The following is a 57,671-nucleotide window of genomic DNA, read 5'->3' on the forward strand; positions in this document are numbered from 1 at the left end:
ATGACAATGGAACAGGATCGCTGGTCACGCGTGAAGGGTCGGCTGCGCTCGAGCGTTGGCGAAGACGTCTACACGAGCTGGTTTGCGCGCATGGATCTGGAAGGCGTGCAGGAGGAGAGTGTGCGGCTCTCGGTGCCGACACGCTTCCTGAAGAGCTGGATCCAGGCCCATTATGCCGAGCGCGTGCTGTCGTGCTGGCAGGCCGAGATGCCGGAAGTGCATCGCATCGACCTCACGGTGCGTACGGCCGTGCGTCCGGTGGCGCAGAAGGAAGCCCCGGTGCCGGTCGAGACGCGGCGCACGCCGACCCCGGAGCTGCGCTCGACCGCGATTGCGCCGGTCTCGGCCAATCACGACGCGCTCGGCGGCTCGCCGCTCGATCCGCGCCTGACCTTCGCGAGCTTCGTCGTCGGCCGCTCCAACACGCTGGCGCATGCGGCCGCGCGTCAGGTCGCGGAAGGTCGCCGCGGCGACCCCGTGATGTTCAACCCGCTCTACATCCATGCCGGTGTCGGCCTCGGCAAGACGCATCTCTTGCAGGCGGTGACCTGGGCCGGCAATTCCGGCAACGAGCGCAAGGTGCTGTATCTCACGGCTGAAAAGTTCATGTACGGCTTCGTCGCCGCGCTGAAGACGCAAACGGCGCTGGCCTTCAAGGAAGCGCTGCGCGGCATCGACGTGCTGGTGATCGACGACCTCCAGTTCCTGCAGGGCAAGTCGACCCAGGCCGAGTTCTGCCACACGCTGAACGCGCTGATCGACGCCGGCCGCCAGGTCGTGATCGCGGCCGACCGTCCGCCGTCCGATCTCGAAAGCCTCGACGACCGCGTGCGTTCGCGGCTCGCCGGCGGCCTCGTGGTCGAGATGGGCTCGCTCGGCGAGGAGCTGCGCCACGGCATCCTCAAGTCGCGCGTCGCCGCCGCCCGCACCCATCATGCGACGTTCGAGGTGCCGGAAGAGGTGCTGCATTATCTGGCGCGCACCATCACCCATAATGGCCGCGACCTCGAAGGCGCCATCAATCGCCTGCTGGCGCACTCCAAGCTCAACAACCGGCCGGTGACGCTGGAGATGGCCGAGCACGAGGTGCGCGACCTGGTCCGGCCGCAGGAGCCGAAGCGGATCAAGATCGAGGACATCCAGCGTGTGGTGGCGCGGCAGTATAATGTCAGCCGGTCCGACCTCTTGTCCTCGCGCCGCACCGCCAACGTGGTGCGCCCGCGCCAGGTGGCGATGTATCTCGCCAAGACGCTGACCCTGCGCTCGCTCCCCGAGATCGGCCGCCGCTTCGGCGGACGCGACCACACCACGGTGCTGCACGCCGTGCGCAAGATCGAGGCCCTGGTCTCCAAGGACACCGCGCTGTCGGAGGAAGTGGAGTCGCTGAAGCGCCAGCTTCAGGAATAAACGCCTAGGCGCGCTCCTGCCATTCTGCCGCCGCCCCGGCCTCGCCTGGGCGGCGGTTTTCGTTTTGGGCGGTAAATCGTGGGGAACTGCCTCCGATCTCTTGAATCCGGGGGCCATCCGAGCCACCTTGCGCGACCCTGACAGCTTTGGTCATATCGGCTGGATGATCCGGCTTTCCGGGGTCTTCGGTGCCGTGGCGCGCGTCCCGCCGCCCGGCGTTCTCAAATTTGTGTTTCCTTGGGGATCGGGCGAGTAGTGCAATGAAGGTTACGGTCGAACGCGCGCAACTCCTGAAGTCGCTGGGCCATGTCCACCGCGTGGTCGAGCGCCGCAACACGATTCCGATCCTGGGCAACGTGCTGGTCCGGGCCGAGAACGCCAAGCTGTCGCTGAAGGCGACCGACCTCGACCTCGAGGTCACCGAGACGTTGCCAGCGGAAACCGCGACCGCGGGCTCCACCACGGTGCCGGCGCACATGTTCTACGACATCGTGCGCAAGCTGCCCGATGGTTCGCAGATCGTGCTGGAGGCCGACGGCGACCGCGCGGTGCTGGCGATCCGCGCCGGCCGCTCGCGCTTCACCCTGCAGACGCTGCCCGAGAACGACTTCCCGGATCTGGCCGCCGGCGACATGTCGCACTCCTTCTCGCTCGCCGCCAAGGACGTCAAGCGGCTGATCGACCGCACCCAGTTCGCGATCTCGACCGAAGAGACGCGCTATTACCTCAACGGCATCTATCTGCACGCGGCGGGCACGGCCAAGGCCGCAACGCTGCGCGGCGTCGCCACCGACGGCCACCGCCTCGCCCAGCTCGATCTGGTGCAGCCCAAGGGCGCCGAGGGCATGCCCGGCGTGATCGTGCCGCGCAAGACCGTCGGCGAGGTGCAGCGCCTGATCGAGGACACCGACGCCGAGATGACGATCGAGCTGTCGCAGGCCAAGATCCGCTTCACCATCGGCAACGTCGTGCTGACCTCGAAGCTGATCGACGGTACCTTCCCCGATTACGGCCGCGTCATTCCGCAAGGCAACGACAAGGAGCTCGTCGTCGACAAGAAGGACTTCGAGAACGCGGTCGACCGCGTCTCGACCATCTCCAGCGAACGCGGGCGCGCGGTCAAACTGTCGCTGTCGCCGGGCAAGCTGGTGCTGTCGGTCACCAATCCGGATTCCGGCAGCGCGACCGAAGAGCTCGAGGTGGAATACGCCTCCGACGCCCTCGATATCGGCTTCAACTCCCGCTATCTGCTCGACATCGCCGCCCAGATCGAAGGCGACGTCGCAACCCTCAAGCTCGCCGATCCCGGCTCGCCGACCCTCGTGCAAGACCGCGACGACAAGAGCGCGTTGTACGTGCTGATGCCGATGCGGGTGTGAGGGACGTGTTCCTCCTCTCGCGACACCTTCTACGTGGAGACAATCCCTCACCCGGCTTCGCTGCGCGAAGCCACCCTCTCCCACAAGGGGAGAGGGTAAAGCTACAGTTTTCCCCGTCGAAACAAGCGCGATGCACGTTGCTGTGCCCTCTCCCCTTGTGGGAGAGGGCATCTCCGCAGGCGGATACACACTCAGTCGGGTGAGGGGTTCGTGCCGCAGGAGCCATCCCATCGGCCCAGTCCCCAAACGTCTCCGCCAATTCGCGAAGAACATGCGGCACGAACCGACGGATGCGGAAGCCGCGATGTGGCGCCTGCTCAGGGATCGTCGGCTCTCCACGTTCAAATTTCGCCGACAGGTACCGTTCAAGAACTACATTCTCGACTTTGTCTGTTTCGAGCAGTCTCTTGTAATCGAGATCGACGGAAGCCAACACGCGGAGTCACAGCGAGACACGACTCGTGAGGCCGCGCTTGCAGCTGAAGGGTTTTGGACTTTGCGCTATTGGAACAATGACGTGCTTCAGCAGTCCACTTCCGTATTGGAGGATATCCTTGCAAAGCTTGCCGGGCGGTAAGATACCCCTCACCCGTCGCCTCACTGCGTGAGGCGCCACCCTCCCCCACAAGGGGGGAGGGAAGTAGAGTCCGGCAATGACGAGCTAGCATGACCGCCTCCCGCATTCATCGCCTGACGCTGACGCATTTTCGCAATTATCGGGCGGGGGGGCTCGAGACGGCGGCTGACCTGGTGGCGCTGGTCGGGCCGAATGGGGCGGGCAAGACCAATTGCATCGAGGCGATCTCGTTCCTGTCGCCGGGGCGCGGCCTGCGGCGCGCCACGCTGGAAGACGTCGCCGACAACCAGGGCGACGGCTCCTGGGCGGTGTCGGCGCAGGTCGAAGGCGCGCTGGGGCTGGCGACGCTCGGTACCGGCATCGATGCACCGCGCGCTGATGCCGCCGTCAGCCGGCGCTGCCGCATCGACCGCGAGCCGGTGGGGTCGGCGGCAGCCTTCGGCGACCACATCCGCATGGTCTGGCTGACGCCGGCGATGGACGGGCTGTTCATGGGCGCAGGCTCCGAGCGGCGGCGCTTCTTCGACCGCCTGGTGCTCGCCATCGACAGCGAGCATTCCAGCCGCATCAACGCGCTGGAACGCTCCTTGCGCTCGCGCAACCGCCTGCTCGAGACCCGCAATTACGACGACCATTGGTGTGACGCCATCGAGCGCGAGACCGCCGAGCTCGCGGTCGCGGTCGCGGCCACGCGCGGCCAGACGGCGGCAAGGCTGACCGGCATGTTGAATGCGCGCGCGCAGGCGTCCGCGTTTCCGTCGGCGCAGATCGCGCTCGACGGCTGGATGGAGAATGCGCTGCTTCAGGAGACCGCAACCTCGGTCGAGGACCGCTACCGGCAGATCCTGCGCGACAACCGTCCGCGCGATGCCATCGCCGGCCGCACCACCGACGGCCCGCATCTCACCGACCTCCAGGTGATCTATGCGCCGAAGAGCATGCCGGCGCGCGACGCCTCGACCGGCGAGCAGAAGGCGCTGCTGATCGGCCTCGTGCTGGCGCATGCGAGCCTGGTGGCCGAGATGACCGGCATCGTGCCGCTGCTGCTGCTCGACGAGGTCGTCGCGCATCTCGATCCCAGCAGGCGCGCCGCGCTGTTCGACGAGCTGAAGAAGCTCGGCGCGCAGGTCTGGCTCACCGGCGCCGACCCGGCGGCCTTCGCCGAGATCGGCGCGGGAGGCGAAGTGTTTGACGTCGAGAGCGGACGAGTCTCCGCCCGAAGCTGAGCCGCCGCGTTGAACCCGCTCGTTTCCGCCGGCGACTAGCTGCTTGAGGCCGCAACATGCGGCCATCGCGCAAATATCTCGGACACGCGCGATATCCTTTGGAGCACAGGCATGGCGACGGTGGGGCATGGGGCGCGAGCTCCGGCACGATGGCAACCTATTGCGTGCGGCCTCGTTCTCCTCGCAAGCTGCCTGCTCGCCGCAAGCGCCGGCGCGTTCGTGTCGAATCTGCCGCCGTTGTTCTCGCCCGCGCTGACGCTGGACCCCGCCGCCAAACTGCCCGCGCCGGCCCGCTACAGCTTTCGCGGCACCCACACCACGGTGATGCCCGGCATCGAAGCCCCGCTCCGCACCAGGCTCGAAACCACGGTGCCTGCGCAGCTCGGCGACGTCGTCCGCTTCTATCGCACCGAGCTCGGAAAGCTCGGCTGGCGGGAAAAGCCCGAAGGCGCGGTGATCGCAGCCGATCACGTCCAGCTCTCCTTCGCTTCCCCGCTCGGGCCCGCCGCACTGCAGCTCGCCCGCAAGGACGGCAGCACCTCGATCCATATCGTGCAGAAGAACGCCGATGCGGCGAGCCGGGCGAATATCATGCCCGAGCCCGGCCAGGCGATGCTGGTGTTCAGCAATATCAGCGGGACGGATGCCACGCTCACGATCGACGCGAAAACCGTCAAGCGCGCCGCCGGCACAAACGCGGTCTCGCTGGATCTGGCGCCCGGCCGATATTCCTACGAGCTGCGCGTGCCGGACCGTTCGGCCACCACGAAGACCCTCGACATTGTGGCCGGCGATACCTGGGAGCTCACGGTCGGGCCCGACGGAGACGTCTGGCCGCCGCTCCAGCTGTATTGAGCGCTTCCGGGGCATCGGCGATCTTTGAACCTCACGGGTTCCTGTCGCGACTTCTGGTCAGAGGCCGCGCCGACGGTGTCGCAGCCTGCAATTGCGCGCGAGCCGATGCGCCGCGCCACGCCCCTTGGAGAAGTGACGATGTCGAGGATGACGCGCGGGACGCAGGTCCCGGCACGCTGGCGGCTGCTTGCATGCGGCCTCTTCCTGTTGGCGAGCAGCTCGGTTGCCGCCGCGGCCGATGCCGGCATCGTCGACGTCCACGCGCTGCCGCAGCTCGAGGGCGCGGTGGAAGACACTTCGCGCCCCGATCCCTACCGCGTCGAATATCGCGTGCCGACGCCGCCAGCCGTGACGTTACAGGCGGTGCGAAAACTCCTGAGTGCCGAGGGCTGGGTGCCCTATGTGCTGCCGCTGGAGGAGAAGAGCACCACGCTGAAATTCAAGAAGGGACGGCAAGGCCTGTCCGTTCACTTCACGCAGGCCGGCGGCCGGCCCGATCAGTCCGCGGTCTATTACACGACCGATCGGATCTATTCGAACGTACCGTTCCCCGACGGCGCGAGCGATCTCGTGTTCGACGGCACCAGGCCCTATCTCGGCTGCATCGCGCCGGGCGCGCTCGATGCGACGTCGGAATTCTACATTCGCCAGATGGAGGCGATCGGCTGGCGCAAGCTCACGGCGGAAACGGCGGCACGCTGGACGACGACGGGCCTCGACGAGGCCGTTCCGAACGGCATGCGCGCATTCTACGACCATCCCGAGGGCGACACGACGCAGTTCTACAAGCAGAAGCCGGTGATGCTGACGCTGACGAAGCGCAACGACGGCCGCACCGATGTCGATGTCCGGATCGCACCTTTCGTGCTGCCCGCCGACCTCACCGCCGATAGCGATGTTGCCGGCCTGCCGCGGCCGAATCCGACCAAGTCGGCCAGGGGCCTCGGCAGCGCGAGCTCCAACAAGCGCGAGATGAGCGCCGCCGCGATGGCCGAGCTGCCTGCCGTGCTCGCCTTCTATCATCGCGAGCTCGCTGCGCGAGGCTGGCAGGAGGATGGCAGCGCCCCGCTCGCCCCCGGCGACGACGTTGCGCTCAAGATCTCCAACGCCGAGGAGACCGGCGTGCTGCGGCTTGGCCGCAAATATGACTTCACCATGGTCAGTCTGACCGCACAGGTGAGGGAATCCGCGCTTGCGGCCCGTGCCAAGGCGAAGAAAGAGGCCGACGAGAAATTCATGAAAGACGCCGAGGCGATGGCCAAGCAGGTCATCGCCGCCGACGAAGCGCGGCGCAAGGGGCAGGCGGCCGCGCTGTCCGATGCGCCGCTCGGTGCACTTGCCGACAGCAAGACGCCGGTGCCGCTGCCGGAGACCGCCGAAGACGTCAGATTCAAAGGCGACGACGGCAGCCTCGAATTCTCGTCCGGATCGAGCGTGAAGGCGCTGACCGCGTTCTACCGGGCCTCGCTGAAGCCGCTGGGCTGGAACGAGCGGCCTTCGGTCATCAACCAGCCCAACATGGCGATGCTGGAGTTTGCCAAGAGCGGCAAGTCGATCTCCTTCACCGTGATGCAGATGGGGCCGAAAGTGAGAGTCAGCGCCGAGGGATCGGGCCTCAAGGTGGCGACCGCCAAGCCCGTGGAAGCGCAGGCCAAATCGTCCGAGCCGCTCAAGCCCGACACCGAATCGCAGTTGCCCGTACCGACGCAGCGGTCGTCGACCTCGCTCGCCACCACCAAGATGCCGGGCAGCGAGACGCCGTTCCGCCGCGAGCTCGAAGCCAGCATCCCGGCCCCGCTCGGCGACGTCCTGGCGTTTTACCGCACGGAGCTGTCCAAGCTCGGCTGGCAGGAAAAGGCCGACGGCGCCATTGTGTCGGCGGAGCGCGCGCAGATCGACTTCACTTCGCCGCAAGGCCCGGCGGTGCTGAAGCTCGGCCGTGCCAAGAGCGAGACCACGGTCAGTCTGGCACAAAAGAATCCGGAAGCCGCCGTCAAGGCCGACATCATGCCGAAGGCGGGCCAGGCCAGGCTGATGCTCGGCAATATCGGACCGAAGGAAGCGTCGCTCACCATCAACAAGCAGACCGTCAAGATCGCGGCTGGCGCCGGCGGCCCGCAATCGCCGAAAGGTCCGATGGTCGATCTGCCGCCTGGCAAATACCAATACGCCCTGCGCGTGCCCGGACATCCCGCCCGCACCGAGAGCCTCACCGTTGCGGCCGGGGATGCCTGGGGCCTCATGGTGGGTCCTGATCGCGCTGTGCTGCCGCTGCAGATGTATTGATCCCCTGTGCCTGTCCCGGCCAGGTTGAACCCATCAGGTTCATGGGGCGACCAGTTGGTCGGAGGTGGCCGCGACAATGTCGCAGCCACCTCATCGCGCGAAGATCATGACGCGCGACCTTCCGGGAGAATGGACATGACGACGGCAAGACGCGGGACGAAGGTCCCGGCACGATGGCGGCTGCTGGTGTGCAGCCTCACTCTGCTTGCGAGCTGCTCGCAGCAGCCGCTGACCGCAGCAGATGCCCACTCCGACATGCCGGTGCCGACGCGAGCCAGCCACTCGAGCTTCAGCCGCACCAGCGCGGACGGGGTCGAAGTCCCGCTCCGGCTCGAGCTCAAGGCCGAGGTGCCCGCCGAGCTCGGCGACGTCCTCGCCTTCTACCGCACGGAGCTTGGAAAGCGCGGCTGGCAGGAAAAGCCCGATGGCGCGGTGGTCACTGCCGATCGCGCCCTGCTCGTCTTCGCCTCTCCGAAGGGGCCGGGCACGCTGACGCTCGGCCGTGCCAAGGGCGAGACCACGGTCGACCTGGTGCAGCGAAATACGGAGGCCGCGGCCAAGGCCAACTTCCTGCCAATGCCAGGACAAGCACGGCTGATCTTCGGCTATCTCGTGCCTGATGTGGCCTCGCTCGCGATCAACGATCAAATCATCAAGATCGCGGGCGGCTTAAATCATCCGCAAACGCTGGATCTGCCGCCCGGCACATATTCCTACGCCCTGCACGTGTCGGGTCATCTGGTGCGCAGCGACACCATCACGCTGGCCGCGGACCAAGCGTGGTTCCTCAAGCTGCGTGACGGCGACGGCGAGTCCAACCAGATCTACTGAGCCGACGGCCGCTCCGCGGCGCCGAGGCGCCTTGGGAAGAGGCTCCACGCCCCGCAAAATCCACGTCTTTGAGGACCCGGAACGGGGTCTCGAATCGGGCTTTTCACGGGCCCTGAAATCGGCCTCCAAAAACCTTGAAAACTCGCCAAAAAACCCCATCTCATCAAAGGGTTGCGGCAGCATACTTTGCGCTAGGCGCAATCTCGCTTTCATGGCACAAATAGCCTGCAAATCAGCGCCTTTTGCGCCGCTGATTCGGGCGACATTTCGAAGGCCTCTCATGACAGAACCTGCTCGGCAGCCCGCTGCCGAAAACGAGCCGTCCAATCCGAGCGACTACGGCGCGGAATCGATCCGCGTGCTCAAGGGTCTCGATGCCGTCCGCAAGCGCCCGGGCATGTATATCGGTGACACCGACGACGGCTCGGGCCTGCACCACATGGTCTACGAGGTCGTCGACAACGCGATCGACGAAGCGCTGGCCGGCCACGCCACGCGTGTCGATGTCGTGCTCAACGCCGACAATTCCGTCACCGTGCGCGACGACGGCCGCGGCATTCCCGTCGACATCCACAAGGGCGAAGGCATCTCGGCGGCCGAGGTCATCATGACCCAGCTCCACGCCGGCGGTAAGTTCGACCAGAACTCCTACAAGGTTTCCGGCGGCCTGCACGGCGTCGGCGTCTCCGTCGTCAACGCGCTGTCGAGCAAGCTCGGCCTGCGCATCTGGCGCGACAACAAGGAGCATTATATCGAGTTCGCCCATGGCGATGCCGTCGCACCGCTGGTGGTGGTCGGCGACGCGCCGGGCAAGCGCGGCACCGAGGTGACGTTCCTCGCCTCGTCCGAGACCTTCAAGAACATCGAATATGATTTCGCGACGCTCGAGCATCGGCTGCGCGAACTCGCCTTCCTCAATTCCGGGGTCAACATCGCGCTGTCCGACATGCGTCATGCGGTCGAGAAGCGCGAGGAGATGCACTATTCCGGCGGCGTCGAGGAATTCGTCAAATATCTCGACCGCAACAAGAAGGCGATCGTGCCGGCGCCGATCATGGTGCGCGCGGAAGCCAACGGCATCGGCGTCGAGGCGGCTTTGTGGTGGAACGACAGCTACCACGAGAACGTGCTGTGCTTCACCAACAACATCCCGCAGCGTGACGGCGGCACGCATCTGGCCGGTTTCCGCGGCGCGCTGACGCGCCAGGTCAACGGCTATGCCGAGGCCAACGCCAAGAAAGAGAAGATCGCGCTGACCGGCGACGACTGCCGCGAAGGTCTCACCGCCGTGCTGTCGGTGAAGGTGCCCGATCCGAAATTTTCGTCGCAGACCAAGGACAAGCTGGTGTCCTCGGAAGTGCGCCCCGTGGTCGAGAACGTGCTCAACGAGGCGCTGCAAGCCTGGTTCGAGGAGCACCCGTCCGAAGCCAAGATGATCGTCGGCAAGGTGATCCAGGCCGCCGCAGCGCGCGAGGCTGCGCGAAAGGCGCGCGAGTTGACGCGCAAGAGCCCGCTCTCGGTCTCCTCGCTGCCCGGCAAGCTCGCCGACTGCCAGGAGAAGGACCCGGCTAAGTCCGAGCTGTTCATCGTCGAGGGCGACTCCGCAGGCGGCAGCGCCAAGCAGGGCCGCAACCGCGAATTCCAGGCCGTCTTGCCGCTCCGCGGCAAGATCTTGAACGTCGAGCGCGTGCGCCCCGACAAGATGCTGGGAAGCGAGCAGATCGGCACGCTGATCACCGCGCTCGGCACCGGCATCAGCGACGAGTTCTCGATCGAGAAGCTGCGCTATCACAAGATCATCGTGATGACGGACGCCGACGTCGACGGCGCCCATATCCGCACGCTGCTGCTGACCTTCTTCTACCGGCAGATGCGCGACATCATCGACGGCGGCTATCTCTATATCGCCCAGCCGCCGCTCTATAAGGTCTCACGCGGCAAGTCCGAGCAATATCTCAAGGACGAGCGGGCGCTGGAGGATTACCTGATCGACGCCGGCCTCGACGACTGCGTGTATATGCCCGGCAACGGCGGCGACCGCACCGGCCGCGACCTGCGCGCGCTGGTCGACGACGCTCGAATCGTCCGCAGCATCCTGCGCAACCTGCACAGCCGCTATAACCGCAAGGTGGTCGAGCAGGCCGCCATCACCGGCGTGCTGAACAAGTCGGTGTACGGAAACCCCGAGAACGCCGCAGCCGCGGCGCAGTACATTGCGACCCGGCTGGACAGCCAGGCCGAGGAGGTCGAGCGCGGCTGGGTCGGCCAATTCGTCGAGGGTCAGGGTTTTGTGTTCGAGCGCACGGTGCGCGGCGTCAAGGAAGCGGCTGTCATCGACGATGCGCTGCTCGGCTCCGCCGAAGCCCGCAAGCTCGACGAGTACGCGCCCAAGCTCCAGGACGTCTATGCGCGCTCCGGCAAGCTGCGGCGCAAGGACAGCGAGCACGTGGTCCACGGTCCGTCCGACCTGTTCGAGGCGGTCACCGACGCCGGCCGCAAGGGCATCTCGCTGCAGCGCTACAAAGGCCTGGGCGAGATGAACCCGGAGCAGCTCTGGGAGACGACGCTCGACACCGAAGCGCGCTCACTGCTCCAGGTGAAGGTCAAGGAGGTCGACGAGGCCGACGACATCTTCACCAAGCTGATGGGCGACGTGGTCGAGCCGCGCCGCGACTTCATTCAGGAACACTCTCTCAGCGCGACGATCGACATCTGAGACTTGTTTCGCCTCTCCCGCTTGCGGGAGAGGGGGCGCACCGCCCTCACGGCGGCTCCGCCGCCTGAACCTCATCCCCGGCCACCGCGACAAAATGGCGTAGCTGGCACTGGAAGAGGTCCAAGCGAATGTTGCCGATGTTAGCCGACCAGCACCGCATGTACGTGCAGCAGGTGTTCGAAATGGCCGAGCTGTTCGGCCTCGAAACCCGCAACAAATATCGCATTCGCGACGAAAATGGCCGCGATCTGCTCTATGCTGCCGAACAGCAAAAGGGAGTTCTCGGCTTCCTGTTTCGTCAGCTCTTCGGGCATTGGCGCTCCTTTGAGGTGCATTTCTTCGATGCCGCCCGACAGCCGGTCATGCGCGGCATTCATCCCTTCCGCTTTTTCTTTCAATGTCTGGAGCTGCGCTCGCGTGACGACCGCCTCATAGGAACCATCGAGCGTCAGTTTTCAATCTTCACCAAGCGCTTCCATGTGCACGATGCGCAGGGACGAGTTGTGCTCGAAGTCACTTCGCCACTCTGGAAGGTATGGACCTTTCCGTTCATGCGTGGCGGGCGAGAGCAGGCGCGCGTTGCGAAGAAATGGTCCGGCCTCGGATCCGAGCTGTTCACCGACCGTGATAATTTTCTGGTGGAATATCTGGAACGCAGCCTGACGGAAGACGAGCGCGCGCTGGTTCTCGCGGCTGCGATCTACGTCGATCTCATGTATTTCGAAGTCAAAGGCGAGGGCGGCGTCATCAATTTGCTCCGCAACTGAAGCATCGCGCCGTGACCGCATCCGCAACGACCAGCCCAGCCCTCCCCTCGCGCCGCCTCGGCGTGATCGGCAGCATCGTCGGGGTGCTGGCGTTGATCGCGGCCGTGCTGCCGCACTGGGTCGTACCGGTGCTATATCCGCCGCCGCCGGCGGACAAGGTGATCGTCGACACCGGCCATCGCCTCAAGGATCGCCTGATCGCGCGGGTCAAGGGCGTCGAGTATCAGGCGCCGCCGCGGGAAAAATCGACCGGAAGCCAGCTGAGGGAGATGTCCTCGATCGGTGCGATCTCGCTCGGCCTGCTTGCCATCCTGTTCTCCGTGCTCGCGCTGGTGTTTCGCGAAGAGAGGCTTTTGGCGGGGGTCGCGGCCGCGCTTGGAGCGGGCGCCATTGCCGTCGAAATCTCCTTTCTCGTCATGGGCGTCTTGATGCTGATCGTGATCCTTTATGTGGTGGCCAATATCATCGGCTTGTTCTAAACGCCTGGCGCAGCGGGCCTGTTCAGGGCCAATAAGCGGCCTCCGCCGCGACAAGTGCAGAATTGCTACCCTGCTCAATTCTCGGTAGTTTCCGCTCCCGAAGCAGCCCGCCCCAACGCAACAGGACAGCGAGAAACGCAAGTGGCGCCCATCCAATACATCGTCGAGGGCGGTCACCGGCTCTCGGGCTCGATCGAGCCGTCCGGCAACAAGAATTCGGCACTGCCGATCATCGCCGCCGCCCTGCTCACCTCGCATCCGGTGACGCTGGAGAACGTGCCGCGGATCCGCGACACCGAGACGCTGGTCGAACTGATCCGCTCGGTCGGCGCGTCCGCGGAATGGACCGCCCGCAACACGCTTCACATCCACGCCAAGACCATCCGCGCCGCCGATCTCGACCCCGAGCTGTGCGTGCGGATCCGCGCCTCGATCCTGCTCGCCGGCCCCCTGCTCGCCCGCTGCGGCGAAGTGATGCTGCCGCCGCCGGGCGGCGACGTGATCGGCCGCCGCCGGCTCGACACCCATGTGCTGGCGCTGGAGCAGTTAGGGGCCAAGGTCACCGCGACGGACCGGCTCGAATTCCGCGCCCCAAGGCTGGCCGGCGCGGACGTGTTCCTGGACGAGCCCAGCGTCACCGCGACGGAGAACGCGCTGGTCGCGGCGGTCGCCGCCGACGGCGTCACCTATTTGCGCAACGCGGCCTCCGAACCGCACGTGCAGGACCTCGCCAACTTCCTGGTCGCGCTCGGCGCTCAAATCGAGGGCATCGGCACCAACACCATGATCGTCCATGGGCCGGCGACGCTGGGTGGGACGACCTACCGGATCCAGCCCGACCACATCGAGGTCGGCTCGCTGATCGGGCTTGCCGCGGTGACGCGCTCGCCCTTGCGCATCACGCGCGCCGGCGTCGAGCATCTGCGCTCGATCCGCATGGGGTTCGAGCGGCTCGGCATCGTCTGCCGCGTCGAGGGCGACGATCTGATCGTGCCGTCCAATCAAACATTGAAGATCCAGGACGATTTCGGCGGCCACGTGCCCAAGCTGGAGGACCAGCCCTGGCCGGCCTTCCCGGCCGATCTGATGTCGATCGCGATCGTTACCGCCACGCAATGCGAGGGCGTCATCCTGATGTTCGAGAAGATGTTCGAATCCAGGATGTTCTTCGTCGACAAGCTGATCGCGATGGGTGCGCGTATTGTGCTGTGCGACCCGCACCGCGCGATCATCGCCGGTCCCAGCCGCCTCCACGGCGCAACCATGACCTCGCCCGACATCCGCGCCGGCATGGCGATGCTGCTGGCGGCCGTGTGCGCCCAGGGCACCTCCACCATCAACAACGCCGACCAGATCGAGCGCGGCTACGAGCGCATCGAGGAACGGCTGAACGCACTGGGCGCGAAAATCAAGCGCGTGCCGGAGCGGAAGGGCTGAGGCGCTGCCTCTGCATCCCGCGAATGGTCTCCTGCCCCGGACGCAGCGCAGCACGCGAGTGATGCGCTGCTGAGCCGGGGCCCATGCCGCCGAGATCTACGCCCGTGACTCCTGGGTCCGGCTCGCGCTTCGCGCGTCCGGGACACGAGAGCCATGTTTCCGTCGCTCGGCCGTGTTATTGAGCCGCCATGCTCGACACTGTGCAACATCCCACGCAGCCGCAAGCCGGCGTGCCGCAAAACCATCTCGCGCAGGAATTCGTCGAGACGCTGCGGCTGGCCGTGCCGCTGATGCTGACGCAGCTCGGGCAGATCGCGATGATCACGACCGATCTCGCGCTGATCGGGCGGCTCGGCGAGGACGCGGTCGCCGCGGCGGCGCTGGCGCACACGGTCTATTTCGTCAGCTTCACCTTCGGCCTCGGCTTGATGTCCGCGGTATCGCCGCTGGCGGCGCAGGCCTTCGGTGCCGGCGACGTCAGGCTGATCCGGCGCTCCTTGCGCGTTGGACTGTGGGTCGCATTCCTGATCTCGCTGCCGATGATGGCCTCGCCGCTCTATGGCGAGCAGATCCTGCTCGCGCTCGGCCAGGCGCCGCAATCGGCCGCGCTGGCGCAACGCTATCTCGACGGATTGGCCTGGGGTATCGCACCGGCGCTCGGCTTCATCGCGCTGCGCAGCATGATGAGCGCGGTGAACCGGCCGCAGCCGCCGCTATGGATCACGCTGGCGGCGATCCCGATCAATGCCGTGCTGGTCTACGCCCTGATCCACGGCCTGTTCGGCCTGCCCGAGCTCGGCCTGTTCGGCGCGGGACTTGGGACCACGCTCGTCAATCTCGGCACGTTCATCGCCACCCTCGCCATCGCGGGGCTGCGCAAGCCGTTTTCGGACTACCGCCCGCTCGCCCGGCTGTGGCGGATCGACTGGCCCCTGATGCGCCAGCTGATCGCGATCGGCGCGCCGATCTCGTTTTCCCTTCTGCTGGAATATGGCCTGTTCTCCTCGGCGGCGCTGCTGATGGGGTTGATCTCGACCACCGCGATTGCCGCGCATCAGATCGCGCTGCAGGTCACCGCGGTGCTGTTCATGGTGCCGCTCGGCATCGGCATGGCGGCGACGGTGCGGGTGGGCCACGCCTTCGGCCGGGGCGATCCGGCGGCGGTGAAGCGCGCGGGACTCGCCGCAGCCGTGCTCGGTATCGCGCTCGTCTCGGCCCTGACGCTCGCGATCATCCTCGCTCGCTATGAGCTGGGACGATTGTTCTTCGGCAGCAATGAAGCCAGCGCGCCTACGGTCGGGCTGACCGCCACGCTGCTGCTGGTCGGCGCCACCTTCTTCATCGCCGACGGCCTTCAGACCATCATGGGCGGCGCGCTGCGCGGCATCAACGACACCAGGATGACGCTGCTGTTTGCCGCGATCGGCTATTGGGGCATCGCCTTTCCCGTCGCCTGGGTGCTGGCCTTCCACACGGGGCTGGGCGCGGTCGGCATCTGGGTCGGGTTCTCGGTCGGGACGTTCGTGTATGCAGGGCTGCTGATCTTGCGCTTCCGGATGCTGACGCGCAGACTGGCGGGATGACGCCGACAGTCCGCGAAGTCACCCCGGGGCGTCCGCGGCGTGATGGGACCGATCGTGGAGCGGGCCGATGACTCTGTCAGTTGATCTTTTCTTCTCATTCCGCAGCCCGTTCAGCTATCTGGCGCTGCCCAAGACTTTGAAGCTCGTGGAGGACTATGATCTCGCCGTGAACCTGCGGCCGGTCTATCCGCTCGCGGTGCGCGTGCCCGGCTTCTTCAAGAAGGCCAGCCCGAATTTCATTCGCTATGTCGTGCTCGACAGCACGCGCGTCGCCCAGCACGAGGGCATTCCGTTCCGCTTTCCCCGGCCCGATCCGATCGTGCAGGACAAGACGAATTTCGATGTCGCGGCCGAGCAGCCCTATATCCACCGCCTGACCCGGCTCGGCGCGATGGCGCAGCTCGAGGGACGCGCGCTCGCATTCACTCATGCGATCGCGCGCGTGCTGTGGGATGGTTCGGTCGCCGGATGGAACGAGGGCGACCATCTCGCGCGCGCGGCCGCGAACGCCGGCTTCGATCTCGCCGCGATGGACGCCGCGATCACCGCCGATCCCGATCGCTACGAGCAGGTGATCGCGGAGAACGAGAAAGACCACGCCGCGTCGGGCCATTGGGGCGTGCCGACCTTCGTGTTCGAGAACGAGCCGTTCTTCGGCCAGGACCGCATCGACCTCCTGGTCTGGCGCATGCAGGGCAAGGGCCTGGCGAAGCGCTAGGGCAGATTCCGCGCGATCTCGAAAAGCCGTCGTTTGACACGTCGGAGATACAAGCCGGCCACGCGTACCGACATAGGTCAACATGCCGCGGCCATCAGTGCGTCCCCGTTGACACCGGTCAAACGACTCATCCCAACGGCTGCATAGCGTCTGACATCCTGAAGGAGCCGCGATCATGCTGCCGTTCACGATCGAGCAATTCCTCGGCGTTTTTGCGAGTTACAACCGGGCCATCTGGCCGGCGCAGGTTTTCGCATATCTGATGGGCGGGTTGGCCTTCTCGCTGGTGTTTCGCAAGGGCCGATGGTCCGATCAGATCATCGCCGGAATTCTCGCGTCGATGTGGGCGTGGACCGGGATCGTCTATCACCTGATCTTCTTCGCATCGATCAACAAGCTGGCCTATGTTTTCGGCGCGCTGTTTGCAATGCAGGCTGCGGCCTTCATTTATTTTGCCGTGTCTCGGAGCCACTTGAATTTCGGCTATACGGGGAGACCGGCGGGATTCATCGGGGTCGCGTTGGTGGTCTACGCAGCGGCGATCTACCCGCTGTTCGGCCTCGAGATGGGTCAACTCCCCAACCAACTACCGATGTTTGGGGTCACGCCGTGTCCCGTCACCATCTTCAGTTTCGGGATGCTGTTGCTGACGAGAGCGCCGGTCTCGCGCTGGCTGCTTGTGATCCCATTCTTGTGGTCGCTTGTCGGAGGCAGCGCCGCGATATTTCTTCGCGTGCCACAAGACTGGGCGTTGCTGATGGCTGGAATTGTCTCTCTGGCACTGCTGATCGTGCGTGACCGGCGAATGGCACCGGCCGGATAGTTCCAGCACCAGCTCACTCCGCGAGCTTCGCCTGCCCACCTGCCGCCGCCTCCGACCATTCGCCGACGACACGGTCGAGGTCGCAGAGATTCTGGTGCATCTGCTCCAGCGAGAAGCCGAGCGCGAAGAAGCGCTCGGCGGTGTCGCCGGGATGACCGCGAATCAGACCATCCTGGCGGACGGCGGCGACCGCCTCGGCATAATGCTGGAGCGCGACATGGACGGGGTGGATTGGCGGCGCGCCGGCGCCTTCGCGCAAGGCACTGGCTGCCGAACGCAGGAAGCGCGCGATCGCGGTCGACACTTCCGTCAGCGGAGCGGCAAGGCGCATCTGCACCTCGACCGGCAGCGGCACCACGGTGGCGCGGCCGATCATGACGACGTCGTGGCGCAGCCGCAGGACCGTTCGCAGCAACGGGCCGGTGTCGGGCCCACTCGACAGGCGCGCGGCGCGCTCGCGTTCGGCCTCCGCGCCGATGGCATTCATGCCCACCATCGCGGTGCCGATGCCGTCCTGGATCCGGTGCAGCGCGTCGTTGTCGCGGCCGCGCGTGAGGCCGGCGAGCAATTCCGTGAAGGCATCCGCGATCAGCTCGAGCAGGATCGCCGCGCTGGCACGTATCTGGCGCACCGCGCGCGAGGGCAGCACCAGGAACGAGACCAAGAGTCCCGTGACCGCGCCGACACCGACCTCGCTGACGCGGTCGATTGCCGACGTCATGGGATCGGAATGATGCATGGTCGGAACCAGCAGCACGATCACGGCCGTCACCGTGGCCGCGCTGAGGCTCGGATTGATCGCAGCGATGAAGGCGAGCGGGGCGACCGAGAGCACCAGGAGCCCGAGCAGGCCCACCTCGCTCGAATAGGGGATCAGGATCGCGATGGCGCCGCCATAGATCGCGCCGCCGATGGTGCCGAGCATGTAGTCGCGCGTTGCCTTCAGCGAGCGCCCGACGCTCATCTGGGTCACGATCAGCGAGGTCAGGACCGCCCAGAGCGGCAATAGCAGATGCAGCGCGGTGGCGAGTGCATAGGCCGCGGTCGCCGCGACGGTGACCCGGATCGCCAATCCCAGTTGGGTCCGCCGCGACCTGATCCGGTCGAACAGCTCTTTTGCGAGTGCCATCGTCTGAAGTCCCGATCTTCTCGAGGCCAGGCAAAAGCATGGCTGCTGCCCGCGGCCGCAAGGCTGCTTGAAAGGCCAAATCAGCCCGCCTAACTTGCGCGCCAAAACGAGGAAACACGATGGCTCACGAAACCGCAACGCTCGCCGCCTATGTCTTCAATCTGAAATACGGGGATATTCCGGCAGAGGTGCTGGAGCGCGCCAAGGTGCTGACGCTGGACTTCCTCGGCAGCGCGATCCGGGCCCGCAGCGAAGCAGAATCGACCCCGTCGATCCTGAAGATGCTGGAGGCGCTGGCACTCGACACCAAGGGCGAATCCACCGTGTTCGGCGACAGCAAGACCTGGACACCGGCGGTCGCGGCCCTGCTCAACGGCGCGCTCGGCCATTCCCTCGATTTCGACGACACCCACGCTGATTCCTCGCTGCATCCGAGCGCGCCTGTGGTCCCGGCCGCCTTCGCCGTCGGCGAGATGGTCGGCGCCTCGGGACGCGACGTGCTGACCGCGATCGTCGCGGGCTATGAGGTCTGCTGCCGGCTCGGCAATGCGCTCGACCCGACCTCGCATTACGCGCGCGGCTTCCACCCGACCGCGACCGCCGGCACCTATGGCGCCGCCGCGGCGGCCGGAAAACTGTTCGGCCTCAGCGAGAAACAGCTGATCGCCGCCTTCGGCGTCTCCGGCAGCCAGGCCGCGGGCTCGCTGCAATTCCTGGTCAACGGCGCCTGGAACAAGCGCTATCAGGTCGGCGCGGCCGCGATGAACGGCGTGATCGCCGCGACGCTGGCGCGCAACGATTTTGTCGGCGCGACGGAATCGGTCGAGGGCAAGCACGGCCTGCTCGCCGGCTACACCGACGACGCGCATCCGGGCAAGGCGGTCGCCGAGCTCGGCAAGACCTATGAGACCATGAAGATCGGCGTCAAACCCTATCCGAGCTGCCGCTATACGCATGCAGCAATCGACGCGCTGATCGCGATGCGGCGCGAGCACAATCTGACGCCCGACCAGGTCAAGCGCGTCGAGATCGGCTTGCATCGCAACGGCATCACGCTCACCGGCGATGCCGCAACCAAGCGGCATCCGACCTCGATCGTCGGCGGCCAGTTCTCGATGTTCTTCACCGGCGCGCTTGCGCTCGACCAGGGTTCGTTCGGCTGGGACGATTACAACCGCCTCGGCGACGCCGCGATCGACGCGCTCGCCGACAAATTCGACGTGGTGCAGGATGATCGGTTGGAGGTCGGCCGCACGCATCCGTTCGGCGCCCGGGTCAGCATCACCACGGACGACGGCGTGCACGAGCGGCTCTATGCGGATCCGTCCGGAGAGCCGACCTCGTTCCCGGATGCGCAGGCGATGCAGCAGAAGTTCCTGACGCTGGCGCGCCCGGTGCTGAACGCGCGTGCGGAGAAGTTTGCGGACGCGATCATGACGCTGGAGCGGTTCGATCGCGTGGCCAAGGCGACGGAATTGGGGAGGTAGTCGTTATCTTTCCCTCTCCCCTTGTGGGAGAGGGTGGCTCGCCGCGCAGCGGCGAGACGGGTGAGGGGTATGCCTCAGCAGACGAATCTCTCTCATCTGTCGTGTGGATAGATACCCCTCATCCGGCGCTTCGCGCCACCTTCTCCCGCAAGGGAGGAAGGAAGAAGAAGCAACCCGCTCTTCTCAATCCGCCCCCGCCAGCTTGCCCTTCTCCCGCGTCGCGGCCACGACATCACGCACGAGGTCGAACACGCCGTCCGCTTCCGGCGGACCGTTCGGCGAGCGGCCGAGGCGGACGATCACCAATTGCTGCGACGGGATCACGATGGTGTATTGCCCGATGGTGCCCTTGGCGAAGAAGGCATCGCGCGGCCAGCCATGGGCGATGCGCAACTTCGCGCCAAAGCTGTCGCCCTGGTTGGTCCAGAAGCCGGCACCGATGCCGACCCACGCATTCGGCGTTGCCGTCGCCGAATAGTTCGCCCATCCCTCAGGCAGAATGCGTCTGCCGCCGGCGATGCCGTCATTGAGATAGAGCTGGCCGAAGCGCGCCCAGTCGCGCGCGGATGCGAGCATCTCGCTCGATCCTTCGATCGTGCCGGAGCCATCGAGCTGGAGGACGACACGGCGCATGCCGAGCGGGGCGAACAATTCACGGCGCGCAAAGCGTAACGCGTCTTCGGGATTGCCGCCGGCCGCATCGCGGATCAGATGCGAGAGGATGAGGATGTTGCCGTCGTGATAATTCCAGGCAGCGCCTGGCGCGGTCTCGAGCGGGATGGTCTCGGCATAGGCGGCCATGTCCGATTCCATGAACTTCATCCGGTTGACCGGCTCGAAGGCCGAGCCGAGCGAGGCCTGCAGCGAGCTGCCGAGCGCAAGCCCTGCGGTATGGCGCAGAAGCTGGTCGACCGTGATGGCATGTCGGGGATCATCCGGGTCTTTCCAGGCCGCGACCGGCGCGGGCCCGTCGAGCTTCAGCTTGCCCTGGCGCACCAGCACGCCGATCAGCGCCGAGATGATCGATTTCGTCATGGAGAAGCCGAGCAGCGGCGTCTCCGGTCCAATGCCCCCTGCATAACGCTCCGCGACGACGCGGCCCGACTTCATCACGACCACCGCGCGGGTGCGCCGGTAAGGCGGCTGCGTCGGCTCGGTGAAGGCGCGATCGAGCGCGGCGGCAAGTGAGGAGCTTTGCGGCGGCACGATCTCAGAGCCGGCGATCTCGGGCAGCAGCGCGGGCTGCCTGTCGTTCGCGGGCGGCTCGACGGCAGCCATCCCCGCGCCATGGTCGAGCGTGCAGCCGAGCCCCTCGCGATAGACGGCACGGCTGCGGCCGACGCCGAACAGCGTCACCGTGACGTCCTTGCGGACGCGATCGACCCGCGTGTCCATGGCCCAGGTGATCAGGCCCGTTCCGGGCATCGCATCGGTGGTCTCGGTGAAGTTGCGCTGCGGATCGAGGCCGGAGACGAACGTCTCCGAGCACAGGATGTCGGCGACGAAGCCGGTGGCGACCTTCGGCACATCGCGAGCGCGCGCGGCGCCGAGCGCAAGGCCGGCAGCGGTGATGGTGGCGGTGAGGAGGACGATCTGGCGGCGGCGGGTCACTGGCTTTCTCCGGCTTGGGGCGCGAGCCCGGGAGGAAAGCCGGAGCGGACAGAGGCATGCTCGCCGCATTTGGAAAATGGTCTGGTCGAAGTCGGAGAGGACTGGTTGATTCTGAAATCATGCTGCGATTACAGCAGTTTAGGATTTAGATCGCATTCACTTTCAGCCGCCGGTATTCCGTCGGCGTCACGCCCGTCACCGCCTTGAAGGCGCGGTTGAACGGGCCGAGCGACTGGAAGCCGGCATCCATCGCGATGGTGATGACGGGGACCTCGGCCTGGGCGGGATCGGCGAGCGCGGCCTTGGCCTCCTCGATCCGGTGATTGTTCAGGAACACATTGAAGTTGCGGTAGCCGAGGCGCTGGTTGATCAGCCGGCGCAGGCGGTATTCCGGGATCTTCAGCCGACCCGCCAGCACGCCGATGGTGATGTTCTCCTGGCGATAGACCCGCTCGTCCGCCATCAGCCGCATCAGGGCATCGATGAGCTTTTGATCGGCGGCGTCTTCAGCGGCTTGCGGGGCGAAAACGACCACCGGTGCGGCCTTCGCTTCGACCGGAAACAGATCGGCGGCATCGACGCGCATCATGGCGTAGGCGATGGCCGCGACGATACAGGCGAGCACGCCAGTATTGATCGCGTCGGCGACATCGCCGACTTTGCTGCCCGCGACGGCGATCTGGAGAGCCGCATTCACGCCGCCATAGAGCGCGCCCGCACAGACGATGAACACGCGAACGCGGCGGCGGCGCTCGACCAGATCGGCCGGCCACGAGGCGATCGTCTGCCCGATCGCAAGCGCGATGAACTCAAGCACGATCAAATTGACCAAAGTCACCGAGAATCGCACATGGCCGCCCGGCGCGATCCAGACGCAGCCGGCGAAGCTGAAGGCGGTGACCAGCGCCCAGACCCATCCGTGCCACCAGCGGAGGCGAAACTCGTCGTCGAACAGCGCGCGCGTGAACAACCAGAATACCACGATGTTGCCGGTCGATAGCGCAACCAGCGGCGCATGCGATACCGGGATCCGCGACGTGACACCCACCGAATAGCTCACCGCATGCGCGGCCAAGCCCAGTGCGAGAGCAGCACCGAGCCGCCCCGCCAGCACGTTGCGGAAATCGGCGATCAATGACGCCGCCAGCACCAGCAGCAGAGCGACGCTGGCGGCGCGAAAGGCAAGCTCGGTTGCGGCAAGGGTCATCGGCTGGGCGAACGGTCGCAGTTGAAAGCAGCCGAACATCGTTGGTTGCGCCGGCTTTTTCAAGGACGATCCGCATGCCACGCCGACCTCCACTCGTGCATTTGGCGCTGTTGCGGACCGCGGCGCAGAGCGCTGCCTTTGCCGCGACGATGCTGCAAATTCCTGCTAGGCTCGCGTCCAAGAAAGTCAAAAAGGAGCCCCCTCATGAGCTGGCAGCCCTCGAACGATCCCGTGCTCGGCGATCCCATGTCCTGCGACGCGCTCGACCTCGTCATCGTGCCGCGCACGCGCGATCTCGGCGACGGATTCGCGGTGCGGCGCGCGCTGCCGCACGGCAAGCGGCAGATGGTCGGGCCGTTCATCTTCTTCGACCATTTCGGCCCGGTGCAGTTCGTCTCCGGCAAGGGCATGGATGTGCGGCCGCATCCGCATATCGGGCTCGCCACCGTGACCTATCTGTTCGACGGCGCGATCATGCATCGCGACAGCGAGGGCAACGTCCAGGAGATCGCGCCGGGCGCGATGAACTTGATGACGGCGGGGCGCGGCATCGCCCATTCCGAGCGGACGCCGGACGCGCAGCGCGCCTCGGGGCAGAAGATGCTGGGCCTGCAGAGCTGGATCGCGCTGCCGGCGGGATCGGAGGAGATCGCGCCGTCATTCCAGCATTACGCGGCCGGCGATCTGCCGATGATTTCCGAGCGCGATTTTACCGCGCGGGTGATCGCGGGTTCGGCGTTCGGCATCACCTCGCCGGTCACGATGGTGTCGCCCTGGTTCTACACCGAGGTCACGGCCGTCGCGGGCGCGAGCGTGCCGCTCGACCCTGACCATGAGGAGCGGGCGATCTACGTGGTGGAGGGCGAGGTCGAGATCGCGAGCGAGCGCTATGAGGGGCCGCGGCTGCTGATCTTCCGCCCCGGCGACCGCATCACCGTGAAGGCGCTCAAGGCGACGCGAATGATGTTTCTCGGCGGCGATGCACTGGAGGGGCCGCGCCACATCTGGTGGAATTTCGTCTCCTCCAGCAAGGAGCGGATCGAGCAGGCCAAGCAGGACTGGAAAACCGGCCGCTTCGCCGCAGTTCCGCAGGAACACGAGTTCATTCCGCTGCCGGAATAGGCTAATCCGGTGTCCGGCCGTACCACCCAGGCGCGGCCGGATTCCCCTGCCCTGTCCGCGAAAGCTCTGCCGATGACCACCATGCTCTCCAGCGACCTGCCCCTGCCCAAGATCGGACGCGGCAAGGTGCGCGACATCTACGCCGTCGACGACGACCGCCTGCTGCTCGTCACCACCGACCGCATCAGCGCCTTCGACGTCGTGATGGGCGAGACCATCCCGATGAAGGGCGCGGTGCTGACGCAGATCAGCGCGTTCTGGTTCAACGAGCTCGAAGGCGTGGTGCCGCATCACATGATCAGTGCCGACACCGACGAGATCATCGCCGCCGTGCCGGCGCTCAAAGCCCACCGCGCCGAGATCCTCGGCCGCGCGATGCTGTGCAAACGCACCACCGTCTTCCCGATCGAATGCGTGATCCGCGGCTATCTCTCGGGCTCGGCCTGGAAGGAATACGCCGCCTCAGGCACGCTCGCTGGCGAGACGCTGAAAGCGGGTCTCGTCGAGAGCGAAAAGCTGGAGCCCGCGATCTTCAGCCCGGCGACCAAGGCCGAGACCGGCCATGACGAGAACATCACCATCGCGAAGATGCGCAGCGTGGTCGGCGACGAGACCGCCTACACGCTGGAGAGCATGACGCGCGCGATCTATACGCTGGGCGAGGAGCTCGCCCGCGAGCAGGGCATCATCATCGCCGACACCAAGTTCGAGTTCGGCCGCGACAAGGACGGCCGCATCATCCTGATCGACGAAGTCATGACGCCGGATTCCTCGCGCTTCTGGGCGGTCGATGCCTATAAGCCCGGCCAGCCACAGGCGAGCTTCGACAAGCAGCCCCTGCGCGACTATCTCGACGTCGAGCGCCGCGCCGGCCGCTGGAACGGCGACGCTCCCCCGCCGCCGCTGCCGGCGAGCGTGGTGGAGGCGACCAGCAAGCGGTATCTGGAAGCGTATCGGCGGGTGACGGGAGCGGAGCTGAAGATCTAGCGCGCGGTTGCTGCCGCGCGATCTCGACTCATTGATCCAGATCAAGCCAGGCGCCCACGATCAAAGAAAGCTGATCACCTCGGATTGGTACAACAACGAGGGAGATTGCCATGAGGCTGGTCGGCACGAAGCGAACGTTACTTTTTGCAGCCGCGCTGGGCTGCGGAATTTTTGGCTCGACAAACTGGTCGAACGACGCCGGCATCGCGTTCGGCGTTCCAAGCGCTGAAGCCAGAGTCGGCCGGCCGTTAACCCCCGTGAGCGTTGCCGGCGTCGCCCGTCGAACCACGCGTCGCGCGGTCGTAGGGGGCGCGGCTGCGGGTGCGGCAGCTGCCGGCACAGCGTGCGTCCGCGTCTATGTGAACGGCGCCTACGTCTGCCGCTGATGCCATTCGCGCCGGCGAACTCAAATCGCCGGCGCGCATCGCCGATCGTCGGGTTACACCCCCGCCATCATCACGTATTTGATCTCGACATATTCTTCCATGCCGTGGCGGGAGCCTTCACGGCCGAGGCCGCTTTCCTTGACACCGCCGAACGGCGCAACTTCCGTGGTGATCAGGCCGGTGTTGACGCCGACCATGCCTGACTCCAGCGCTTCGGCGACGCGCCAGACGCGGCCGAGATCGCGGGAGTAGAAATACGAAGCCAGGCCGAACGGCGAGGCGTTGCACATCGCGATGACGTCGGCCTCGTCCTTGAAGCGGATCACCGGCGCGAGCGGGCCGAAGGTTTCTTCCTGCGACACCAGCGAGTCCGACTTGACGTCGGCGAGCACCGTGGGCTCGAAGAACGAGCGGCCGAGCTCGCTGCGCTTGCCGCCGGTCACGACCTTGGCGCCGCGCTTGACGGCATCCGCGATATGGCGCTCGACCTTGTCGACCGCCTTCATGTTGATCAGCGGGCCCTGCGTGACGCCGCTCTCGGTGCCATCGCCGATCTTCATCGCGGCAACTTTCTTCGAGAGCTTCTGCACGAACTCGTCGTAGATCTTGTCCTGGGCGTAGAGGCGGTTGGCGCAGACGCAGGTCTGGCCCATGTTGCGATATTTCGAGACGATGGCGCCCTCGACCGCAGCGTCGATGTCGGCGTCGTCGAACACCACGAAGGGCGCATTGCCGCCCAGCTCGAGGCCGAGCCGCTTCACGCCGACGGAGGCCTGCTGATAGAGGATCTTGCCGACCGCGGTCGAGCCGGTGAAGCCGACGAAGCGCACGGCCGGATGCTCGCACAGCACCTTGCCGATCGGCGGCGCGTCACCGGTGATGATGTTGAGCACGCCCTTGGGGATGCCCGCCTTCTCGGCGAGCACGGCCAGCGCCAGCGCCGACAGCGGGGTCTCGTTGGCGGGCTTCAGCACCACGGTGCAACCAGCGGCCAGTGCCGGCGACACTTTTCGCGTAATCATAGAGTTCGGGAAATTCCATGGCGTGATGGCACCGCAGACGCCGATCGGCTGCTTGATCGCGAGCAGCCGCGCATCGGGCCGCTGCGTCGGGATGGTCTCGCCATAGACGCGCCTCGCTTCCTCGGCGAAGAATTCGATATAGGCCGCGCCAATATCGACCTCGCCGAGCGCCTCCGAGAGCGGCTTGCCCTGCTCCGAGGTGAGGATCAGCGCGAGGTCCTCGCGGTTGGCTGTGATCAGCTCGAACCATTTGCGCAGGATGTTGGAGCGCTGCTTGGCGGTGTGCTTGGCCCAGCCCGGAAAGGCGCGCTCGGCGGCTTCCACCGCCCTGGTGGTCTCGTCCGCGCCGAACTGCGGAACTTTTGCCAGCTCGACGCCGGTCGCGGGATTGTTGACGGCGAACACCGGCGTGCCGACCCAGGCGCCGTCGATGTAGCAGGCCTCCTTCAGGAGCGAAGGGTCCTTCAACCGGTCGCGCAGGGTGGCGGTGGATTGCGGGGCGCGTGCGGCGGCGGTCGGTGTCATGGCGTTACTCCCAGGGGGCAATCGGACTTGGGCGATCGGACTTGGGCGATCGGATCGGCCCGGAATATAGGGGCAAGCGGTGCCCAATGCACCGCCCCGCGACGCACATCTGCTTGTAGCTTGAGAGAGAGCGGCCTTACGCCGCGCCGCTCATATAGGTCTCGCGGCGGCCAATCATGCGCTCGGCCGCGGCCTTGGCGTCGGCCTTCGAGGAGGTCGCGCAGGTCCGGTATTCGAGATCGGGCACGTCGGACGCGTTGCGGCGTCCGAACCACGACTTGGAGCCGACCGGCAGCAGCGCCAGGGATTGCGCCAGATTGTCGACCGCACCGAAGGAATAGAGCGCGCCGGTGCCGGCGACACGGACCTCGTAAATGCCGGGCGAGATCGGCGCCTCCAGGTTCTCGCCCCGTCCGGGACGGGGATAGCGCTTCCATTCACTCCAGGTCGAAATCATTTGAGGTCCCCTCGCGGCCGGTCAGCAGCCGCCAATTTGCATCAAGTCTTAACGTCGTCGGCCGATTGGCCGCGAGCTGAAACGCCGCAACGCACAAAATGTTTCAAGTGCTTTCAAACAGGTGAAACATATCGCCAGAGCCCATCCACGGTCACTGCGACGTGCGGCCATCCACCGCAGATTGTGACGGAGTGTTGCCGTTGAGCCCACCTGTCGTCCTGCGTGGCGCACGGACCGTCAAGTCACGACATCGCGACCGCAGCGGGCATCTGGACACGCTTGCCGCACAGAGCGTGCGGGAGGACAATCGATCACTGCCAACAATAATCAAACCCGAGGAAACGCCATGCAAAGCAAAGCTGAGATCGACGAGATTTTGCGTCAGAAGAGCGAAGCCAAGGAGATTCCCGGCGTCGTCGCCATCGCCGCCAGCGGTAACGACGTGCTGTATCAGGGCGCGTTCGGCAAGCGCGACCTGTCGAAGCCCGATCCGATGACCGCTGACAGCGTGTTCTGGATCGCCTCGATGACCAAGGCGGTGACGACAGCGGGAGCGATGCAGTTGGTCGAGCAGGGCAAGCTGTCGCTGGATGCGCCGATCGGCGAGCTGTTGCTCGATCTCGCCAATCCGCAAGTGCTCGAAGGTTTTGACGCCAAGGGCGAGGCCAAGCTGCGGCCGGCCAAGCGGCCCATCACGCTGCGCCAGCTCATGACCCACACCGCCGGGTTCTGCTACAACATGTGGAACGGCGATCTCGCGGTCTATCTGGACAAGCACGGCATTCCCGCGATCACCACCTGCCAGAACGCGGCGCTGAAGACGCCTATCATGACCGACCCCGGCACGCGCTGGGAATACGGCACGAACATCGATTTCGTCGGCAAGGCGGTGGAGGCCGTCAGCGGCAAGCGGCTGGATGCCTACCTGCGCGACAACCTGTTCAACCCGCTCGGCATGAGCGACACGGCGTTCAAGATCACCGACAGCATGCGCAAGCGCCTCGTCGGCATGCATGCGCGCGGCGAGGACGGCCAGCTCGCAGCGATCCCGTTCGAGCTGGAGCAGGAGCCGGAATTCCACATGGGTGGCGGCGGCCTCTATTCGACCGCGGCCGACTACATCAAGTTCACCCAGATGATCCTGAACAAGGGCCGCGGCAACGGCAACCAGGTGCTGAAGGCCGAGACCGTGGCGACGATGGGCCAGAACCACATCGGCGATCTCGCCATGGGCAAGATGACGACATCGGCGCCGATGTACACCAACGACGTCGATCTCTATCCGGAGCAGGTGAAGAAGTGGGGCCTCAGCTTCATGATCAACACCGCCAAGACCGCCGAGGGCCGCAGCGCCGGCAGCCTCGCCTGGGCCGGCCTCGCCAACACCTATTACTGGATCGATCCCGCGCGCGACGTCACCGGCGTGATCCTGATGCAGCTGCTCCCGTTCGCCGACGGCAAGTGCCTGGAGGCGTTCGCAGGCTTCGAGCGCGGGGTCTATGCCGGGCTCGATGCGGGCAGCGGACAGAAGGCGGCCTAGCCACTTAGTATGAGGTGCGCGAAGTCGCGCGCCTTCGCAGCAATCGATAACCTCGTGCCAAGAGCCATCGGCTTCGGGCACGAGGCACCAGCTTTGAGGAGACGAACTTGGCGAGCGACCTGGCGGATAAAGCGGACAGCTACGTTTGCGGCATCTCGGACACGCCGCTGCTCGGCGACACCATCGGTCGCAGCCTCGACCACGCGGTGCGGCGCTGGGGGAAACGCGAGGCGCTGGTCTCACCCAGCCACGGCGTCCGATGGACCTGGCGGGAATTCGCCGAGCGGGTCGACGCGCTCGCCGCGGGCTTTCTCGCACTCGGGCTCGAACGGGGGATGCGGATCGGCATCTGGTCGCTGAACAGGCCGGAATGGACGCTGACCCAGTTCGCCGCCGCGAAGGCCGGGCTGATCTTGGTGACGATCAACCCCGCCTACCGGCTCAGCGAGCTGGAGTTTGCGCTGAAGAAAGTCGGCTGCGCGGCGATCGTCACCGCCACCGCCTTCAAGACCAGCAATTACATGGAGATGCTCAACACGCTGTTGCCGGAGCTGGCAGGCTCAAAGCCCGGACAGCTGCACGCGGCACGCTTGCCGGCCTTGCGGATGGTGTTTCAGATCGGCGGCCCCGCCGCGGCCGGCACGATTGCCTTCGACGAGGTCGCGCACATGGGCGGCGACCGGCATCGTCAGCAGCTTGCCGCGCTCGGCCGCGAGCTGCAATTCGACGACCCCGTCAACATCCAGTTCACCAGCGGCACCACGGGATCGCCGAAGGGCGTCACGCTGACCCACCACAACATCCTCAACAACGGCTATTTCACGGGACGCGCGATGCGGCTGACGGAGCAGGATCGCATCTGCATTCCGGTGCCGCTGTATCATTGCTTCGGCATGGTGATGGGCAACCTCGCCTCGGTCACGCTCGGCACCACCATGGTTTACCCCGGCGAGGGCTTCGATCCGCTCGCGACGCTGCGTACGATCGAACAGGAGAAGTGCACGGCACTCTACGGCGTGCCGACCATGTTCATCGCGGAGCTCGATCATCCCGAGTTCAAGACTTTCAATCTGAAGTCATTGCGCACCGGCATCATGGCCGGCGCGCCCTGCCCGATCGAGGTGATGAAGCGCGTCAATACCGAGATGAACATGCGCGAGGTCACCATCGCCTATGGCATGACCGAAACCAGCCCGGTCAGTTTCCAGAGCGCAACCGACGATCCGCTGGAGCGACGCGTCTCTACCGTCGGCCGCATTCATCCGCATGTCGAGGTCAAGGTCATCGATCTCGAGGGGCGGATCGTCAAGCGCGGCGAACGCGGCGAGCTCTGCACCCGCGGCTACAGCGTCATGCTGGGCTATTGGGAGGAGACGGAGAAGACGGCCGACGTGCTCGACGCCAATGGCTGGATGCACACCGGCGACCTCGCCACCATCGACGACGAGGGTTATTGCAACATCGTCGGCCGCATCAAGGATCTGGTGATCCGCGGCGGCGAGAACCTCTACCCGCGCGAGATCGAGGAGTTCTTGTACCGTCACCCCAAGATCCAGGACGTGCAGATCTTTGGCGTCGCGGACACCCGCTACGGCGAGGAGCTCTGCGCCTGGATCCGCGTCAGGCCGGGCGAGACGCTGACCGCCGAGGAGGTCCGCGCCTTCTGCGACGGCCAGATCGCCCACAACAAGATCCCGCGCTACGTCGAGTTCGTCGACGAATTTCCGATGACGGTGACGGGCAAGATCCAGAAATTCGTGATGCGCGATGCGGTGGAGCAGCGGCTGGGGCTGAAGGCAGCGAAGACGGCGTGAGGGGCTGATCACTCTCGCGCCCCGTCGCTGTCATTCCCCGCGAAGGCGGGGAATCCAGTACGCCGCGGCTTATCGTCGAACCACAATTGTCTCTGGAATACTGCATCGCCCGGTCAAGCCGGGCGATGACAGTAGAGTGTGAGGCGCGAGCGTAACGCTCCTACGCCGTCAGCCCGCGCTGGCCTGCCAGCTCCTTCAGCGACACCAGCGGGCGGGCGCCGATGTGCTGGATGACTTCGGCGGCCGCGAGTGCGCCGAGTTCGCCGCACTGCTTGTAGGCAAGATTGCGCGCGAGGCCATACAGGAAGCCTGCGGCGAACAGGTCGCCGGCGCCGGTGGTGTCGATGACCTTGTCCACGGGGAATGCCGGCGCGGCGACGGCATCTTCAGACGAAACCACCATGCAGCCCTTCTCGCTGCGGGTGACCACGCCGAGATTGACGTCGTTGCGCAGCTGCTTCAGCGCCGTGTCGAAATCCGACGTCATGTAGAGCGAGTGCAGCTCGGACTCGTTGGCGAACACGATGTCGACGGTGCCGTTGCGCATCAGGGACAGGAACTCGTCGCGATAGCGATCGACGCAGAAGGAATCCGACAGCGTCAGCGCCACCTTGCGCTTGGCGTCATGGGCGATCTTGGCCGCCTTGACGAAGGCGTCCTTGGCGTTCTTGGGGTCCCAGAGATACCCCTCGAGATAGACGATGCCGGCGCCGGCGATCTCGGCCGGATCGATATCGGCGGGCGACAGGTCCTGCGCCGCGCCGAGATAGGTGTTCATGGTGCGCTCGCCGTCATCCGTGACGAGGATGTAGGAGCAGCCGGTGGCAGGGCCGTCGGTCGCGGCCGGCGTGTTGAAGGCGACGCCGGCAGCGCGGATGTCGTGGACGTAGAGCTTGCCGATCTGGTCGTCCTTGACCTTGCCGACATAGGCCGCGCGGGCCCCGAGGCTGCCGATGCCGACGATGGTGTTGGCGGCAGATCCCCCCGAGACTTCCGTGGCCGGCCCCATGTCCTTGTAGATCGCGGCGGCCCGCGCCTCATCGATCAGGGACATGCTGCCCTTGGTCATGCCGTGCTTGGCCAGAAAGGCCTCATCGGTCCTGACCAGCACGTCGAACAGCGCGTTGCCGATGCCGAGAACGTCATATTTCACGTCAGCCATTCACCTTGATCCTGTTTGGCGGATTGCGATCCCCGCGAAAATCCGCTTCCTGTCGGCCTGAAATCTGGCTCGCGGCCTATCACGACCGGCCCCAAGCGGGCAAGCAACGGTATTATAAAGAGCCGATGATCCGCTCCTTCCTGACAGTTTCGACGGGAACACTGGCCTCGCGGCTGCTGGGTTTTGCGCGCGATTCCCTGATCGCGGCGCTGCTCGGTACCGGCGCCGTGGCGGATGCGTTTCTGGCGGCCTTCCAGCTCGTCAATGTGGTGCGCCGCCTGCTCAGCGAGGGCGCGCTGAATGCGGCGCTGATCCCGGCCTGGCTGCGGGTCCGCGAGCGTGACGGCGAGAAGGCCGCCACCGCATTCGCAGGCCGCGTGCTCGGCACGGTCAGCGCGGCCCTGGTCGCGATTTCGATCGTGATCGCGCTGGTGATGCCATTGATCATCACGGTCATCGCGCCGGGCTTTCTCGGCAGCGGCACGCTCGATCTTGCCGTCGCGAACGCGCGGCTGATGCTGCCTTATCTCGCCTTCGCCGGCCCGGTCACGGTGCTGATGGGCCTGCTGAACGCTCAAGGGCGCTTTGCGCTCACGGCATTTTCGCCACTGCTGTTCAATATTGCCTTGATCGCCGCGATCGCCGTGCTGCTCGTCTGGCATGCCGATGCGACCTTCGCGGCGTGGCTGCTGGCGGCCACCGTCGGGATCGCAGGGCTGCTGCAATTGTTGATGCTGCTGTCGCAGCGAAGCGCGCGCCTCGCGACGCCGCTGCGCGTCAGCTTCGACAAGGAGATGCGCGGCTTCTTCGCCAAGGCCATCCCCGGCATGATCGCAAGCTCCGGGCCGCAATGGCTGATGGTGGCCGGCGCGATCATCGCATCCGCGACGCCGTCCGCGGTGTCCTGGCTCTATTTCGCCAACCGCCTGATCGAGCTGCCGCTCGGCATCGTCGGCGTCGCGATGGGCACCGTGCTGGTGCCGGAGCTGACGCGCGCTGTCGGAAGCGGCGACCGCGAGGCGGTGGCGCATACGGAGTCCCGCGCGCTGGAGCTGGCGGCAGGGCTGGCACTGCCCGCGACGCTCGGCCTGATCGTGCTGGCCGAGCCGATCGTACGGCTGCTGTTCGAGCACGGCGCGTTCGGCTCGGATGACAGTGCGGCGACTGCACACGCGCTGATGTGGCTGGCGCTGGGCCTGCCGGCGCATGTACTCATCAAGGCGCTGTCGCCGGCCTTCTATGCCCGCAGCGACACGATGACGCCGCTTCTCGCCACCGCCAAAGGCTTCGCGGTCGCAATCGTGCTTGCCGTGCTGCTCGGCCATTTTTTCGGAGCGAGCGGGATCGCGGCGAGTATCGCGGCCGGCGCCTGGAGCAGCGCGCTCTCGCTGCTCCGCAAAGGCACGGCCGAGTTCGGCTTTTCGGTCGATGCCACCGCCCGCAAGCGGTTGCCGCGCATCGTGCTGGCCGCAGCCGCCATGGGCGCCCTGCTCTGGCTCACCGCGGACCTCGTGCCTGCCGAGGCGCACGGCCTCGTCCGCTTGATCGTGCTGGGCCTGCAGATCGGGGCCGGGATCGCGGTCTATGGCCTGCTGCTGCAAATCCTCGGCGCGGCCTCGTGGCGCGAGGCGGTTAACGCGTTGAAACGGTCCGCCTAAACCGCGAACGTGGAATTGCCCTTGACGGGGCAGCGCCGCTGTTGGAAACGACGGCCGAATACCTATGGGAAAGCTGACCATGCCATTCGTTGAACGGGTCTTTTCGGGCGTCCAGCCCACGGGCAATCTGCACCTCGGCAATTATCTCGGCGCGATCGTCAACTTCGTGAAGATGCAGGAAACCCACAATTGCATCTATTGCGTCGTCGACATGCACGCGATCACGCAGGGCATCGACGTCTGGGGCGGACCGGCCGAGCTCACGCGCAACACCCGCGAGGTCACCGCGGCGTTCATCGCCGCCGGCATCGATCCCAAGAAGCACATCGTGTTCAACCAGAGCCAGGTCTCGGGCCATGCCGAGCTCGCCTGGATCTTCAATTGCGTCGCGCGCATGGGCTGGCTCGGCCGCATGACCCAGTTCAAGGAGAAGGCCGGCAAGGACCGCGAGAACGCCTCGGTCGGGCTGTTCGACTATCCCGTGCTGATGGCCGCCGACATCCTGCTGTACCGCGCCACGCACGTGCCGGTCGGCGAGGACCAGAAGCAGCATCTGGAACTCTCGCGCGACATCGCGCAGAAGTTCAACAACGACTTCGGCGATTCCATCCGCGCGCAGGGCGCCAATGACGGTCTGTTCTTCCCGCTGCCGGAGCCGCTGATCACCGGCCCTGCGACGCGCGTGATGAGCCTGCGCGACGGCACCAAGAAGATGTCGAAGTCCGACGCGTCGGACAATTCGCGCATCAATCTGACCGACGATGCCGACACCATCGCGCAGAAGATCCGCAAGGCGAAGACCGATCCGGAGCCGCTGCCGACGGAAGAAAAGGGCCTGGAAGCGCGCCCCGAAGCCGACAATCTGGTCGGCATCTTCGCCGCGCTCTCCGGCCGCGCCAAGGCCGACGTGCTGCGTGAATTCGGCGCCGGCCAGTTCTCCAGCTTCAAGAACGCGCTGGCGGAGCTGTGCGTGACCAAGCTCGCGCCGATCGCCGGCGAGATGAAGCGCCTCGTCGCCGACCCCGGCCATATCGACGCGATCCTGAACGACGGCTCCGACCGGGCCCGCGCGATTGCCGACGAGACGATGAAACTCTCCAAGGACATCGTCGGCTTCATCCGCCCGCGCTGAAGACGGTCGGCGCTAGAAGCGCCGACTCGCTTCTCCCCTCCCCAAGCTTGCGGGAGTGTGGCAGCATGCCGTCCCTGCACATTCCGGGATAGGCATGACCAGCAAACGACTTTGCTACGAGCCGGGTCACAAGCCCAAATGCCTCGTCATCGTCGATGACACCGCCGAATGGGATCGCGCGGTCTATTATGCCAGCCGCTGGGCGATCCGTGCCGGCGGCGGCGTGGTGATGCTGCGCATCATCGAGCCCGAGCAGCAGAGCCAGGAATGGCTGGGGGTCGCCGACATCATGCGCGCCGAGGCGCAGGAAGCCGCCGAAGCCGCGCTCGACCGCGCCGCGGGCCGCGCCAACGGCATCGCCGCGATCACCCCGGAGCGGGTGATCCGGGAGGGCGTGCCGATGGAACAATTGCTCGCCGTGATCGACGAGGACCCCGACATCGCCATGCTGGTGCTCGCCGCCAATCCCGGCGCGGAAGGGCCGGGACCATTGGTCGCGCTGCTCGCGCATGCGGTGGGGACGTTCCCGATTCCCGTGACCATCATTTCCGGCGCGCTCAGCGACGAAAGCGTGGACTCGCTGTCTTAGGTACCCCTACTGGGATGCGGCCAGGTGTTTGCTCGTCAAGCTCGGCCACGACGCCGCGGAAATTTCGGCACCCTAACCCACTGAAATAACAACGAAACGACCTCGTTTCCCCTTGATCGTGCGTTCCCCGTCGCCATCTGCTAGGGAATAGGGCAACGCGCCGGCCTTGAACCGGCGACGTCTGGAGAAAACCATGTTCATTCAAACCGAAGCCACCCCCAATCCCGCCACGCTGAAGTTCATTCCCGGCCGCGTCGTGACCGACGGCAACCCCATGGAATTTTCGAGCCGCGAAGCCGCTACGCGCTCCCCGCTGGCCGAAAAGCTGTTCGAGGTGCCCGGCGTCACCGGCGTGTTCTATGGATCGGATTTCATCACCGTGACCAAGGCGAGCGGTGAATGGCAGCGGCTCAAGCCCGCGATCCTCGGCGCCATCATGGAGCACTACATGTCCGGCGCGCCGCTGCTCGCCGACGGCGCGGCTGCCGATGATGCCGATCTCGACGACGAGGACGAGTTCTTCGACGAGGCCGATGCCGAGACGGTCGACATGATCAAGGATCTGATCGAGACCCGCGTGCGGCCGGCGGTCGCCAATGACGGCGGCGACATCACCTTCCGCGGCTTCAAGGACGGCATCGTCTATCTCAACATGAAGGGTGCCTGCTCCGGCTGCCCGTCATCGACCGCGACGCTGCAGCACGGCATCCAGAACCTGCTCAAGCACTTCGTGCCCGACGTGGTCGAAGTCCGGCCGATGTGATCGGTCAGCGAATGGCGAGTAGCGAATGGCGAATGGCATTCCGATCGGCTAGACTACTCGCTATTCGCCACTCGCCATTCGCTTTTCCATGCTGATCCTCGCCATCGATACTGCGCTCGACGCCTGCTCCGTGGCCGTGCTCGACACCGAAACGGCCGAGCTGCTTGCGCAAGAGCAGCTTCTGATGAAGCGCGGTCATGCCGAGGCCCTGATGCCGATGATTGCGCGCGTCATGCAGTCGGCCAGTCTCGCCTTCACCTCGCTCGACCGCATCGCGGTCACCGTCGGCCCCGGCAGTTTCACCGGCCTGCGCGTCGGCATTTCGGCGGCGCGCGGCCTGGCGCTTGCGGCCGGGCGCCCGGCGATCGGCCTCACCACCCTGTCGGCCTATGCCGCCACAATCGTCGGCCAGAGCAAATCGGCACCGGTGATCTCCGCGATCGACGCGCGGCACGACCACGTCTATTTCCAGATCGTCGCCGGCGACGGAAGTCAATTGGTCCGGCCGCGCGTCGCGCCGATCGACGAGGCGATCGCGGCCTCGCAATTCGGCGCGCCGCATCTGGTCGGCAATGCCGCAAATATCCTCGCCGAGCGCTGGCCGAAAGATGGCGAGCAGCCGGTCGCGGTCGACGCGCAAGCAGCACCCGATATCGGCTGGGTCGCATGGCTCGGCGCGGCGGCCGATCCCGAGACAAATCCGGCGCGGCCGTTCTACCTGAAGGCACCCGACGCCAAGCCGGCCGCAACTCCGCCGCTCGCAGCACAAGCCGCAACCTCATGATGAGATGGCTGTCGCAGTGGTGGCGCGGCGGCACCGCCGCCGTCGAGCCAGCCTCCGCGCGCGACGCCGCGCGGCTGGCGCAGATGCACGGCGCCTCCTTCGCACATGGCTGGGGCGAAGGCGAATTCGAGACGATGCTCAGTGAGCGCAACACGCTGGTGCACCGCTTGCGCCTCGGCCGCAAGACGATCGGCTTCGCGGTATCCAGGATCGGTGCGGACGAAGCGGAAATCCTCTCGATCGCGGTGGACGAGGCCTATCGCGGCCGCGGCCTCTCCCGCATGCTGCTGATGACCCATCTCGGCCACCTCGCCGGGCGCGGCGTGCGCAGAATATTTCTGGAGGTCGAGGAAAACAACCAGCCGGCGGGGCGGCTCTACGCCGGGTGCGGATTCGTGGTGGTCGGGCGCCGCGAACGCTACTATAAGCAGCCGAACGGGGAACAATTGAACGCCCTTCTGATGCGACGTGACTTGTCGTAACATTGGTGGCAGAAAGCGCCCCCGCCAGGCAGACAAACAATGACCGCTCTGAAACCTTCTTCCGCATCCAAGGCGTCCGGCATCGAGGCGCGCTGTGCCGCTACCGGCATGCGCATGACCGAGCAGCGTCGTGTCATCGCCCGCGTGCTTGCGGAGGCGATCGATCACCCCGATGTCGAAGAACTGTACCGGCGCTGCGTCGCCGTCGACGACAAGATCTCGATCTCGACCGTGTATCGCACCGTCAAGCTGTTCGAGGACGCCGGCATCATCGAGCGCCACGATTTCCGCGAAGGCCGCGCGCGCTACGAGACGATGCGCGACAGCCATCACGATCACCTCATCAATCTGCGCGACGGCAAGGTGATCGAGTTCACTTCGGAAGAGATCGAGAAGCTGCAGGCGGAGATCGCCCGCAAGCTCGGCTACAAGCTGGTCGACCACCGGCTCGAACTCTATTGCGTCCCGCTCGACGACGACAAGCCTACCAACTAAGTGCCCGTCGACCTCATCATCTTCGATTGCGACGGCGTGCTCGTGGACAGCGAGGTGATCTCCTGCCGCGCCCATGCCGACGTGCTGACGCGGCACGGCTATCCGATCAGCTCCGAGCAAGTGCTGGTCCGTTTCCTCGGCGTGTCCGAGAAAGACGCGCGGCGGATGGTGGAGCAGGAAATCGGCCGCAGCCTGCCCGATGATCTGGAGCAGCAGATCAATGCCGCCACGCTGAAATTCTACGCCAGCGACCTGCAGCCGATCACCCATGTCGCCGCAGCGATCGCCGCGATCGATCTGCCCAAATGCGTTGCGTCCAGCGGGACGCCGGAGAAGATCCTTCATGGCCTGACCTGTGCCGGGCTGCATGACCTGCTCGCGCCGCACATCTTTTCGGCGAGCCAGGTCGCACGCGGCAAGCCCGCGCCCGACCTGTTCCTGTTTGCCGCCAAGCAGATGAATGTCGCCCCGGAGCGGTGCCTGGTGATCGAGGACAGCGTCCCCGGGGTCACGGGCGCGCGCGCGGCCGGGATGACCGTGCTGGGCTTTCACGGCGGCAGCCACTGCCCGCCGGGCCATTCCGAAAGGCTGCACGCCGCCGGGGCCGGATTGACGTTCGACGACATGCTGCAACTGCCGGAGCTGGTCCGGAAGGCTGGAGCAAAGGTCTTAACTGGCTGATTTCGTCTTTTTCGTCATTCCGGGGCACGCGCGATGCGCGTGAGCCCGGAATCCAGAGGTTTTGGCGCGAAATTCCGGGCTCGTCCGCTTTGCGGGTTCCCGCAATGACGGTCAGCGGCTCCATTCGCTGGCTTTTCGCCGCTCCAGCCTCTATTTGAAGGCCGTCCTCCACCGCCATTTTCGGGTTCCATGACGCCGCCGCGCAAGCTGCACATCAAATCATATGGCTGCCAGATGAACGTCTACGATGCCCAGCGCATGGTGGACACGCTGGCTCCGGAGGGATTCGTGGAGACGGCGAACGCCGAGGAGGCCGACCTCGTCATCCTCAACACCTGCCATATCCGCGAGAAGGCCTCCGAGAAGGTCTATTCCGAGCTCGGCCGGCTGCGCGTCGCCAAGGACGAGGCCGCGCGCGGGGGACGCGCGATGCAGATCGCCGTTGCCGGCTGCGTGGCGCAGGCCGAGGGCGAGGAGATCGTGCGCCGCGCGCCTGCCGTGGATGTCGTGGTGGGACCGCAGAGCTATCATCATCTGCCGGAGCTCCTGAAGCGCGCCGGCAACGAAGGCCGCGCGATCGAGACCGAATTCCCGGCGCAGGACAAGTTCGGCTTCCTGGCCCAGCCAAAACCCGACGCGATCCGCGCGCGCGGCATTTCCGCGTTCGTCACGGTTCAGGAGGGCTGCGACAAGTTTTGTACGTTCTGCGTCGTGCCGTACACGCGGGGTTCGGAAGTCTCGCGCCCCGTCGCGAAGATCGTCGACGACGTGAAGCGGCTGGCCGACAACGGCGTACGCGAGCTCACGCTGATCGGGCAGAACGTCAACGCCTATCACGGCGAGGGGCCCGACGGAAAAACCTGGCCGCTCGGCCGATTGCTCGAACATCTGGCGACGATCCCCGGCATCGCGCGGCTGCGCTATTCGACCAGCCATCCCCGCGACGTCGACGACAGCCTGATCGCAGCCCATCGCGATCTCGGTGCCCTGATGCCGTTCGTGCACCTGCCGGTGCAGTCGGGCTCGGACCGCATTCTGGCGGCCATGAACCGCAAACATACCGCCGATGATTACCGGCGGGTCATCGACCGTTTCCGCTCCGCGCGCCAAGACATTGCTTTTTCATCAGATTTTATCGTCGGCTTCCCCGGCGAGAGCGAGCAAGATTTTCTCGCCACCCTCGCGCTTGTCACGCAAATCGGCTACGCTGCGGCGTATTCGTTCAAATACTCCGCCCGGCCGGGAACGCCGGCCGCGGATATGCAGGAGACGGTATCCCCCGCCGAGATGGACCAGCGATTGGAGCGGCTCCAGGAACTGATCGACAGCCAGCAATCGGCCTTCAACAAGGCTGCGATTGGCTCAACGGTCGACGTGCTGTTCGAACGCCCGGCGCGCAAAGACGGCCAGATCGTCGGCCGCACCGCATTCCTTCAGCCCGCTCACGTGATGGCCTCGCCCGACATCATCGGGCAGATCCTGCCTGTCAGAATCGACAGCCTCGAGCGCTACAGCTTTCTCGGCGAGCTCGCGATGCCGCGTGGCGCGCGCGAGCCCGTTTTATCGCAAGCCACTGGAGCCTGAACCCTTGCCCAAAAGCGCATCGGATTCGTCTTCGTTCGCTCCCCGCAAATTTGACCGCGACATGCAAGTTCCGCCCGAGACCCAGGTCGTCATCGACTTCGACGACAATCGCGCCGCTTCGGCCCTGGTTGGCCCCTACGGCCAGCATTTGGCCCAGGTCGAGCGGCGGCTTGGCGTGGTCGTCGATTCCAAGGGCAACCACATCACAATCGGCGGCACGCGCGACGGCTGCGACGCCGCTCGCCGCGTGCTCGAGATGCTCTACGCGCAAGCCGTGAAGGGACAGGATCTCGACCAGGGCGAGGTCGAAGGCGCGATCCGCGCCGTGATCGCCCAGGGCTCGCTGTTCGAGTTCGATGCCAAATCGACCAAATCGGCGTTCGACAGCATCAACCTGCGCAAGCGCCCGGTGCGCGCGCGCACCGCCGCGCAGGACTCCTACATCCGCGCGCTGAAGCGCCACGAGCTGGTTTTCGGCATCGGCCCGGCCGGCACCGGCAAGACCTGGCTCGCGGTCGCCCATGCCGCGCAGCTGTTCGAGCGCAAGGAGGTCGACAAGATCATCCTGTCGCGCCCGGCGGTGGAAGCCGGCGAGCGGCTCGGCTTCCTGCCCGGCGATCTCCGCGAGAAGGTCGATCCTTATCTTCGCCCGATCTACGACGCGCTCTACGACCTCATGGATGCGCGCATCGTCGAGCGCGCGCTGCAGACCGGCGAGATCGAGATCGCGCCGCTCGCCTTCATGCGCGGCCGCACCCTCACCAACGCCGCCATCATCCTGGACGAGGCGCAGAACACCACCTCGATGCAGATGAAGATGTTCCTGACCCGTCTGGGCGAGAACAGCCGCATGATCGTGACGGGCGATCCCTCGCAGATCGACCTGCCGAACGGCCAGACCTCGGGCCTCGCCGAAGCGACCCGGCTCCTGGGTGGCGTCGAGGGCATTGCCCAAGTTCATTTCAAAGCCGAGGACGTGATCCGCCACGAACTCGTGGCGCGGATCGTTGCCGCCTACGAAGGTTCGCCGCAGCGGCCGGCCACCGGCCAATCCTGACGAGGCAACAGCTGGACCCCGGAGGGCGCGGACACGGCGCCTGTTCGTCCCAGACAACACAATGTCCCATCCCAACCTTCCCATGACCGAAGTCCTCGTCGTCGCCGATTGCTGGCAGCGCGAGCCCGATTCCGAAGCCGTGATCCAGCGCGCGGTGGCGGCTGCCGCCGAGAGCGTCGACGACGACGTTGCCGACGCCGAAGTGGCCGTGATGCTGACCGATGATGCCGGCATCCGCACCCTCAACAGCAATTGGCGGGGCATCGACAAGCCGACCAACGTGCTGTCGTTTCCCGCACTTCAGCCTGAGGGTGAGTGGAAGCCGGGTGACGCGCCGCGCATGCTCGGCGATATCGCGATCGCCTACGAGACCATGCGGCGCGAGGCGGACGAGGAACAAAAGCCGTTCGACCACCATTTGAGCCATCTCGCGGTGCATGGTTTCCTGCACCTGATCGGCTACGATCACGAGAACGACGGCGACGCCGAGGAGATGGAAGCGCTGGAGACGCAGATCCTGGCTCACCTTGGAATTCCCGATCCCTATGCAGACCGCGCAGGGACGCACTGAGATGCCTGACTCCGACCCTATCCAGGACAACCCGCGCAACACGGCCAATCTGCCGGCCGTGGTGACGCAAGGCGAGGTGATGCGCCCGACCGCCGACGGCTGGCTGTTGCGCGCCATCCGCACGCTGTTCGGCTGGAAGGCGGGATCGGTGCGCGACGACCTCCAGGTCGTGCTCGATGCGACGACGCCCGGCGATTCCGGCTTCTCGGCGGTCGAGCGCACCATGCTGCGCAACATCCTTGGCCTGCACGAGCGGCGCATCGCCGACGTCATGGTGCATCGCGCCGACGTCGTCGCGGTGAAGCGCGACATCCCGCTCGGCGAATTGATGGACCGCTTCGAGAGCGCCGGCCATTCGCGCCTCATGGTCTATAACGAGACGCTCGACGATCCCGTCGGCATCGTCCACATCCGCGACCTGCTCGCCTTCATGACCGCGCGTGCCCGCGTGTCGGAGGCCACCAAGACCAAACGCAAGAAACCGTTGCCGGCCGGGCTCGACCTGCGCGCCGTCGATCTCGCGCTGCCGCTCGAGGACGCACGGATCATCCGCAAGCTGCTCTACGTGCCGCCGTCGATGCGGGCGATCGACCTGCTCGCGCAGATGCAGGCCACGCGCATTCACCTCGCGCTGGTGGTCGACGAATATGGCGGCAGCGACGGGCTGGTTTCGCTCGAGGACATCGTCGAGCAGATCGTCGGCGAGATCGACGACGAGCACGACAGCGACGAGCCGCCGTCGATCGTGCGCCTGCCCGACAACGCCTTCATCGCCGACGCCCGCGCCAGCCTCGACGACGTCCGCACGGTGATCGGCGAGGATTTCGTCACCGGCGAAGCCGGCGAGGAGGTGGAGACGCTGGGCGGCTATCTCGTCAGCTTCGTCGGGCGCCTGCCGGTGCGCGGCGAGGTGATCTCGGGCCCCGGCACTTACGAGGTCGAGGTGCTCGATGCCGATCCGCGCCGCGTCAAGCGGCTGCGCATCTCGACGCGGAAAGAGCGTCCCGCGCCGCGGACCCAGCGCGAGAGAAGCCGCCGCGAGGCCGCGCCGGATAGCGGCCAGCCGCCGGCCAACGATACGCCCAGCCCGCCGCCGAGCGACGGGACCAGCCAACAGTGAGTCCGTTTCAGCGACTTCGACAGATCGCGCTTGCCACCATCCTCGCCTGGGGATGGAAGCGCGCCATCATCGCCATGGCGTGCGGCGCGCTGTCGGTGCTGGCGCTGGCGCCATTCAATGTCTTTCCCATCCTGTTCATCACATTTCCCGTACTGGTCTGGCTGATCGACGGCGCCGGCGCCGGCCGATATAGCGGCGTTCCCGCTGCCGCGCTGACCGGCTACTGGTTCGGGCTCGGCTATTTCGTGCCCGGGCTCTACTGGATCGGCTACGCCTTCTTCGTCGACGCCGATGTGTTCGCCTGGCTAACGCCGTTCGCCGTGCTCGGCCTGCCGGCCTATCTCTCCCTCTTCACGGCCATCGGCTTCGCGCTGGCGCGCCTGCTCTGGACCAAGAACGCCACGCGCGTACTTGCGCTCGCGGCAAGCCTCACGTTGAGCGAATGGTTGCGCGGCCACGCGCTGACCGGCTTCCCCTGGAACGCGTTCGGCTACGCGCTGTCCGAGCCGCTGCCGCTGGCGCAGACGGCCTCGCTGGTCGGCCTTTGGGGCATGACGTTCCTGACGGTTGCGATCTTCGCGAGCCCCGCGACGCTGATCGACCGCACGCCCGATCGCCGCCTGCCATGGCGCGTGCCGGCGGCGGCCATTGCGCTCTTGATTGTCATGAGCATCTTCGGCGCGATCCGCCTGTCGCTGCACCCGACCACGATGGTGTCAGGCGCCAAGCTGCGCCTGATGCAGCCGAACCTCCAGCAGGACGCGAAATTCAACTACGCCGCCAAGCCCGAGGTGATGAAGAAATATTTGGCGCTGTCAGACCGCGCCTCCGGCCCGCAATCGACGGGCGTACGCGATGCCACCATCCTGATCTGGCCGGAATCCGCCTTTCCGTTCTTCCTGACCCGCGAAGCCGACGCGATGGCGCAAATCGCCGACCTCCTGCCGAAAGGCACCGTGCTGATCACGGGCTCGGTCCGCGCGCCCGATCTGCCGCGAGGCACGCCGATCACCCGTGCCTATAATTCGATCTACGTGATCGATCACGACGGCAGCGTGCTGGCCGTGTACGACAAGTTGCATCTGGTGCCGTTTGGAGAATTTCTGCCCTACCAGGGGCTGATGGAGAAGCTCGGCTTCGAGCAACTGACGCGTGTGCGCGGCGGCTTCATTCCCGGCACCGTGCGGCACGCGCTGCCGGTCCCCGGTGCACCATCCGCACTGCCGCTGATCTGTTATGAAGCCATTTTTCCCGGCGAAGTGGCCGGACGCGACGAACGTCCGGGCTGGATCGTGAACCTCACCAATGACGGTTGGTTCGGCATCTCGACCGGCCCCTACCAGCATCTGGAGCAGTCGCGAATGCGCGCGATCGAACTGGGATTGCCGCTGGTCCGCTCCGCCAATACCGGCATCTCCGCAGTGATCGATCCGGTGGGCCGTACCGTTGCGAGCCTCGGTCTCGGAATCGAAGGCATTTTGGATGCAAACCTGCCCGCGGCGATCCCGCCGACCGTCTATGCGCGGGTGGGCGATGCACCTGCGGCCATGTTCGTCGCGCTGGCGGTGATTTTGGCGGTCCGCCGACGTGTCACCAAGCGGCATGGCTGATCGCGCCGTCGCCGCGGAGGTAGCCGGAAACTTTTGACAACCGCGGTCCTACGGTTGACAGACTGCACACGGGCTCCCCATTCTGCACCGGCTGCAAAAGACAGTGGTGCATTGCTAAATTTCTCCGCAATGTTTCCCAATAACAGGGTTTGATTTGACGTTGCTTGCACCTGAGGCACTCCGGTTGATTGCGCTGAAGGTGGTGTTTGGAGGGCTGAGGAAATGTCGAAAGCGCCCAACCCTGTTGACAAATATGTCGGCAGTCGCGTGCGTATGCGCCGCATCATGTTGGGCATGAGTCAGGAAAAGCTCGGTGAAGCTTTGGGCCTGACTTTCCAGCAGATTCAGAAGTACGAGAAGGGCACCAACCGGGTCGGCGCGAGCCGCATCCAGCAGATCGCCGAGATTCTGCAGGTGCCGGTGTCATTCCTGTTCGAGGGCGGTCCGAGCGGCGTGCCTGGGCCGGATGGCTTCGCTGAAGGCGCCTCACCCTCTTACGTATCGGATTTTCTCGCGACCTCCGAAGGCCTGGCCCTGACCAAGGCGTTCACGCGAATCACCGATTCGAAGATGCGCCGCTCGATCGTCGATCTCGTCGAGCAGATTGCGGCTCGCGAAGGTCCCGACAAGCGCTGACGCGCCGCCTCAATGGCGAATTGAGACCGCGTCAAATCTGGCCTATGTCGTCATTTGTGGCCGCGCCTTGGCGTGCGTCCGCTTCGATGATGCGATTCAAAGGCAAAGATGCGCCCATGACCGGCTCCAATTGGTTCGATACTCAAACTATTCTCGATGGCATCCGCCGCTGGGTGGAGATCGAGACACCGACGGAAGCGCCTGAACAGGTCAACGAGCTGATCTCCGTGGTCGCGGAGCAATATCGCGATTGGCCCGTCACGCTCGAGCGCGTCGCCGGCACCGATGGCTGCGGTGATCATCTCCTGGCGCGCTCGAATTGGGGCCAGGACCAGCCCGGCATCCTGGTGTTGAGCCACCTCGACACCGTCCATCCCATGGGATTCATCGAGCGCCTGCCGTTCAAGGTCGAAGGCGACATCGCCTACGGTCCCGGCATCTACGACATGAAGGGCGGCGCCTACATCGCCCATCACGCGTTTGGCGCGCTGTGTGCGACAGCCGATCGCTCGCCGCTCGGCATCACGCATCTGTTCACCTCCGACGAGGAGATCGGCAGCCCGACCTCGCGCGCGCTCATCGAGCGGGAAGGACGCAAGGCCAAATACGTGCTGGTGACGGAGCCGGCGCGGGACGGCGGCAAGATCGTCACGGGGCGCAAGGGCGTCGGACGCTTCCGCGTGTCCATCAAGGGCGTGCCGGCGCATGCCGGCTCGCGGCCCGAAGACGGCCGCAGCGCCGTCCGCGAGCTCGCCAACGTCATCCTGGCGCTGGAAGGGATGAACGACCTCGCGCGTGGCGTCTCCGTCAATGTCGGCGTGGTGCGCGGCGGCACGCGCCCCAACGTCACGCCTGAAGACGCCTATGCCGAAGTCGATCTGCGCGTTGTGAGCCTCAAGGACGCAGACGAGTTCGTCGGCAGGATTCTCGCTCTGACCTCGAGGACCGACGGCGTCACCGTCACCGTCACGGGCGAGCTCAACCGCCCGCCTTACGAGAAAAGCAATGCAGGCGCCTCGCTGTACGAGCATGCGAAGACGCTCGCCGGCGAGATCGGCTTCGAGCTGATCGACACCCACACCGGCGGCGGCTCGGACGGCAATTTCACCGCCCCGCATACCGCGACGCTCGACGGGCTCGGCGTCGACGGCAAGGGCGCGCACACCCATTATGAGCAGCTCTATGTCTCCTCGCTCGCGCCGCGCGCGCGGCTGCTCCATCGCCTGTATCAGACGCTGCGATGAGCGAGCGCAGATCAGACCCCGATCGCGAGGACAGCGAGCGCGCCTTCTTTGGGCGCCGCAAGGGCCACAAGCTCAGACAGCACCAGGCCGAGCTGGTCGATCACCTGCTGCCGCATCTTGCGCTCGACATCCAAAGTGAGACGCCGGCAGACGCAAGCGAGATCTTTGGCCCCGAGACCGAAGATGTGCGGCTCGAGATCGGCTTCGGCGGCGGTGAGCATCTCGCGGCCGAGGCACAGAAATTCCCCACGACCGGCCTCATCGGCTGCGAGCCCTATGTCAACGGCATGGCGAAGATCCTCGCGCAGATCGAGGCCGCCAATATCGGCAACATCCGCCTGTTCGCGGGCGATGCCGCCGAGCTGCTGGCCTGGCTGCCCAAGGCATCGCTGTCGCGGATCGACCTGATCCATCCCGACCCCTGGCCGAAACGGCGGCACTGGAAACGGCGCTTCGTCCAGGACAGGACGATCGCCGCGATGGCGCGCGTGCTCAGGAGCGGCGGCGAATTCCGCTTCGTCTGCGATATCGACGATTACTGCGCCTGGACGCTGTCGCACCTTGCGCGTTCACAGGACTTCGTCTGGCTTGCCGAACGCGCCGACGATTTCAGGCAGCCATGGGCGGGCTACACCATGACGCGCTACGGCCGCAAGGCCGCGCGCGAAGGACGCAAGGCGGCTTATTTGCGGTTCAGGCGGGTGTAGACTTTTCGCGCGGTACTTCCGCTGTCGTCATGCCCGGGCTTGTCCCGGCCATGACGAAGACTGTTCGGAATCTCAAATCGTCTGCCGGTTGCGCCAGAAATTCACGACGCGCTCGGCGGTCGTCGGCATCAGGCGCGTGAAGTTGACGCGTGCAGCCTCGATGTCGGCGTCGGCCGGCGTGCGTTGCGGACCGTACCAGAGCAGGATGAGCGCGCGCACCGTGGGCCAGCCCAGATTCAGCACGCGGCCGACGATGAGGATCGGATCGTAGCGGTCGCCGGCGATCAGGCGGTCGAGAACCGAGAGGCGAACGCCGGACATCGCCGACAGCGAGGCGATCGATTCCTCGTATTTGTGCGCCTTGGCAAAGCCGAGCAGCGCGCTCTCGCCGAGATGGCCGTCACGATGCAAGGCGAGCACCGTGCGCTGGGCCGCAGAGAAATCGCGCCGCGGCCCCGGCGGCAGCTTGGCATCCTCGATCGCCGCCATCGCACGCTTGATCTCGACCTGGCGCGCGGGGTTGACCACGCTGGAGAGGCGCCGGCGGATGACGTCGAGCGTGCCGTCGAGAAGCTCTTTCAGGTGCTCACCCGAGAGGTCGTTGCGCTGGCCGATCTTGAGCGTCAGCACGCCGTCCTGCGACGCGCGCTTGATCATCTCGGAATAGCTGCTCGGCGAGAACACCGCACCGGCATTGCCGGCGGCGCGGCGCACCACGTCGCGATCACCGCGCTCGACCAGCACGTCGGTGATCTCGGCCGACAATACCGGGCGCTCCGTCATCGCCAGCAGATGGCCCTGGCCCTTCAGCCGCGCGATCTCGACCAGAGCGGAATCATCGAGCACCGGCGAGCGGCGCAGCACGGGGCCGGCCACCATGATCTCGTTTTCGCGCGCGAGTTGATTGACCAGATGCGGCGGCGCATTGTTCAGGTGCGAGAAGCGCTCGGCGAGGTCGGCGCGCGAGGCAAGCTCCGCATGCGGGACGAGATCGATCAGCAGGTTGTCGAAGAGATCGATCAGCTCGGGACGAAGATTGGCGGAATCCTGGAAGAACAATTCGGAGATGGCGCGCGCGATTTCGCCGCGCCGCCGCGGATCGCCGCGTTTGACGATATCGTCCAGTCCGGGAATGAGCGACGTGGCAACGGTCATGAAACAACTCGATCAGGGCACGCCGCGGGTGCGCCCTTGGTCGAAGCCGCCCCACAATCAGGGAATTTAGCCGCCCGAGGTGAAAGAAGCGTTAGGCCCGGGACGGCGCGAACGACGGCGCGAATCGGGCGTAAAAAGCCTCGTCTGGCCCGCGATGGGCCTTGTCCGGGGGGATCAAAAGCGCTATATCAGCGCCAATTCATCTTCTCATACGATCCGCGTAGTGAGAGTGGGCCCGAAAGGACCCGCTCTTTTTTATTACCTGAACGCGGCTTGGCGGAAGATGCGGCCCGACGTTTGTCGGGAGAGTTCCGAAGCGGGCTTTGGAATCGTAACCAAGCCTTAACCATCGAGCGCCTGACCCTGGACATGACCGAACCGACCCCTGGTTCCACGGATGCCGAATTGCTGGCCGAGCCGAGACTCGTCGTCGAGCCCGGTGTGGCGGCACGGGTGTCCGCGGTCGCAGCACCGGTGCTCGAGGGAATGGGCTACCGCCTGGTGCGGATCCGAATTTCCGGCGAGGCCGGCTGCACCGTGCAGATCATGGCCGAGCGGCCGGACGGCTCGATGCAGCTCGAAGATTGCGAGGCGATCTCCCGTGCGCTGTCGCCCGTGCTCGATGTCGCCGACCCCATCGATCGCGCCTACCGGCTGGAAATCTCCTCGCCGGGGATCGACCGTCCGCTGGTCCGCCGCTCCGATTTCGAGCGCTATTCCGGCCATCTGGTGAAGATCGACATGGCGGTCGCACATGAGGGACGCAAGCGGTTCCGCGGCACGCTCGGTGCCGTCGAAGGCGACCGCGTGCACCTGCGTCGCGACGACGTCAAGGCGGGCGCCGAGGCCGAGGTGCTCCTGACCATGGAGGATATCGGCGAGGCCCGGCTGGTGCTGACCGACGAGTTGATTGCGGAATCGATGCGCCGCGGCAAGGCCGAGGAGCGCCAGATGCGCAGGAATCTCGGACTGGAGCCGCCGGCTGCGCCGCACGCGGAGATCAGCGCGAAGATCACCAAGAACACCAAGCCGAAAAAGAAACCGGCCCCGACCAACACCAAGAAACATCGCCTTGCCGCCGAACGCGCGCGGCGCGGCGACATCGATCCTGACCAAGGAGACTAGCCATGGCAGTCAGCGCCAATCGACTTGAATTGCTCCAGATCGCCGACGCCGTTGCACGCGAGAAATCGATCGACCGCGGCATCGTCATCGCGGCGATGGAGGACGCCATCGCCAAGGCGGCGCGCGCACGTTACGGCAGCGAGACTGACGTTCACGCCGAGATCGACCCGAAGAAGGGCGAGCTGCGGCTGTCGCGCCACATGCTGGTGGTCGAGAAGGTCGAAAACCATTCCAACCAGATCTCGCTGGTGGACGCGCAGCGCGCCAATCCCGGCGCCCAGGTCGGCGACACCATCGCCGACACCCTGCCGCCGCTGGAATATGGCCGCATCGCCGCGCAATCGGCCAAGCAGGTCATCGTGCAGAAGGTGCGCGAGGCCGAGCGCGACCGGCAATACCAAGAATTCAAGGACCGCATCGGCGACATCGTCAACGGCGTCGTCAAGCGCGTCGAATATGGCAGCGTGATTGTCGATCTCGGCCGCGGCGAGGCCATCATCCGCCGCGACGAGATGCTGCCGCGCGAAGTGTTCCGCAACGGCGACCGCGTCCGCGCCTACATCTTCGACGTCCGCCGCGAGACGAGAGGCCCGCAGATCTTCCTCTCGCGCACCCATCCGCAGTTCATGGCAAAGCTGTTCGCGCAGGAAGTGCCGGAGATCTATGACGGCATCGTCGAGATCAAGGCGGTGGCCCGCGATCCGGGCTCGCGCGCCAAAATCGGCGTGATTTCCCGCGATTCCTCGGTCGATCCGGTCGGCGCCTGCGTCGGCATGCGCGGCTCGCGCGTGCAGGCCGTGGTGAATGAATTGCAGGGCGAGAAGATCGACATCATTCCCTGGTCGCCCGACATCGCGACCTTCGTGGTCAACGCGCTGGCGCCGGCCGAAGTGTCCAAGGTCGTCATCGACGAAGATCGCGAGCGCATCGAGGTCGTCGTGCCCGATACCAACAACCAGCTTTCGCTGGCGATCGGCCGCCGCGGCCAGAACGTGCGTCTGGCCTCGCAGCTCACCGGCTGGGATATCGACATCCTGACCGAGCAGGAGGAATCGGAGCGCCGTCAGGCCGGCTTCGAGAACGCCACCCGCGTCTTCATGGAAACGCTCAACGTCGACGAGGTTGTCGGCCAGCTCTTGGCGACCGAAGGCTTCACCGCGGTCGAGGAAGTGGCCATGGTGGATCTCAGGGAACTCGCTAGCATCGAGGGTTTCGACGAAGAGACCGCGCAGGAGCTGCAGAGCCGCGCCCGCGAATATCTCGAACAGCAGGACGCCGAGATCGAGGCCAGGCGCAAGGAGCTCGGTGTCGAGGACGCGGTCAAGGACGTGCCCGGCGTCACCTCCAAGATGCTGGTGAAGTTCGGCGAGAACGACATCAAGACGGTCGAAGACCTCGCCGGCTGCGCCACCGACGATCTGGTCGGCTGGACCGAGCGCAAGGAAGGCGGCGAGCAGACCAAATTCCCGGGTGCCCTCGACGGCATCGATATCTCCCGCGACGATGCTGAAGCGATGATCATGCAGGCCCGCGTCAAGGCCGGCTGGATCACCGAGGCCGATCTCGCCAAGCCCGCTGAAGAGGCCGAGGCGACCGAAGATCAGCCGGCCTGAGGCGTTTTCGGCAAAGTGGAGACCGGCCTTGCGTAAACACACGACTTAGAAGGCGAAGGAGGATGTCGCCCGGATGCTCGCCAATATGGACAGCGAACTCGACAATGGACCGCGGACCGAAAGGTCCGCGACCATGCGGATGTGCGCTGTCAGTCGGCAGGTCCGGCCGATCGACGAGCTGATCCGCTTCGTCATTTCGCCGCAGGGCGACGTCGTTCCAGATCTCAAGCGCAAGCTGCCCGGACGCGGCATGTGGCTGACGGCCTCCCGCGGGGTGGTTGCGGAAGCGGTGCGGCGTCACCAATTTACCAAGGCCTTCAAGCGCGAGCTGCGCATCCCCCAGACGCTTCCTGCCGACATCGAGGCACTCCTGGTTCGGAGCGTGTCGGAAGCCCTTGGGATCGCCGCCAAGGCGGGCCAGGTCGTGGCCGGCTTCGGCAAGGTCGAAAGCGGCCTTCGGGAAGGCACGGTCGAGGTCCTGATCCACGCCAGCGACGGGGCCGCGGACGGAATCCGCAAATTAGACATGCTGGCACGTCAAAATGCCGGAAATCGCGGCTCCAAGCCGCCGATTCCCGTCGTCACCGCACTGAAATCGGTAGAATTGGATTTGGCACTGACCCGGTCAAATGTGATACATGCTGCCCTGCTCGCGGGCCCGGCGAGCAAGTCATTCCTGTCACGTAGCCAGATGCTGGTCCGATACCGGATGGCGGACGATGACAAGACTGCCGAAAAGCACGGCCAGGATTTCTGAGAGACAACGACGACCCGATTGGACGGTGCGGCAACGCACAACACTGATAAATCAGGATTAGGACTGCTGAATGGTTGATACCAAGACCCCTGGCGACAAGAAGCTGAGCGTTCCGAGCAAGACGCTATCGCTCAAGCCGCGCGTCGAAACGGGCACCGTGCGCCAGAGCTTCAGCCATGGCCGCAGCAAGCAGGTCGTGGTCGAGAAGCGCGGCAAGCGCCGTATCGACGGCACGCCCGAGCCGCAGGCTGCCGAGGTGGCGAAGCCCGCACCGGCCGCACCCGCGCCCGCTCCGTCGCGCCCTGCGCCGCCGCGCAACGCCGGCTCCGGCGTGGTGCTGCGCACGCTGACCGAGGACGAACGCTCCGCCCGCGCCAGCGCGCTGGCCGATGCCAAGGTGCGCGAAGTCGAAGAGCGCCGCCAGGCCGAGGAAGAGGCCCAGCGCCGCGCGGTCCGCGAGGCCGCCGAACGCGCCGAGCGCGAGGCCGCCGAATCCCGCCGCAAGGCCGAGGAAGAGCGCCACCGTCACGAGGACGAGGCCAAGCGCAAGGCCGAGACCGAGGCCAAGAAGCGCTTTGGCGAAGGCGAGCAACCCTCCGCTCCGCGCCCCGCAAGTGCGGCCCCGGCCGCTCCTGCGCCGCGTTCCGGCGCGCCCGCTTCACGTCCCGGCACCACGACCACGGCACGCCCGGGAACGACGACGGCTCGCCCCGGAACCAGCACGCAACGGCCGGCTGGCGGACCTTTGGGTCGCGCGCCCGCGGTCGCGGCCGGACCCGACGAGGACGATGGTCCGCGCCAGATCCGTCGTGGTCCCGGCGGCGCCGCACGTCCCGTGGTGGCTCCCAAACCGACCCACAAGCCCGGCCCGCAGAAGGAGCGTGGCCGCCTCACCGTCGTCACGGCGCTCAATGCCGACGAAGTGCGCGAGCGTTCGATCGCCTCGTTCCGCCGCCGCACCCAGCGCCTGAAGGGCCACGCCTCGAACGAGCCCAAGGAAAAGCTCATTCGCGAGGTGACCATTCCGGAAGCGATCACCATCCAGGAGCTCGCCAACCGCATGGCCGAGCGCGCGGTCGACGTCATCCGCATGCTGATGAAGCAGGGCGCGATGCACAAGATCACCGACGTGATCGATGCCGACACCGCGCAGCTGATCGCCGAAGAGCTCGGACACACCGTCAAGCGCGTCGCCGCGTCCGACGTCGAAGAGGGACTGTTCGACGTCACCGACGATTCCACCGACACCGAGACGCGCTCGCCCGTGGTGACCGTGATGGGTCACGTCGACCACGGCAAAACCTCGCTGCTCGATGCGCTCCGTCACGCCAACGTGGTCTCCGGCGAGGCCGGCGGCATCACTCAGCATATCGGCGCCTATCAGGTCACCTCGCCCGAGAGCGGCAAGAAGATCACCTTCATCGACACGCCCGGCCACGCCGCGTTCACCGCGATGCGCGCCCGCGGCGCCAAGGTCACCGACATCGTCGTGTTGGTGGTTGCGGCCGATGACGGCGTGATGCCGCAGACGGTCGAAGCCATCAACCACGCCAAGGCGGCGCGGGTGCCGATCATCGTTGCCATCAACAAGATCGACAAGCCCGACGCCAAGCCCGAGCGCGTGCGCACCGAGCTGCTGCAGCACGAGGTGCAGGTCGAATCGTTCGGCGGCGACGTCGTCGACGTCGAAGTGTCCGCCAAGAACAAGACCAATCTCGACAAGCTGCTCGAGATGATCGCGCTCCAGGCCGACATCCTCGACCTCAAGACCAATTCGGAACGTCCGGCCGAAGGCACCGTGATCGAAGCCAAGCTCGATCGCGGCCGTGGTCCGGTCGCCACCGTGCTGGTCCAGCGCGGCACGCTCCGGGTCGGCGACATCATCGTCGCGGGCGCAGAGATGGGCCGCGTCCGCGCGCTGATCTCTGATCAGGGCGAGACCGTGCAGGAAGCAGGTCCCTCGGTGCCGGTCGAAGTGCTCGGCTTCAACGGTCCGCCGGAAGCCGGCGATCGTCTCGCCGTGGTCGAGAACGAAGCCCGCGCCCGTCAGGTCACGAGCTACCGCGCGCACCAGAAGCGCGAGAACGCGGCTGCCTCGATCTCCGGCATGCGCGGCTCGCTCGAGCAGATGATGTCGCAATTGAAGACGGCGGGCCGCAAGGAATTCCCGCTGATCATCAAGGCCGACGTGCAGGGCTCGCTGGAAGCGATCCTCGGCTCGCTGGAGAAGCTCGGCACCGACGAAGTCGCAGCCCGCATCCTGCATGCCGGCGTCGGCGGCATCTCGGAATCCGACGTGACGCTGGCCGAAGGCTTCAACGCCGCGATCATCGGCTTCTCGGTTCGTGCCAACAAGGAGGCCGCTGCGGCCGCCAAGCGCAACGGCATCGAGATCCGCTACTACAACATCATCTACGATCTCGTGGACGACGTGAAGAAGGCGATGAGCGGCCTGCTCGCGCCGACCTTGCGCGAAACCATGCTCGGCAACGCCTCGATCCTGGAGATCTTCAACATCTCCAAGGTCGGCAAGGTTGCCGGCTGCCGCGTCACCGACGGCACCGTGGAACGCGGCGCCAATGTGCGCCTGATCCGCGACAACGTCGTCGTGCACGAGGGCAAGCTGTCGACGCTGAAGCGCTTCAAGGACGAAGTGAAGGAAGTCCAGTCCGGTCAGGAATGCGGCATGGCCTTCGAGAACTACCACGACATGCGCGCAGGCGACGTCATCGAGTGTTATCGCGTGGAGACGATCCAGCGCTCCCTGTAAGTCCAAATCTTACCGAAGCGTTCGGATCATTTTGAACTGAAATTGCGGGAGTGCGATGGCCGGATTTTTTCCGGCCATCCACCCCTCTTCGTTTCAACAGTACAAATGGCAATGCCCGTGGCTCGAGCGCGGGCATGACGAGGTGATTTTCGAGAATGCCACGCCATCATCAGAAAAAGAGTTCCGCACCCGGCGGAGGCTCGCAACGCCAGTTGCGCGTCGGCGAGCAGGTTCGCCACGCGATGGCCGATATTCTGGCGCAAGGCAATGTGCATGATGCCGACCTCGAAGGTCACATCATCACCGTGCCGGAGGTGCGGATGTCGCCCGACCTGAAGCTCGCGACCGTCTACGTGATGCCGCTCGGTGGCCGCGACACCGGGATCGTCATCGCTGCGCTCGAACGCAACAAGAAGTTCCTGCGCGGCGAAGTCGCGCGGCGCGTTAACCTGAAATTTGCACCCGACCTTCGCTTCCGCGTCGACGAGCGATTCGACGAAGCGGAACGGATCGAGAAGCTTTTGCGAACGCCTGCGGTGCAGAAGGATCTCGAACAGGATTTGGAACAGGATCCGGAGACGGATCGGGAAGAAGAACGATGACGATGGACCCGGCTCACGACACGATCAGCGGCGAACAGGCCGATCAGCGCGACGTGCAGAAAAATAATTTCGCGGACAATAATTTCGCGGACATGGGCGGCAATTCGGAGCCGCATCAGGAGCCGCGCCGCGTCAACAACGATCCGCGCGCCAGGCAGCAGAAGGGCAACCAGGTTCGCCGCGACCGGCGTGACGTCCACGGCTGGGTCGTGCTCGACAAGCCGATCGGCATGACCTCGACGCAGGCGGTCGCAGTGCTCAAGCGCCTGTTCAACGCCAAGCGCGCCGGACATGCCGGCACGCTCGATCCGCTCGCTTCGGGGGGCTTGCCGATCGCGCTCGGTGAGGCCACCAAGACCGTTCCTTTCGTCATGGACGGCCGCAAGCGCTACCAGTTTACGGTGTGCTGGGGTGAGGAGCGCGACACTGACGACATCGAGGGCCGGGCGACCGCGACCTCCGACCAGCGTCCGACCCGGGAGGCCATCCTAGCCCTGCTGCCCCGCTTCACCGGGGTGATCGAGCAGATCCCGCCGCGCTATTCCGCGATCAAGGTCCAGGGCGAGCGCGCCTATGACCTCGCCCGCGACGGCGAAGTCGTGGAGCTGGCTCCCCGCCCGGTCGAGATTCACCATTTAACCCTTTTGGATCAACCGGATAACGACCACGCCGTGTTCGAGGCCGAATGCGGCAAGGGCACCTATGTCCGCGCGCTGGCCCGCGATATGGGCCGGATTCTCGGCACTTACGGCCATATCTGCGCGCTCAGGCGGACCCTGGTCGGCCCATTTGGCGAAAACGACATGATTCCGCTGGATCAGCTGGAGGCTTTGTGCGATAGAGCCGCGTCCGGCGAGGGTAGCCTCGCGGACGCGCTTATGCCCGTTGAGACCGCGCTGGACGACATCCCGGCACTGGCCGTCACTCGGGCTGATGCGGCAAGGCTCCATCGGGGTCAGGCCGTTTTGTTGCGCGGACGGGATGCGCCCACTTGTAGCGGCACAGTCTATGTCACGGTGGCAGGCCGTCTTTTGGCGCTTGCTGAAGTTGGCAATGGCGAAATCATCCCCAAGCGTGTGTTCAACCTGACCGGCCTGACTGCCAGCCCCGGTCGCAACGAGAGAAATTGACGATGTCGATTGCCGCAGAACGCAAAGCGGAAGTCATCAAGACCAATGCCACCAAGGCCGGCGACACCGGCTCGCCCGAGGTTCAGGTCGCGATCCTGTCGGAACGCATCAACAACCTCACCAACCATTTCAAGACCCACGTGAAGGACAACCATTCGCGTCGTGGCCTCTTGAAGCTGGTCTCGACCCGCCGCTCGCTCCTCGACTATCTCAAGAAGAGGGACGAGGCGCGCTACAAGGCGCTGCTCGAGAAGCACAATATTCGTCGTTAAGAGTTCTTGCGCGCGCCCAACGGCGCGCGTTTTCGCGCGTGATTTCGACGAAAGCGTTTGTTTAAAGGTTTTTGATCGAGGCTGCGTGCACGTCGGATGCGGGCCGTTGATGGCCAGCATCCGGGGCATGATGGGCGAAGACCGAAGGTTCGGTGTTCGCATTCGTGCCGACTGACAGTCCAGCAGCAATCCGGCGGCTGGGCACAACGGGCAAGGCGCCCGTATGACCCGAAAGGATGGACGCCATCCGAAATCCGAAAACCATGGCAGGATCGCAGGACGCTGATCACCCGCTCCGATCAGCGTCCCGCAATCTTGCGCATGGTTTTTGTTTTTCGAGAGCCGTCCCCTCTTTCGAGAACCCATGAAAGAAGACCTCTATGTTCAATAAGCATTCAGTCGAGATCGACTGGGGCGGACGCCCTCTCAAGCTCGAAACCGGCAAGATCGCACGCCAGGCCGACGGCGCCGTCGTCGCCACCTACGGCGAGACCGTGGTGCTCGCCACCGTCGTCGCGGCGAAGGCGCCGCGCGAAGGCGTCGACTTCCTGCCGCTGACCGTCGACTACCAGGAAAAGACTTACGCTGCGGGCCGCATTCCCGGTGGCTATTTCAAGCGTGAGGGTCGTCCGACCGAGAAGGAGACGCTGGTCTCCCGCCTGATCGACCGTCCGATCCGCCCGCTGTTCGTCGACGGCTGGCGCAACGAGACTCAGGTGATCGTCACCGTGCTGTCGCACGACATGGAGAACGACCCTGACATCGTCGCGCTGGTGGCCTCGTCCGCCGCGCTGACCCTGTCCGGCGCTCCGTTCAAGGGCCCGATCGGCGCGGCCCGCGTCGGCTTCGCCAATGACGAGTTCATCCTCAACCCGACCCTCGACGAGATGGTCGACACCCAGCTCGACCTGGTCGTCGCCGGCACCGCCGACGCCGTGCTGATGGTGGAATCGGAAGCCAAGGAGCTGAACGAAGACATCATGCTCGGCGCGGTGATGTTCGGTCATCGCCACTTCCAGCCGGTGATCAACGCGATCATCGAGCTTGCCGAGAAGGCCGCCAAGGAGCCGCGCGAAGTCACTGTGATCGACAATGCCGCGCTCGAGAAAGAGATGCTCGGCCTCGTCGAGCAGGAGCTGCGCGCCGCCTACGCCATTCCGGTCAAGCAGGACCGCTACGCCGCGGTCGGCAAGGTCAAGGAAAAGGTGATCGCCCACTACTTCCCCGAAGGGCAGGAACCGAAATACGACAAGCTGCGCATCAGCGCCGTGTTCAAGGAGCTCGAGGCGAAGATCGTTCGCTGGAACATCCTCGACACCGGCAAGCGCATCGACGGTCGCGACAGCAAGACCGTGCGCAACATCGTCGCCGAAGTCGGCGTGCTGCCGCGCGCCCACGGCTCGGCGCTGTTCACCCGCGGCGAAACCCAGGGCCTGGTCGTCACCACGCTCGGCACCGGCGAAGACGAGCAGTACATCGACGCGCTGTCGGGAACGTACAAAGAGACGTTCCTGCTGCACTACAACTTCCCTCCCTACTCGGTCGGTGAGACCGGCCGCCTCGGCGGTACCAAGCGCCGCGAGATCGGCCACGGCAAGCTG

51 protein-coding genes and 1 pseudogene (1 of these 52 running past the window's edge) are annotated in these 57,671 nt (G+C 65.5%); 44 read left to right on the forward strand and 8 right to left on the reverse strand.

All coding sequences use genetic code 11. The features are described 5' to 3' along the window. The 14 genes and pseudogenes from dnaA to AC0WRY_RS00070 all read left to right on the forward strand — a co-directional run bounded on the left by dnaA (position 1) and on the right by AC0WRY_RS00070 (position 17,084). Positions 1-1,407 (forward strand): chromosomal replication initiator protein DnaA, encoded by a 1,407-nt coding sequence (dnaA, locus tag AC0WRY_RS00005; RefSeq protein WP_491122513.1) that lies wholly within the window; start codon positions 1-3, stop codon positions 1,405-1,407. A gap of 260 nt (positions 1,408-1,667) precedes the next feature. Beyond that, entirely contained in the window at positions 1,668-2,786 is a 1,119-nt protein-coding gene (gene dnaN, locus AC0WRY_RS00010) for a DNA polymerase III subunit beta (protein WP_128922726.1), read from the forward strand. A gap of 210 nt (positions 2,787-2,996) precedes the next feature. After that, positions 2,997-3,363, forward strand: a pseudogene (locus AC0WRY_RS00015) (endonuclease domain-containing protein). 89 nt (positions 3,364-3,452) lie between these two features. Next, positions 3,453-4,589 (forward strand): DNA replication/repair protein RecF, encoded by a 1,137-nt coding sequence (gene recF, locus AC0WRY_RS00020; protein WP_491122514.1) that lies wholly within the window; start codon positions 3,453-3,455, stop codon positions 4,587-4,589. Positions 4,590-4,700: 111 nt separating this feature from the next. After that, the gene (locus AC0WRY_RS00025; protein ID WP_491122515.1) at positions 4,701-5,444 is read left to right on the forward strand and encodes a hypothetical protein; all 744 of its coding nucleotides are present in this window, start codon (positions 4,701-4,703) and stop codon (positions 5,442-5,444) included. A 138-nt stretch (positions 5,445-5,582) separates the two neighbouring features. Beyond that, positions 5,583-7,730: a hypothetical protein gene (locus AC0WRY_RS00030; RefSeq protein ID WP_491122516.1), complete on the forward strand. Its 2,148-nt coding sequence runs from the start codon at positions 5,583-5,585 to the stop codon at positions 7,728-7,730. 135 nt (positions 7,731-7,865) lie between these two features. Then, positions 7,866-8,561, forward strand: coding sequence for a hypothetical protein (locus tag AC0WRY_RS00035; protein WP_491122517.1), 696 nt, complete (start codon positions 7,866-7,868; stop codon positions 8,559-8,561). Between the two features lie 280 nt (positions 8,562-8,841). Next, positions 8,842-11,277, forward strand: a complete 2,436-nt coding sequence (gene gyrB, locus AC0WRY_RS00040) for a DNA topoisomerase (ATP-hydrolyzing) subunit B (RefSeq protein WP_194405106.1) — start codon at positions 8,842-8,844, stop codon at positions 11,275-11,277. Between the two features lie 137 nt (positions 11,278-11,414). Next, positions 11,415-12,044, forward strand: a complete 630-nt coding sequence (locus AC0WRY_RS00045; RefSeq protein WP_194405107.1) for an LURP-one-related family protein — start codon at positions 11,415-11,417, stop codon at positions 12,042-12,044. An 11-nt stretch (positions 12,045-12,055) separates the two neighbouring features. Continuing rightward, a complete protein-coding gene (locus AC0WRY_RS00050; RefSeq protein WP_259218170.1) occupies positions 12,056-12,523 on the forward strand; it encodes a hypothetical protein in 468 nt (155 codons plus the stop codon). A gap of 141 nt (positions 12,524-12,664) precedes the next feature. After that, on the forward strand, positions 12,665-13,960 hold the full coding sequence (gene murA, locus AC0WRY_RS00055) for a UDP-N-acetylglucosamine 1-carboxyvinyltransferase (protein ID WP_194405108.1): 1,296 nt from the start codon (positions 12,665-12,667) through the stop codon (positions 13,958-13,960). A 188-nt stretch (positions 13,961-14,148) separates the two neighbouring features. Then, a complete protein-coding gene (locus AC0WRY_RS00060) occupies positions 14,149-15,543 on the forward strand; it encodes an MATE family efflux transporter (RefSeq protein WP_194405109.1) in 1,395 nt (464 codons plus the stop codon). 67 nt (positions 15,544-15,610) lie between these two features. Further along, the gene (locus AC0WRY_RS00065; RefSeq protein WP_194405110.1) at positions 15,611-16,261 is read left to right on the forward strand and encodes a 2-hydroxychromene-2-carboxylate isomerase; all 651 of its coding nucleotides are present in this window, start codon (positions 15,611-15,613) and stop codon (positions 16,259-16,261) included. 175 nt (positions 16,262-16,436) lie between these two features. Next, the gene (locus AC0WRY_RS00070) at positions 16,437-17,084 is read left to right on the forward strand and encodes a DUF6064 family protein (protein ID WP_491122518.1); all 648 of its coding nucleotides are present in this window, start codon (positions 16,437-16,439) and stop codon (positions 17,082-17,084) included. A 13-nt stretch (positions 17,085-17,097) separates the two neighbouring features. Here AC0WRY_RS00070 and AC0WRY_RS00075 read toward each other — a convergent pair whose 3' ends face one another. Beyond that, positions 17,098-18,213: an FUSC family protein gene (locus tag AC0WRY_RS00075; protein ID WP_491122519.1), complete on the reverse strand. Its 1,116-nt coding sequence runs from the start codon at positions 18,211-18,213 to the stop codon at positions 17,098-17,100. A 119-nt stretch (positions 18,214-18,332) separates the two neighbouring features. On the opposite strand from AC0WRY_RS00075, the gene AC0WRY_RS00080 reads away from it, so the two are divergent. Then, complete coding sequence (locus AC0WRY_RS00080) at positions 18,333-19,700, forward strand: MmgE/PrpD family protein (protein ID WP_194405113.1); 1,368 nt, start codon at positions 18,333-18,335, stop codon at positions 19,698-19,700. Between the two features lie 183 nt (positions 19,701-19,883). Here the strand turns inward: AC0WRY_RS00080 and AC0WRY_RS00085 are convergent, their stop codons facing one another. Next, a complete protein-coding gene (locus AC0WRY_RS00085) occupies positions 19,884-21,311 on the reverse strand; it encodes a serine hydrolase domain-containing protein (protein ID WP_194405114.1) in 1,428 nt (475 codons plus the stop codon). Positions 21,312-21,456: 145 nt separating this feature from the next. After that, complete coding sequence (locus AC0WRY_RS00090; RefSeq protein WP_491122520.1) at positions 21,457-22,518, reverse strand: helix-turn-helix domain-containing protein; 1,062 nt, start codon at positions 22,516-22,518, stop codon at positions 21,457-21,459. Positions 22,519-22,722: 204 nt separating this feature from the next. On the opposite strand from AC0WRY_RS00090, the gene AC0WRY_RS00095 reads away from it, so the two are divergent. Continuing rightward, on the forward strand, positions 22,723-23,640 hold the full coding sequence (locus AC0WRY_RS00095) for a pirin family protein (protein ID WP_194405116.1): 918 nt from the start codon (positions 22,723-22,725) through the stop codon (positions 23,638-23,640). 72 nt (positions 23,641-23,712) lie between these two features. After that, entirely contained in the window at positions 23,713-24,627 is a 915-nt protein-coding gene (locus AC0WRY_RS00100) for a phosphoribosylaminoimidazolesuccinocarboxamide synthase (RefSeq protein ID WP_491123531.1), read from the forward strand. 28 nt (positions 24,628-24,655) lie between these two features. Here AC0WRY_RS00100 and AC0WRY_RS00105 read toward each other — a convergent pair whose 3' ends face one another. Then, complete coding sequence (locus AC0WRY_RS00105) at positions 24,656-24,832, reverse strand: hypothetical protein (RefSeq protein WP_194405118.1); 177 nt, start codon at positions 24,830-24,832, stop codon at positions 24,656-24,658. On the opposite strand from AC0WRY_RS00105, the gene AC0WRY_RS00110 reads away from it, so the two are divergent. Next, positions 24,795-25,013, forward strand: a complete 219-nt coding sequence (locus AC0WRY_RS00110; protein ID WP_246776532.1) for a hypothetical protein — start codon at positions 24,795-24,797, stop codon at positions 25,011-25,013. The genes AC0WRY_RS00105 and AC0WRY_RS00110 overlap by 38 nt on opposite strands. A 53-nt stretch (positions 25,014-25,066) precedes the next feature. Here the strand turns inward: AC0WRY_RS00110 and AC0WRY_RS00115 are convergent, their stop codons facing one another. Together AC0WRY_RS00115 and AC0WRY_RS00120 are read right to left on the reverse strand one after the other, a co-directional pair. Then, the gene (locus AC0WRY_RS00115) at positions 25,067-26,560 is read right to left on the reverse strand and encodes an NAD-dependent succinate-semialdehyde dehydrogenase (RefSeq protein WP_491122521.1); all 1,494 of its coding nucleotides are present in this window, start codon (positions 26,558-26,560) and stop codon (positions 25,067-25,069) included. A 136-nt stretch (positions 26,561-26,696) separates the two neighbouring features. Then, on the reverse strand, positions 26,697-27,017 hold the full coding sequence (locus AC0WRY_RS00120) for a hypothetical protein (protein WP_128922711.1): 321 nt from the start codon (positions 27,015-27,017) through the stop codon (positions 26,697-26,699). A gap of 346 nt (positions 27,018-27,363) precedes the next feature. On the opposite strand from AC0WRY_RS00120, the gene AC0WRY_RS00125 reads away from it, so the two are divergent. Both AC0WRY_RS00125 and AC0WRY_RS00130 read left to right on the forward strand, forming a co-directional pair. Beyond that, positions 27,364-28,557, forward strand: a complete 1,194-nt coding sequence (locus tag AC0WRY_RS00125) for a serine hydrolase domain-containing protein (RefSeq protein ID WP_491122522.1) — start codon at positions 27,364-27,366, stop codon at positions 28,555-28,557. Between the two features lie 119 nt (positions 28,558-28,676). Beyond that, positions 28,677-30,371, forward strand: a complete 1,695-nt coding sequence (locus AC0WRY_RS00130) for an AMP-binding protein (protein ID WP_491123532.1) — start codon at positions 28,677-28,679, stop codon at positions 30,369-30,371. 160 nt (positions 30,372-30,531) lie between these two features. Here the strand turns inward: AC0WRY_RS00130 and AC0WRY_RS00135 are convergent, their stop codons facing one another. Beyond that, positions 30,532-31,533 carry an adenosine kinase gene (locus AC0WRY_RS00135; RefSeq protein WP_212064905.1) on the reverse strand — a complete coding sequence of 334 codons (1,002 nt, stop codon included), beginning with the start codon at positions 31,531-31,533 and terminating at the stop codon, positions 30,532-30,534. 125 nt (positions 31,534-31,658) lie between these two features. On the opposite strand from AC0WRY_RS00135, the gene murJ reads away from it, so the two are divergent. The 16 genes from murJ (at position 31,659) to trmB (ending at position 46,646) form a co-directional block, all read left to right on the forward strand. Continuing rightward, a complete protein-coding gene (gene murJ, locus AC0WRY_RS00140; protein WP_491122523.1) occupies positions 31,659-33,191 on the forward strand; it encodes a murein biosynthesis integral membrane protein MurJ in 1,533 nt (510 codons plus the stop codon). A 79-nt stretch (positions 33,192-33,270) separates the two neighbouring features. Then, complete coding sequence (trpS, locus tag AC0WRY_RS00145; protein ID WP_194405123.1) at positions 33,271-34,323, forward strand: tryptophan--tRNA ligase; 1,053 nt, start codon at positions 33,271-33,273, stop codon at positions 34,321-34,323. A 94-nt stretch (positions 34,324-34,417) separates the two neighbouring features. Continuing rightward, a complete protein-coding gene (locus tag AC0WRY_RS00150) occupies positions 34,418-34,912 on the forward strand; it encodes a universal stress protein (protein WP_194405124.1) in 495 nt (164 codons plus the stop codon). A gap of 193 nt (positions 34,913-35,105) precedes the next feature. Beyond that, complete coding sequence (locus tag AC0WRY_RS00155) at positions 35,106-35,675, forward strand: NifU family protein (RefSeq protein ID WP_491122524.1); 570 nt, start codon at positions 35,106-35,108, stop codon at positions 35,673-35,675. Between the two features lie 88 nt (positions 35,676-35,763). Continuing rightward, positions 35,764-36,459, forward strand: a complete 696-nt coding sequence (tsaB, locus tag AC0WRY_RS00160; RefSeq protein ID WP_194405126.1) for a tRNA (adenosine(37)-N6)-threonylcarbamoyltransferase complex dimerization subunit type 1 TsaB — start codon at positions 35,764-35,766, stop codon at positions 36,457-36,459. Next, positions 36,456-36,941, forward strand: a complete 486-nt coding sequence (rimI, locus tag AC0WRY_RS00165; protein ID WP_194405127.1) for a ribosomal protein S18-alanine N-acetyltransferase — start codon at positions 36,456-36,458, stop codon at positions 36,939-36,941. Before tsaB ends, rimI begins: the two co-directional genes overlap by 4 nt. 39 nt (positions 36,942-36,980) lie before the next feature. Then, entirely contained in the window at positions 36,981-37,436 is a 456-nt protein-coding gene (locus AC0WRY_RS00170; protein ID WP_028133658.1) for a Fur family transcriptional regulator, read from the forward strand. Continuing rightward, positions 37,437-38,117, forward strand: a complete 681-nt coding sequence (locus AC0WRY_RS00175; protein ID WP_491122525.1) for an HAD family hydrolase — start codon at positions 37,437-37,439, stop codon at positions 38,115-38,117. Between the two features lie 189 nt (positions 38,118-38,306). After that, entirely contained in the window at positions 38,307-39,701 is a 1,395-nt protein-coding gene (gene miaB / locus AC0WRY_RS00180; protein ID WP_491122526.1) for a tRNA (N6-isopentenyl adenosine(37)-C2)-methylthiotransferase MiaB, read from the forward strand. Positions 39,702-39,762: 61 nt separating this feature from the next. Next, positions 39,763-40,758 (forward strand): PhoH family protein, encoded by a 996-nt coding sequence (locus AC0WRY_RS00185; protein ID WP_194405130.1) that lies wholly within the window; start codon positions 39,763-39,765, stop codon positions 40,756-40,758. 61 nt (positions 40,759-40,819) lie between these two features. Continuing rightward, positions 40,820-41,329: an rRNA maturation RNase YbeY gene (ybeY, locus tag AC0WRY_RS00190; RefSeq protein ID WP_211415326.1), complete on the forward strand. Its 510-nt coding sequence runs from the start codon at positions 40,820-40,822 to the stop codon at positions 41,327-41,329. A gap of 1 nt (position 41,330) precedes the next feature. After that, positions 41,331-42,449, forward strand: coding sequence for a hemolysin family protein (locus AC0WRY_RS00195; protein ID WP_491122527.1), 1,119 nt, complete (start codon positions 41,331-41,333; stop codon positions 42,447-42,449). After that, positions 42,446-44,059: an apolipoprotein N-acyltransferase gene (gene lnt / locus AC0WRY_RS00200; RefSeq protein ID WP_491122528.1), complete on the forward strand. Its 1,614-nt coding sequence runs from the start codon at positions 42,446-42,448 to the stop codon at positions 44,057-44,059. Before AC0WRY_RS00195 ends, lnt begins: the two co-directional genes overlap by 4 nt. A 222-nt stretch (positions 44,060-44,281) precedes the next feature. Next, entirely contained in the window at positions 44,282-44,695 is a 414-nt protein-coding gene (locus AC0WRY_RS00205) for a helix-turn-helix domain-containing protein (protein WP_028139513.1), read from the forward strand. Between the two features lie 86 nt (positions 44,696-44,781). Then, entirely contained in the window at positions 44,782-45,939 is a 1,158-nt protein-coding gene (locus tag AC0WRY_RS00210; RefSeq protein ID WP_194405134.1) for a M20 family metallopeptidase, read from the forward strand. Beyond that, on the forward strand, positions 45,936-46,646 hold the full coding sequence (gene trmB / locus AC0WRY_RS00215) for a tRNA (guanosine(46)-N7)-methyltransferase TrmB (RefSeq protein ID WP_194405135.1): 711 nt from the start codon (positions 45,936-45,938) through the stop codon (positions 46,644-46,646). Before AC0WRY_RS00210 ends, trmB begins: the two co-directional genes overlap by 4 nt. A 72-nt stretch (positions 46,647-46,718) precedes the next feature. Here trmB and AC0WRY_RS00220 read toward each other — a convergent pair whose 3' ends face one another. Next, positions 46,719-47,801 carry a DUF2336 domain-containing protein gene (locus AC0WRY_RS00220; protein WP_212064895.1) on the reverse strand — a complete coding sequence of 361 codons (1,083 nt, stop codon included), beginning with the start codon at positions 47,799-47,801 and terminating at the stop codon, positions 46,719-46,721. Positions 47,802-48,170: 369 nt separating this feature from the next. Between AC0WRY_RS00220 and rimP the strand changes: the two genes are divergently transcribed. The 8 genes from rimP to pnp all read left to right on the forward strand — a co-directional run. Beyond that, positions 48,171-48,926 carry a ribosome maturation factor RimP gene (rimP, locus tag AC0WRY_RS00225; protein ID WP_194405137.1) on the forward strand — a complete coding sequence of 252 codons (756 nt, stop codon included), beginning with the start codon at positions 48,171-48,173 and terminating at the stop codon, positions 48,924-48,926. Between the two features lie 2 nt (positions 48,927-48,928). Next, positions 48,929-50,539, forward strand: a complete 1,611-nt coding sequence (gene nusA / locus AC0WRY_RS00230; RefSeq protein WP_194405138.1) for a transcription termination factor NusA — start codon at positions 48,929-48,931, stop codon at positions 50,537-50,539. A 73-nt stretch (positions 50,540-50,612) separates the two neighbouring features. After that, positions 50,613-51,296, forward strand: coding sequence for an RNA-binding protein (locus AC0WRY_RS00235; RefSeq protein WP_194405139.1), 684 nt, complete (start codon positions 50,613-50,615; stop codon positions 51,294-51,296). Between the two features lie 70 nt (positions 51,297-51,366). Further along, positions 51,367-54,066, forward strand: a complete 2,700-nt coding sequence (gene infB, locus AC0WRY_RS00240) for a translation initiation factor IF-2 (protein ID WP_194405140.1) — start codon at positions 51,367-51,369, stop codon at positions 54,064-54,066. Between the two features lie 155 nt (positions 54,067-54,221). After that, the gene (rbfA, locus tag AC0WRY_RS00245; RefSeq protein ID WP_194405141.1) at positions 54,222-54,668 is read left to right on the forward strand and encodes a 30S ribosome-binding factor RbfA; all 447 of its coding nucleotides are present in this window, start codon (positions 54,222-54,224) and stop codon (positions 54,666-54,668) included. Further along, positions 54,665-55,798, forward strand: coding sequence for a tRNA pseudouridine(55) synthase TruB (gene truB / locus AC0WRY_RS00250; RefSeq protein WP_194405142.1), 1,134 nt, complete (start codon positions 54,665-54,667; stop codon positions 55,796-55,798). The genes rbfA and truB overlap by 4 nt, the downstream gene beginning before the upstream one ends. 2 nt (positions 55,799-55,800) lie before the next feature. Next, positions 55,801-56,070: a 30S ribosomal protein S15 gene (gene rpsO / locus AC0WRY_RS00255; protein ID WP_018644188.1), complete on the forward strand. Its 270-nt coding sequence runs from the start codon at positions 55,801-55,803 to the stop codon at positions 56,068-56,070. Between the two features lie 380 nt (positions 56,071-56,450). After that, on the forward strand, positions 56,451-57,671 hold the 5' portion of the coding sequence (gene pnp, locus AC0WRY_RS00260; protein ID WP_194405143.1) for a polyribonucleotide nucleotidyltransferase. It continues 936 nt past the right edge of the window; 1,221 of the gene's 2,157 nt are visible here — the first part of the coding sequence; it begins with the start codon at positions 56,451-56,453; its stop codon lies beyond the right edge, outside the window.

It is taken from the genome of Bradyrhizobium sp. T-12, from assembly GCF_058314695.1.

Bases quoted from the DNA above. Each gene is read 5' to 3' on its own strand.
- recF (WP_491122514.1), top strand. From the start codon at position 3,453: ATGACCGCCTCCCGCATTCATCGCCTGACGCTGACGCATTTTCGCAAT.
- rimI (WP_194405127.1), top strand. From the start codon at position 36,456: ATGATGAGATGGCTGTCGCAGTGGTGGCGCGGCGGCACCGCCGCCGTC.
- AC0WRY_RS00045 (WP_194405107.1), top strand. From the start codon at position 11,415: ATGTTAGCCGACCAGCACCGCATGTACGTGCAGCAGGTGTTCGAAATG.
- AC0WRY_RS00060 (WP_194405109.1), top strand. From the start codon at position 14,149: ATGCTCGACACTGTGCAACATCCCACGCAGCCGCAAGCCGGCGTGCCG.
- AC0WRY_RS00135 (WP_212064905.1), bottom strand. From the start codon at position 31,533: ATGGCTGACGTGAAATATGACGTTCTCGGCATCGGCAACGCGCTGTTC.
- AC0WRY_RS00125 (WP_491122522.1), top strand. From the start codon at position 27,364: ATGCAAAGCAAAGCTGAGATCGACGAGATTTTGCGTCAGAAGAGCGAA.
- AC0WRY_RS00235 (WP_194405139.1), top strand. From the start codon at position 50,613: ATGCTCGCCAATATGGACAGCGAACTCGACAATGGACCGCGGACCGAA.
- AC0WRY_RS00035 (WP_491122517.1), top strand. From the start codon at position 7,866: ATGACGACGGCAAGACGCGGGACGAAGGTCCCGGCACGATGGCGGCTG.
- AC0WRY_RS00150 (WP_194405124.1), top strand. From the start codon at position 34,418: ATGACCAGCAAACGACTTTGCTACGAGCCGGGTCACAAGCCCAAATGC.
- rbfA (WP_194405141.1), top strand. From the start codon at position 54,222: ATGCCACGCCATCATCAGAAAAAGAGTTCCGCACCCGGCGGAGGCTCG.
- AC0WRY_RS00095 (WP_194405116.1), top strand. From the start codon at position 22,723: ATGAGCTGGCAGCCCTCGAACGATCCCGTGCTCGGCGATCCCATGTCC.
- AC0WRY_RS00170 (WP_028133658.1), top strand. From the start codon at position 36,981: ATGACCGCTCTGAAACCTTCTTCCGCATCCAAGGCGTCCGGCATCGAG.
- AC0WRY_RS00070 (WP_491122518.1), top strand. From the start codon at position 16,437: ATGCTGCCGTTCACGATCGAGCAATTCCTCGGCGTTTTTGCGAGTTAC.
- truB (WP_194405142.1), top strand. From the start codon at position 54,665: ATGACGATGGACCCGGCTCACGACACGATCAGCGGCGAACAGGCCGAT.
- AC0WRY_RS00120 (WP_128922711.1), bottom strand. From the start codon at position 27,017: ATGATTTCGACCTGGAGTGAATGGAAGCGCTATCCCCGTCCCGGACGG.
- AC0WRY_RS00195 (WP_491122527.1), top strand. From the start codon at position 41,331: ATGCCTGACTCCGACCCTATCCAGGACAACCCGCGCAACACGGCCAAT.
- murJ (WP_491122523.1), top strand. From the start codon at position 31,659: ATGATCCGCTCCTTCCTGACAGTTTCGACGGGAACACTGGCCTCGCGG.
- AC0WRY_RS00185 (WP_194405130.1), top strand. From the start codon at position 39,763: ATGCAAGTTCCGCCCGAGACCCAGGTCGTCATCGACTTCGACGACAAT.
- infB (WP_194405140.1), top strand. From the start codon at position 51,367: ATGGTTGATACCAAGACCCCTGGCGACAAGAAGCTGAGCGTTCCGAGC.
- AC0WRY_RS00065 (WP_194405110.1), top strand. From the start codon at position 15,611: ATGACTCTGTCAGTTGATCTTTTCTTCTCATTCCGCAGCCCGTTCAGC.
- AC0WRY_RS00205 (WP_028139513.1), top strand. From the start codon at position 44,282: ATGTCGAAAGCGCCCAACCCTGTTGACAAATATGTCGGCAGTCGCGTG.
- AC0WRY_RS00080 (WP_194405113.1), top strand. From the start codon at position 18,333: ATGGCTCACGAAACCGCAACGCTCGCCGCCTATGTCTTCAATCTGAAA.
- dnaN (WP_128922726.1), top strand. From the start codon at position 1,668: ATGAAGGTTACGGTCGAACGCGCGCAACTCCTGAAGTCGCTGGGCCAT.
- AC0WRY_RS00075 (WP_491122519.1), bottom strand. From the start codon at position 18,213: ATGGCACTCGCAAAAGAGCTGTTCGACCGGATCAGGTCGCGGCGGACC.
- AC0WRY_RS00090 (WP_491122520.1), bottom strand. From the start codon at position 22,518: ATGACCCTTGCCGCAACCGAGCTTGCCTTTCGCGCCGCCAGCGTCGCT.
- AC0WRY_RS00220 (WP_212064895.1), bottom strand. From the start codon at position 47,801: ATGACCGTTGCCACGTCGCTCATTCCCGGACTGGACGATATCGTCAAA.
- AC0WRY_RS00100 (WP_491123531.1), top strand. From the start codon at position 23,713: ATGACCACCATGCTCTCCAGCGACCTGCCCCTGCCCAAGATCGGACGC.
- trpS (WP_194405123.1), top strand. From the start codon at position 33,271: ATGCCATTCGTTGAACGGGTCTTTTCGGGCGTCCAGCCCACGGGCAAT.
- AC0WRY_RS00105 (WP_194405118.1), bottom strand. From the start codon at position 24,832: ATGCCGGCGTCGTTCGACCAGTTTGTCGAGCCAAAAATTCCGCAGCCC.
- rpsO (WP_018644188.1), top strand. From the start codon at position 55,801: ATGTCGATTGCCGCAGAACGCAAAGCGGAAGTCATCAAGACCAATGCC.
- dnaA (WP_491122513.1), top strand. From the start codon at position 1: ATGACAATGGAACAGGATCGCTGGTCACGCGTGAAGGGTCGGCTGCGC.
- tsaB (WP_194405126.1), top strand. From the start codon at position 35,764: ATGCTGATCCTCGCCATCGATACTGCGCTCGACGCCTGCTCCGTGGCC.
- AC0WRY_RS00030 (WP_491122516.1), top strand. From the start codon at position 5,583: ATGTCGAGGATGACGCGCGGGACGCAGGTCCCGGCACGCTGGCGGCTG.
- trmB (WP_194405135.1), top strand. From the start codon at position 45,936: ATGAGCGAGCGCAGATCAGACCCCGATCGCGAGGACAGCGAGCGCGCC.
- AC0WRY_RS00115 (WP_491122521.1), bottom strand. From the start codon at position 26,560: ATGACACCGACCGCCGCCGCACGCGCCCCGCAATCCACCGCCACCCTG.
- miaB (WP_491122526.1), top strand. From the start codon at position 38,307: ATGACGCCGCCGCGCAAGCTGCACATCAAATCATATGGCTGCCAGATG.
- ybeY (WP_211415326.1), top strand. From the start codon at position 40,820: ATGTCCCATCCCAACCTTCCCATGACCGAAGTCCTCGTCGTCGCCGAT.
- gyrB (WP_194405106.1), top strand. From the start codon at position 8,842: ATGACAGAACCTGCTCGGCAGCCCGCTGCCGAAAACGAGCCGTCCAAT.
- nusA (WP_194405138.1), top strand. From the start codon at position 48,929: ATGGCAGTCAGCGCCAATCGACTTGAATTGCTCCAGATCGCCGACGCC.
- AC0WRY_RS00025 (WP_491122515.1), top strand. From the start codon at position 4,701: ATGGCGACGGTGGGGCATGGGGCGCGAGCTCCGGCACGATGGCAACCT.
- AC0WRY_RS00210 (WP_194405134.1), top strand. From the start codon at position 44,782: ATGATGCGATTCAAAGGCAAAGATGCGCCCATGACCGGCTCCAATTGG.
- AC0WRY_RS00155 (WP_491122524.1), top strand. From the start codon at position 35,106: ATGTTCATTCAAACCGAAGCCACCCCCAATCCCGCCACGCTGAAGTTC.
- rimP (WP_194405137.1), top strand. From the start codon at position 48,171: ATGACCGAACCGACCCCTGGTTCCACGGATGCCGAATTGCTGGCCGAG.